General features: G+C 39.2%; 38 protein-coding genes. 28 read left to right on the forward strand and 10 right to left on the reverse strand.

Annotated elements, in window-relative coordinates; all coding sequences use genetic code 11:
• Window positions 1-272: 272 nt before the first annotated feature.
• The 3 genes from OB69_RS17195 to OB69_RS17205 all read left to right on the forward strand — a co-directional run bounded on the left by OB69_RS17195 (window position 273) and on the right by OB69_RS17205 (window position 3,369).
• Window positions 273-962, forward strand: a complete 690-nt coding sequence (locus OB69_RS17195) for an NUDIX hydrolase (RefSeq protein ID WP_053225000.1) — start codon at window positions 273-275, stop codon at window positions 960-962.
• A 66-nt stretch (window positions 963-1,028) separates the two neighbouring features.
• Window positions 1,029-1,892 (forward strand): ribose-phosphate diphosphokinase, encoded by an 864-nt coding sequence (gene prs / locus OB69_RS17200; RefSeq protein ID WP_053225001.1) that lies wholly within the window; start codon window positions 1,029-1,031, stop codon window positions 1,890-1,892.
• Between the two features lie 25 nt (window positions 1,893-1,917).
• Entirely contained in the window at window positions 1,918-3,369 is a 1,452-nt protein-coding gene (locus OB69_RS17205; RefSeq protein WP_053225002.1) for a nicotinate phosphoribosyltransferase, read from the forward strand.
• Window positions 3,370-3,797: 428 nt separating this feature from the next.
• Here the strand turns inward: OB69_RS17205 and OB69_RS18515 are convergent, their stop codons facing one another.
• The 4 genes from OB69_RS18515 to OB69_RS17225 all read right to left on the reverse strand — a co-directional run bounded on the left by OB69_RS18515 (window position 3,798) and on the right by OB69_RS17225 (window position 9,694).
• The gene (locus OB69_RS18515; RefSeq protein WP_053225003.1) at window positions 3,798-5,045 is read right to left on the reverse strand and encodes a S41 family peptidase; all 1,248 of its coding nucleotides are present in this window, start codon (window positions 5,043-5,045) and stop codon (window positions 3,798-3,800) included.
• A gap of 100 nt (window positions 5,046-5,145) precedes the next feature.
• Window positions 5,146-5,943 carry a LytTR family DNA-binding domain-containing protein gene (locus OB69_RS17215; RefSeq protein ID WP_053225004.1) on the reverse strand — a complete coding sequence of 266 codons (798 nt, stop codon included), beginning with the start codon at window positions 5,941-5,943 and terminating at the stop codon, window positions 5,146-5,148.
• A gap of 143 nt (window positions 5,944-6,086) precedes the next feature.
• On the reverse strand, window positions 6,087-7,205 hold the full coding sequence (locus tag OB69_RS17220; protein WP_082338223.1) for a carboxypeptidase-like regulatory domain-containing protein: 1,119 nt from the start codon (window positions 7,203-7,205) through the stop codon (window positions 6,087-6,089).
• Between the two features lie 2 nt (window positions 7,206-7,207).
• The gene (locus OB69_RS17225) at window positions 7,208-9,694 is read right to left on the reverse strand and encodes a hypothetical protein (protein WP_053225006.1); all 2,487 of its coding nucleotides are present in this window, start codon (window positions 9,692-9,694) and stop codon (window positions 7,208-7,210) included.
• Between the two features lie 269 nt (window positions 9,695-9,963).
• On the opposite strand from OB69_RS17225, the gene OB69_RS17230 reads away from it, so the two are divergent.
• The 8 genes from OB69_RS17230 to OB69_RS17265 all read left to right on the forward strand — a co-directional run bounded on the left by OB69_RS17230 (window position 9,964) and on the right by OB69_RS17265 (window position 17,831).
• Entirely contained in the window at window positions 9,964-10,308 is a 345-nt protein-coding gene (locus OB69_RS17230) for a PadR family transcriptional regulator (protein ID WP_053225007.1), read from the forward strand.
• 140 nt (window positions 10,309-10,448) lie between these two features.
• Complete coding sequence (locus OB69_RS17235; RefSeq protein ID WP_053225008.1) at window positions 10,449-13,085, forward strand: ABC transporter permease; 2,637 nt, start codon at window positions 10,449-10,451, stop codon at window positions 13,083-13,085.
• A 162-nt stretch (window positions 13,086-13,247) separates the two neighbouring features.
• Window positions 13,248-13,694, forward strand: a complete 447-nt coding sequence (locus OB69_RS17240; protein ID WP_053225009.1) for a hypothetical protein — start codon at window positions 13,248-13,250, stop codon at window positions 13,692-13,694.
• A gap of 165 nt (window positions 13,695-13,859) precedes the next feature.
• Window positions 13,860-15,227 (forward strand): TlpA family protein disulfide reductase, encoded by a 1,368-nt coding sequence (locus OB69_RS17245; protein ID WP_053225010.1) that lies wholly within the window; start codon window positions 13,860-13,862, stop codon window positions 15,225-15,227.
• 118 nt (window positions 15,228-15,345) lie between these two features.
• Window positions 15,346-15,648, forward strand: coding sequence for an ArsR/SmtB family transcription factor (locus OB69_RS17250; protein WP_053225011.1), 303 nt, complete (start codon window positions 15,346-15,348; stop codon window positions 15,646-15,648).
• Window positions 15,649-15,692: 44 nt separating this feature from the next.
• Entirely contained in the window at window positions 15,693-15,962 is a 270-nt protein-coding gene (locus tag OB69_RS19010; protein WP_053225012.1) for a CBU_0592 family membrane protein, read from the forward strand.
• A gap of 3 nt (window positions 15,963-15,965) precedes the next feature.
• A complete protein-coding gene (locus OB69_RS17260; RefSeq protein ID WP_053225013.1) occupies window positions 15,966-16,568 on the forward strand; it encodes a short chain dehydrogenase in 603 nt (200 codons plus the stop codon).
• 99 nt (window positions 16,569-16,667) lie between these two features.
• Window positions 16,668-17,831, forward strand: a complete 1,164-nt coding sequence (locus OB69_RS17265; protein WP_053225014.1) for a TlpA disulfide reductase family protein — start codon at window positions 16,668-16,670, stop codon at window positions 17,829-17,831.
• 105 nt (window positions 17,832-17,936) lie between these two features.
• On the opposite strand, the gene OB69_RS17270 is transcribed toward OB69_RS17265, so the two are convergent.
• The 5 genes from OB69_RS17270 to OB69_RS17290 all read right to left on the reverse strand — a co-directional run bounded on the left by OB69_RS17270 (window position 17,937) and on the right by OB69_RS17290 (window position 25,007).
• Complete coding sequence (locus OB69_RS17270; protein ID WP_071426816.1) at window positions 17,937-18,431, reverse strand: hypothetical protein; 495 nt, start codon at window positions 18,429-18,431, stop codon at window positions 17,937-17,939.
• 309 nt (window positions 18,432-18,740) lie between these two features.
• Window positions 18,741-20,174 carry a TolC family protein gene (locus OB69_RS17275; protein ID WP_053225016.1) on the reverse strand — a complete coding sequence of 478 codons (1,434 nt, stop codon included), beginning with the start codon at window positions 20,172-20,174 and terminating at the stop codon, window positions 18,741-18,743.
• Entirely contained in the window at window positions 20,167-23,328 is a 3,162-nt protein-coding gene (locus OB69_RS17280) for an efflux RND transporter permease subunit (protein ID WP_053225017.1), read from the reverse strand. The genes OB69_RS17275 and OB69_RS17280 overlap by 8 nt, the downstream gene beginning before the upstream one ends.
• 24 nt (window positions 23,329-23,352) lie before the next feature.
• Complete coding sequence (locus OB69_RS17285) at window positions 23,353-24,435, reverse strand: efflux RND transporter periplasmic adaptor subunit (RefSeq protein ID WP_053225018.1); 1,083 nt, start codon at window positions 24,433-24,435, stop codon at window positions 23,353-23,355.
• A gap of 158 nt (window positions 24,436-24,593) precedes the next feature.
• The gene (locus tag OB69_RS17290; protein WP_053225019.1) at window positions 24,594-25,007 is read right to left on the reverse strand and encodes a hypothetical protein; all 414 of its coding nucleotides are present in this window, start codon (window positions 25,005-25,007) and stop codon (window positions 24,594-24,596) included.
• Between the two features lie 377 nt (window positions 25,008-25,384).
• Here OB69_RS17290 and OB69_RS17295 point away from each other — a divergent pair, with 377 nt between their 5' ends.
• The 9 genes from OB69_RS17295 to OB69_RS17335 all read left to right on the forward strand — a co-directional run bounded on the left by OB69_RS17295 (window position 25,385) and on the right by OB69_RS17335 (window position 34,707).
• Window positions 25,385-25,966, forward strand: a complete 582-nt coding sequence (locus OB69_RS17295) for a Crp/Fnr family transcriptional regulator (protein ID WP_053225020.1) — start codon at window positions 25,385-25,387, stop codon at window positions 25,964-25,966.
• Between the two features lie 104 nt (window positions 25,967-26,070).
• Window positions 26,071-26,424 carry a hypothetical protein gene (locus OB69_RS17300; protein ID WP_053225021.1) on the forward strand — a complete coding sequence of 118 codons (354 nt, stop codon included), beginning with the start codon at window positions 26,071-26,073 and terminating at the stop codon, window positions 26,422-26,424.
• Between the two features lie 11 nt (window positions 26,425-26,435).
• Window positions 26,436-26,798: an SPW repeat domain-containing protein gene (locus OB69_RS17305; RefSeq protein ID WP_053225022.1), complete on the forward strand. Its 363-nt coding sequence runs from the start codon at window positions 26,436-26,438 to the stop codon at window positions 26,796-26,798.
• Between the two features lie 315 nt (window positions 26,799-27,113).
• Window positions 27,114-27,575, forward strand: coding sequence for a YHS domain-containing (seleno)protein (locus tag OB69_RS17310; protein WP_053225023.1), 462 nt, complete (start codon window positions 27,114-27,116; stop codon window positions 27,573-27,575).
• Window positions 27,576-27,866: 291 nt separating this feature from the next.
• Complete coding sequence (locus OB69_RS17315; protein ID WP_053225024.1) at window positions 27,867-28,346, forward strand: GNAT family N-acetyltransferase; 480 nt, start codon at window positions 27,867-27,869, stop codon at window positions 28,344-28,346.
• 795 nt (window positions 28,347-29,141) lie between these two features.
• On the forward strand, window positions 29,142-29,471 hold the full coding sequence (locus OB69_RS17320; RefSeq protein ID WP_053225025.1) for a PadR family transcriptional regulator: 330 nt from the start codon (window positions 29,142-29,144) through the stop codon (window positions 29,469-29,471).
• Window positions 29,472-29,476: 5 nt separating this feature from the next.
• The gene (locus OB69_RS17325) at window positions 29,477-32,083 is read left to right on the forward strand and encodes an FtsX-like permease family protein (RefSeq protein ID WP_221404891.1); all 2,607 of its coding nucleotides are present in this window, start codon (window positions 29,477-29,479) and stop codon (window positions 32,081-32,083) included.
• Window positions 32,084-32,207: 124 nt separating this feature from the next.
• On the forward strand, window positions 32,208-33,020 hold the full coding sequence (locus OB69_RS17330) for a nuclear transport factor 2 family protein (protein WP_053225026.1): 813 nt from the start codon (window positions 32,208-32,210) through the stop codon (window positions 33,018-33,020).
• A gap of 139 nt (window positions 33,021-33,159) precedes the next feature.
• On the forward strand, window positions 33,160-34,707 hold the full coding sequence (locus tag OB69_RS17335; protein ID WP_053225027.1) for an SDR family NAD(P)-dependent oxidoreductase: 1,548 nt from the start codon (window positions 33,160-33,162) through the stop codon (window positions 34,705-34,707).
• A 5-nt stretch (window positions 34,708-34,712) separates the two neighbouring features.
• Here OB69_RS17335 and OB69_RS17340 read toward each other — a convergent pair whose 3' ends face one another.
• Window positions 34,713-35,147, reverse strand: coding sequence for a DUF2147 domain-containing protein (locus OB69_RS17340; protein ID WP_071426817.1), 435 nt, complete (start codon window positions 35,145-35,147; stop codon window positions 34,713-34,715).
• Between the two features lie 286 nt (window positions 35,148-35,433).
• Here OB69_RS17340 and OB69_RS17345 point away from each other — a divergent pair, with 286 nt between their 5' ends.
• The 8 genes from OB69_RS17345 (at window position 35,434) to OB69_RS17380 (ending at window position 40,881) form a co-directional block, all read left to right on the forward strand.
• Window positions 35,434-36,333, forward strand: coding sequence for a cell division protein FtsX (locus OB69_RS17345; protein ID WP_053225029.1), 900 nt, complete (start codon window positions 35,434-35,436; stop codon window positions 36,331-36,333).
• A gap of 1 nt (window position 36,334) precedes the next feature.
• A complete protein-coding gene (locus OB69_RS17350; RefSeq protein WP_053225030.1) occupies window positions 36,335-36,550 on the forward strand; it encodes a DUF3098 domain-containing protein in 216 nt (71 codons plus the stop codon).
• Complete coding sequence (locus OB69_RS17355; RefSeq protein ID WP_053225031.1) at window positions 36,550-37,341, forward strand: undecaprenyl-diphosphate phosphatase; 792 nt, start codon at window positions 36,550-36,552, stop codon at window positions 37,339-37,341. The genes OB69_RS17350 and OB69_RS17355 overlap by 1 nt, the downstream gene beginning before the upstream one ends.
• Window positions 37,341-38,051, forward strand: a complete 711-nt coding sequence (gene truB, locus OB69_RS17360; RefSeq protein ID WP_053225032.1) for a tRNA pseudouridine(55) synthase TruB — start codon at window positions 37,341-37,343, stop codon at window positions 38,049-38,051. The genes OB69_RS17355 and truB overlap by 1 nt, the downstream gene beginning before the upstream one ends.
• A complete protein-coding gene (locus OB69_RS17365; RefSeq protein ID WP_053225033.1) occupies window positions 38,048-39,001 on the forward strand; it encodes a bifunctional riboflavin kinase/FAD synthetase in 954 nt (317 codons plus the stop codon). The genes truB and OB69_RS17365 overlap by 4 nt, the downstream gene beginning before the upstream one ends.
• Window positions 38,991-39,689, forward strand: a complete 699-nt coding sequence (locus OB69_RS17370; RefSeq protein WP_053225034.1) for a CoA transferase subunit A — start codon at window positions 38,991-38,993, stop codon at window positions 39,687-39,689. Before OB69_RS17365 ends, OB69_RS17370 begins: the two co-directional genes overlap by 11 nt.
• A gap of 47 nt (window positions 39,690-39,736) precedes the next feature.
• A complete protein-coding gene (locus OB69_RS17375; protein ID WP_053225035.1) occupies window positions 39,737-40,087 on the forward strand; it encodes a four helix bundle protein in 351 nt (116 codons plus the stop codon).
• A gap of 137 nt (window positions 40,088-40,224) precedes the next feature.
• A complete protein-coding gene (locus OB69_RS17380) occupies window positions 40,225-40,881 on the forward strand; it encodes a 3-oxoacid CoA-transferase subunit B (protein ID WP_053225036.1) in 657 nt (218 codons plus the stop codon).
• The last annotated feature ends 48 nt before the right edge of the window (window positions 40,882-40,929 follow it).

Here is a 40,929-nt window from a genome sequence, read left to right on the forward strand (position 1 = left end):
AATTCGGAACGGTTTTTTCGTACCTCAAAAACACTCAGAGTGACGGTAAGTGATGAGGCTTTGCGCTACTTTGCGGTTTCACTACACCACCAACAAAATTAAAGAGACCGCCCTTCAACGGTCTCTTTTGGATTAGACAGCAGTCAAAATATTGCCCTAATTTAGCTTGAGCGATAGCTTTTAACCAATCATACATTGCTCCATATCTGTACTTCAATTAACCTCAAGGGGGATGTGTGATTTTCATCACCTATTGCGTAAATTTGACACATATGGATTCTCAAAATATAAAAGTCGCTGTAGACCCAGTTGTTTTCGGATATGAGAATGGTAGCCTATTTATTCTTTTGATAAAACAAAAGTATGGCCCCATGAAAGGCAAATGGGTATTACCTGGAGGTTTTGTAAAATACAATGAACCGCTTTCTGTGGCAGTAGCTAGAGAGTTAAAAGAAGAAACCAACGTTACTGTTGATTACTTAGAGCAGTTGTTCACCTTTGGTGACGATGTAAATAGAGACCCCCGAGGACATATTATTAGCATTGCCTACTTGGGTTTGGCAAACCCTAAACAACTCGATATTCAAGCCAACACTGATGCCTCAGATGTAAACTGGTTCGAAATCAATAAGCTACCCCAACTCCCCTTCGACCATAACCAAATCATTAAAAAAGGATTAGAAAGACTGCAATCTAAAGTTCATTATAAACCGATTGGTTTCGATTTGCTAGGTGATGAGTTCGTGTTTTCTGATTTAGAAAACTTGTACCGAACAATTCTTCAAAAAGAAATAGATAGAAGAAACTTCAGAAAGAAAATACTGAGCTTCGGGCTTCTTGAAGAGACAGGTGAATTGAGAAAGACTGGTAGCGGGCGACCAGGGGCTGTTTATAGATTCAACAAAAGGAAATATAGTCAACTAGAATCGTCTGGATTTCACTTCGATATTAAATTTGCGTAAAAATAACACAAAATAGTTTTGACATTAAAAATTTAGCACACATATTTGTGTAAAAGATACGCAAATATGATTCTTAATCTTGATCCTCATTTCTCTCCCTGTCCAGATCTGCCACAGATAAACTTCAATCTATTTACCTTCCCTGGAGGTGAGTCACATATTAGAATTGTTCCAATTGAAGGGAGTTCCAAGGAAATAACTATCTCTCACAGGATCACGAGCTTCAACAAGCTTGGAGAGTTGCTCATTGCCACTGATGCACTCAAAAGAATGGGAATCACCAAGATCAATGTTGTAATCCCCTATTTCCCAGCAGCAAGACAAGACAGGATGATGACTGCAGGTGAACCATTGACGGTAAAAATTTATACTGACATCATCAATGCTCAAAACTATAATCGGGTTATAGTATTTGACCCTCACTCAGAAGTAACTCCTGCATTACTTAATAATTGTGAAGTAATCGACAACACAGATTTTATTAAAAAGGCAATGGAAGAACTTCCTAAAGAACTTTTACTTGTTTCTCCAGATGGTGGAGCACTTAAGAAAATATACAAATTGGCTTCAAGCCTTAAGGAAAATAAAGTAGTTGAATGCTCAAAATCCAGAAATGTTAACACGGGAGAAATCACTAATTTCCAAGTGTATGCGCATGACTTGAATAATAGACCTTGTCTAATTGTAGATGACATATGCGATGGCGGTGGTACCTTTATGGGTTTAGCAAAAGCCCTCAAAGAAAAGAATGCAGGAAAACTTTATTTGGCCGTAAGCCATGGCATTTTCAGCAAAGGGTTAGAAGCCCTAAGCACAGTTTTCGATCATATTTATACTACGGACTCGTTCAAAACCATCCATCAAGCAAAAAACTTTACACAGCTTAAACTGAATAGTGATATTTTAAAAAGCGACACGCTCAATAATTAACACAATAACCTTAAACACAAACGTCATGAACCCACTTCTACTCACAGACGGATATAAAGTAGATCACAGAAGGCAATACCCTACTGGCACTACACTGGTTTACTCTAACTGGACGCCCAGAATGAGTAGACTGGAGAATATAGACGAAGTAGTTTTCTTTGGTCTTCAATATTTTTTAAAAAAGTATGTGATCGAAGACTTTGAAAAAGACTTTTTCAGTCAAGCCAAAGAGCCAGTGCTTAAAAAATATGCACGAAGGATCAATAACTATTTAGGTCCTAATGCCGTGGGAACCGACCACATTGCCAGACTTCATGATCTAGGCTATATACCCATGGTTTTCAAAGCGCTTCCAGAAGGCTCTTCAGTACCTCTCAGAGTTCCTATGTTTACCATGTACAACACAGTTGATGAGTTCTTTTGGCTTACTAATTACTTTGAAACCTTGCTTTCTACTACGATATGGATGCCTTGCAATTCTGCAACTATTGCAAAAGCCTACAGAAGAATCCTAGATAAATTTGCGGAGGAAACCAGCTCTACTCCTGAGTTTGTAGATTGGCAAGGCCACGATTTTTCCATGAGAGGAATGGCTGGATTAGAGGCTGCAATAGTAAGTGGAGCTGCCCACTTATTAAGCTTTAGAGGTACCGACACCATCCCTAGCATCGATTTCTTAGAAGAATATTATGGAGCAGATTCTGACACAGAACTAATAGGTGGATCTGTAGCCGCCACAGAGCATTCAGTAATGAGTATGGGTACAGACACAGGTGAATTTAAAACCTTTAAACGATTGATCACTGAGGTGTATCCCAATGGAATAGTTTCTATAGTATCAGACACATGGGATTTATGGAAAGTGTTGACCAACTTCCTGCCTCGACTGAAAAGTGAAGTTTTGGCTAGAGATGGAAAGCTGGTTATTCGCCCGGATAGTGGTGACCCTGTGAAAATCATTTGCGGAAATCCTGAGGGAAAAATCGAATCGGAGAAAAAAGGAGTAATAGAATTGCTTTGGGATGAATTTGGAGGCAAAGTGAATCACAAAGGATATAAAGAATTAGACCCTCACATTGGCGCAATTTACGGAGACAGCATCACCTTAGAGCGGGCTGAAAAAATCTGTAAAAACTTAAAATCAAAAGGTTTTGCATCCACGAATGTAGTTTTAGGAGTTGGCTCTTTCACTTATCAGTATAACACTAGAGATACTTTTGGTTTCGCCATGAAAGCCACCTATGGTGAAGTTAATGGAGAAGGAAGGGAGATTTACAAAGACCCTGTTACAGATGATGGCACAAAAAAGTCTGCAAGAGGATTGATGAAAGTGGTTAAAGAAAATGGAAGCTTTAAATTAATAGACTGTGTTTCATGGGAGGAAGAAAAACAAGGTGAGCTGAAAGAAATATTTAGAGATGGGAAATTACTTATTAATCAATCATTGAAGGACATACGAGAACAAATCATTTGTTGAAATGCTTAATTTTCATCAGCAAAGAGATCACCCTTGAGCGGTCTCTTTTAAGATTCGGAGCCATTCAAAAGACCAAATCGAAGCATATGTACTTAGCACCTCCTCTCCAAACCAACAGACTCTTACGGTTTCGTTTTTCAAACTCAACCTCAAAGTGACGGTTATAATTGAGCTTGTTCGGAGCGTCATTCTGATGACGAGGTACGAGGAAGAAAGAATCCGTCTGTACTTAACACCTCCACTTTGAACAGACAGACTCTTCCGAGAATTCGGAACGGTTTTTTCGTACCTCAAAAACACTCAGAGTGACGGTATGTGATGGGGCTTTACAGTTTCACGTCAACCCAACAATATTAAAGAGACCGCCTTTCAACGGTCTCTTTTGGATTAGACAGCAGTCAAACACATCTGACCCGGTCTCTTTAAAATTATTGCTTTTGAGTTTTGATATAGTTGAGCGTTTGCTCAATCCAATCAGTATCGGCCTTTAAAGCAATATCTGGTGCTACCCCTATTTCTTCGTACTCAATAAATTGTCTTTGTCTCATATCCGTAGGGTAAAAACTAAATAGCCCAGAAGAGGAATGAAAGGTTTTGCCATAGTTAGAACCATAACTAATGGCACCATAAGTTCTTTGTCCTAATTGAGTCGCATTAAAACGTTGTTTTAAGCGCACAGTAGTCATTTCTGCATTGGATCCAGTATAGAAATTCGTGATCACATAAATAAGCTCTGTCTTCTTTTTCAATGCTTTCAAAATCGGAAGCGAGATCTTGTCTGCTCCTCCTCCATTGTTACGCAAGTCAATGATCAAATTTGGGGCTTTAAGCTCATTCTCAATTTGTTCAATCAATGCATCGCGTTTAGTCGCCATAGTCCTGCGGTTAAAGCTGTTCAACCAAACGTATTGCACATCATCTGTTAAGTTCGACAACACATAACCCTCCTTTTCTTCCCCATTGATCAAACTATGATTCTCACCTGCGTTTTCCTTGATCACATTAGAGAAAAGCATTCCATTGGCAAAGTATTGTGCTTTCGCGAATGTCAAATGCTTATAAACTTGATTGTAAAAAGCGATATCGTAATGGTCAGCTTGCTGGGTTCCTTTCAGGTAAGCGAAAACCTGTCCTGGTGCCCAAGTACCAAGTTGCGATTGTAAAATCACTCCTACTAAACTGTCAGTATCATCAATGCGATAAACACCCATTTTCATCACACTACCAATGTTGTAAATACCTTCAATATCGCTGGCAGCTTTCAATTTTAGCTCAGCAGTTAAGGCATCAAGGTCGATTGTTGCTTTAGGGAAATTGAGGAAAGCATCGGTGGCTCGGTATGCTTTCACAAATGCCGAATCATATATTTTATCAGCTTCAAAATCAGGCTTTTTTTCAAAGACTTCAGCATGTTTATCGTTCACTAATGACATCAACTGATTGAGTTTCCAAAAGCAGTCTGGTAGACTCATTGCCCCGGTCATTTGAGTGCTTAATTTCTGATAAAGGCTTTCAAAAATTTCTTTCTGATCTCCCTTGATTTGGTCTTTGAAAGAATAGGTAGTTTGCATTTGGTCGTACACAAAATCTAGCTCTGGTTTGCAGTCGCAATTGGCTTGTGCCGAAAGATTAAAACTTAAAGTAATAAGGAAAATTAGGGTCATTAAATTTTTCATGTCTGTTTGTTTTGCGTGTATTTATGTGTTTGACTGATTCAAACGTACAAACAGAAATCGGCCTTTAAACCTATTTAATTAGGGTTGTGGCGAAATCACACTATTCTGTGGTGGAATTGACGGCTGCTTCTACTGCAGCCTGATAAGTTTTTGAAACGGGTATTTCAATGTCGCCTGTAAGCATCACATTCACCTTGCGATTCCCCGTTTTCCATTGTCTAAAATGATAAGCATTAATCAAAAAAGAGCGGTGGGTTCGGATCAATTCTGGCCGTTGCTCCTCCACAGCCGTCAGCTTATTTCTGATCAGCTGAGTCTTTAAATTTCCTCCTTCGTCAAAAGTCACTTCCACATAATTATCAGACGACTGAATGCAAATAAGATCATTCAATTGCAGACGCAAACTCTCGTAATTCCCCGTGCCTTTAATTTCAATTTTATCGTTCTCCAAGCGCTTCTCTTTGTATTTACCAAAAGACCAACGGCCAATGGCCACGATAGGAAAAACGGTGAGTGCCGCAGGCAAATAAATGGCAGTAGCAAAATAGGAAATGGTATAGGCATAAGGGTCGGAGTCTACAACCAAATAATAGTAAACCAAGCGGGTAGCCACAAAACCAATAATGATGACGAAAGACATAAAAGTGAGTTCCGCCCAAATAGGCCACTGCCCTACTTTTTTAAACAGCCAATACTGAAATGGCAAGCAAATCAGATAACAAATGGAGCCAAAAAAACCATAGAGCGGCAGATAAGCCAGCTTTTCATTCAAATCAAGCTGGCCTACATCAAGCGGTTCGGTAAAAAAGAGAAACACAAAAACCCATACTGCCAAACCAAGTGCTATCAGTACATGATGCTTTATGGAAGGATCGAATGGGTAATGCTGTTTTAACATATCTGGCTTTCGCTTACAATGATATTGGAAAAGCCGTTCTTTTCAAGGGAGAAAATAACAAAGTTCACTTCATGGGGAAAGGGGTCTGTTAATGATATTTAGGGTAACGAAGACTTATTTTAAAAAATCCATTTCTCTCACCGTTACTTCCTTTTGGGTAAATAGTTTGACGGCAGCATTTCATACACACCTTTATTGCCCAAATAGCCATAAGTCATAATAGAAAGTGGATCTTTCAGCACACCATTTGGGTAGACAATGGCCCTTGTTCCAATCACTTTTATGTAACTCAAAGGCGTGGTTTCTAACTCTTCAGTTCCGGGGCCCACGTAAAAAACCTCAATTACGCCATCAAAGCTCAACTCGTAGAATTCTTTTTCTTTATGATAGATCATGTGGACATTCCCTTCTGAATACCCTGTTGAATCGATTCGAATCACTTCGGTCTTTCTACTCATTTTTTTTGAATCGAATGACGAAGGGTTATAGTTGGTAAGGCTTGCTAAAAAATTCTCTTCTGCCACTTTATTCTCTATCAAACTACGCAAAAAATGCGTTAATGAACCGTAGTAAGCTTTCTCTCTGTTAGTTACCCACTGCTTTTGTCGTTCCTCATTCTCGGGTCTCATTTCTGTAAAAACAGGGTAACCAAAGAAAGATTTCGCTTTATCGGCCATGTAAAAAGCAAAATTGTAGTAGTCAATCTCATAGCCAAGGTGCTGATTAACAAAATTGAGGTCATAGTTTGTGCTATAGATTGTGCTTTTAGAAGTCAAGTCTTTTAAGTCGATGATTTCTGCATTTGTAAGTTCAATATCCTTGTCATCATAGCCAGTGCCTAAAACCATATTGTAAAAGTCGCCTATCTCTCTTCGTCTTTTCCGTGCAACTCTACTTTTGCCCTTCGTGCTTATCTCAACTTGGTCAAGTTCAACTACTGCTGGATCGAGCTTTATAATTAAGGATTCAGGAAGCCTTTTCGGGTCATACACCAATATTCTATTTTCATAAGCAATGTGAGAAATCACAATATTGAGGGTCTCATTGGGCAAGTCTTTAATCTCAAAATAACCGTCCTGATCGGTTATGCTTCCCAAAGATGTACCCACTAAAGCAACCGTACAATAGCTGATGGGGTTTCCGCTCTCTTTCTCTACTACCCTACCTTTCAGTACTCTAATTTGGCCAAAACCTTCTTGCAAAACTAAAGTTAAGCTGCTCAGAATGAGCATTAAGCTGAACAAGAACCTAAATCTAACCATGTTTATTTCTTTTCTATTTTATAACTTTTCACCAGATGAAAAGGCTCACCAGACATTGAAAGTCCTTGAACATCAATCATTACTTCTGTATCCATATCGCTGTTCCAATAGTCAAATGTAATTTCACCATCTTCAATCAATAACATCGGTTTCCAGAAAAGCACTACCCTGCGGTCTGGCTGACTATGCACAGGTTCCTTTACATCGTATTTTGGAGCATAAAACTCTCTCGGTTTATCATAACCATTCTTTAGTTTTTTGGTGATCACGTTTTTGGCTCCCTCTTCTTTAGAATAAAAAGCCAATACCCAACCTAAATCAGCTGTATTAAACACATTTCTCGTTTCTTGATAATAAGCCTCTACCCTGTCAATCATGCTGGGTGCCATGGAAACTATTTGATCATAGGTGATGAGTTTATCATCTAATAAAAGACGGGGCATATTGTCGTTTCCCGTCCCTCCCATTCCTTCCCTCTCGGTTCCGCCCGGGTTTCTAATAGTGATGTAATTGGTCATACGACCAGCACCATTAGGACCTAACTGACTGCCCTTGCTACCATTATTCCCTGCAATATTGGTTCTAAAACCAGGGATTCTATTTTCTAAGGCATCAAGTGGGTTGATATAGGTCTTTATATTAATGTCATTAAAGTTGATTACATAGTTGCTCAGTCCATAAGTACTACTTGCCATTCGAGAAACAGTTTCCCCTCGCTTTTTTCCTTCTACTGTTACAGAACCTAGGTCCCTGAACATGAGGGAGTCAAACCCATAAGTAACTACATAAGATTTACGGAAGTTACTTTTTTCTGTATAGCTTGTAATCTCTTCTGGTTTAATCACTTGCGTTTCAAAACGTGATTTAAAGGCCGAACTGAGCGCAGGTGTATTCGTAGTGCTGTCCATCACAATTTTTACATATTTATCTCCTTTGCGCCCCATGCCGCGCAAAATCACATTATCGGTATTAGAATATCTAAGATTATTAAAACTAAACACCCCTTCTTCATCTGTCTGAGTTGTATTGAATAATTCCATATTGTCGGTTTGACTGATCATGGTGATTTCACCCTCTGCCTGTGGTTTCTTTCCTGATGAATTCATCAACCTTCCAGATATAGACAGCCCCTTTTCCACTTGGTATTCTGGTTCGGGCAAACCTTGTAAGATTTCATCCCAAGAAAAACGTGTCCAGCCATGACTCATCATTACCAAGTCCAAGTGTGCTTTTGCCTTTTCATTGTTGGGATCAAAGTAATACATCGGGTTATCGATGTAGCCCTTAAGGTCAGAAGTGAGGAATAAATCAGAATAAATGGCTTGATTGGGTGCTCTGTCAAGCGTTTGTCCAAGGTCTAGCACACTGACTGAGAACAAACCTTCAACTGGCATTCCGTTCGATTCTTTTACATCAATTTTGGCAGTTACTTTACTTCTGGGCTCATAAGTTTCCTGATCGGTGCTCACCGTGATTTTTCCTTTGGGATTATCCACAAAAATCAGTCGTTCCAAAACAACATTCGACTCGCTATCGAATAAAGTAATGTGCGAAATACCGTTAGGAAAGTGGATTTTAGGCAAGGTAATCAGGTTCTCGTTTTCTGTAAGTTTGAGTTCTAGGGCATAAATTAACTGGCGCTTAGAATGAATGATTAAGCTATAGTTTTGCGCTTTATTCGTGTTTTCATTAGACCGCAATTTCAGTTTTAAAAGGTTCATATTACTGTTATCTACTTCAATAACAAAACCTCTATCTTCCACCGTTTGCAAAGGGAAGCTTGTTGAACTGCCTTCAATTTTAGCGCTGTACTTCTTCCCCATTTCTGGTGTGAAAGAGAAAGTCCCCATTCCGTCATGTTCAGTAGTAAAGTCAGTAATGGCGTTACCCGATTCGTCAGTCACTTGACCCGAAACAGAAACCCCTCGACCAGAAACATCAATGGCTTTGAAGGCTACTCTGCTCTTTACGTTATCTACCAAGTGTCCGCCTTCTGGGAAAAACTGAACGTCTATATCGCTACTGTTCACTTCTGTTGGTGCCCATGAACCATCCATTACCAGTAATTTCTTTTCGAACATGAATCCCTCATCGAAATTTTTCATCCAATTAGTGTAGGCCTTCAGAATATAAACTCCAGCTTTCAGGTCACTCGGTAGTTTAATGTCACCATTACCAAAACCTCCATTCGAATAGACTTTCCGTTGCGCTATAAGCTTGTGTTCCGAATCATATAGATCCACCATAATACTTCCGCTCAACCCAGAGGGTTCAAGCGTTTTTCCATCAACCAAATAGGCTTGAAACCATACCATTTCACCAGCCGAATAGTACTTTCTATCGGTATGAACATAGGCTTTCTCGAAGGGAAAAGAGGTATCGTAATTTTCCAGCGACTGGCTAATCTCTTCAATGCCCGAAGCCTTTTGAGCAAACACCAAGCAACTCTGGCAAATTAGAATGAAGCAAATGGTCAATTTGGATTTCATAAGGGTTAGATAAGGTTGAAAACAAGAATTACACAAAAAATAAAAACAACGTATAACTAAGTTCAATGTACTCGGATTCAGAATAATTTCAAAACAATAAAACACCTAACAAAAAAAATGACCTTACTATGGTTAAATTTTTTATAGCAAAAAGAAATTTTAACATAACACTTGGTTACTCCAGTTAGCACTCGTTCAATTTATTACTTACTAAAAAGTAGAACATATTTAAATTTGTTTCTTATGTTTGTTCTACAATCTAGTAAGTTATGAAAGAAACACGCTTAGGAGACTTTGAAGAGACACTTCTGCTCTTGGTTGGTATTTTAGATAAAGAAGCCTACGCTTTTAAAATTGCCGAAGAGTTTGAATCGCAAACCAGTAGAGCCGTATCCATTGGGGCGGTGCACTCCACTCTTAACAGATTAATGGAAAAAGGATTTCTAGAATCAGAAATGGGTGAATCTACTGCCGAACGTGGTGGACGAAGAAAACGAATTTACACCATAACGGCTTCTGGTCAGAGAACGCTACAAGAGGCTAGAGATTTTAAAGTATCACTTTGGAATCAGTTTCCGGCCTTTGCTGGCAGTAAACTAAATTTTAACATCTAGGCGTCATTACGAGAAACAAACTTCTGCTCGCGCGAAGTTTGTGACGAAGCAATCTTTACTTCTTCATAACCAGTGAGATTGCTTCGGTCATAGATTTATCTATCGAACATCCATTTCCTCGCAATGACGGTTCAGAAACTATGAACAACTCCAAGAACCATATCACCCCTCCTCGCCTAGCTGAAAAGCTACTCAACTGGTTTATTAAAGATGAACTGGCAGAAGAGGTTTTGGGCGATTTGGACGAGAAATTCTATTCAACATTAAAACAACATTCAGCCCGAAAAGCAAAACGCAACTATTGGTTTCAGGTCATTAACTATATGCGACCCTTTGCTTTTCGGTTTATCAAATTCAAAAACTCAAGTACTATGTTCAACCACAATTTTAAAGTGAGCTATAGACAAATGCTCAAAAACAAAGGCTACTCTTTTATTAACATTTTTGGTCTTGCCATGGGCATAGTAGTGGCTATGCTTATTGGCCTTTGGGTTCAGGACGAACTCAATTACAACAAGTACCATAAAAACTATGATCAAATTGTTCAGGTATTGCGGGCAGAAGACAACGGAGAAGGAGGTATTTCAGTAAGCAATTCGCTAACAACTGGAATGGGCACACTCATTAGAGAGTCCTTTCCCGATCAGATTGAAAGCCTATTTATGGTCAGGTCGAGAACACAGGCACCGGTAATCGGAAATGGAGAATTGAAATTTAGGCAGATCGGAGTCTTTCTTCAGCCAGAAGGCCCAGAAGCCTTGAGTCTAGAAATGATTTACGGAACAACTCAAGGACTTAAAGAGAAAAGGTCTATCCTGCTTTCTGAGTCATTATCAGCAAAACTCTTTGGTAAAGAAAATCCAGTTGGACAGAACGTTCAACTCAATTCTTCTATTGATTTATTAGTGGGCGGAGTTTATAAAGACCTGCCAAAAAACTCCAAGTTCAGTAATGCCACCTTCTTTTCCCGTCTATCATTATTACTTGGAGAAACACCAGAAGCATTCAATGTTTGGAACAATTATAATATTGATGTCTATATCAAGCTAGCCAACAATGTTGACCAGAATCATCTTTCAGCGCTCATTGCTGAAAAAGTAAGAAGCCATTATGATGATTGGGCTAACGAATCAGGTCAAACCTTGTTTCTCCATCCAATGAAAGACTGGCATTTAAGGTCGGAATGGAAAGATGGAAAACAAGTATTGAGTAGTGAAATGAAATTTGTGAGGCTGTATGGCGTAATAGGCGTGTTTGTTTTGTTATTGGCCTGTATCAATTTTATGAATTTGAGCACCGCTCGCTCTGAAAAAAGAGCCAAAGAAGTGGGGATTAGAAAAACATTAGGCTCAATGAGAAAACAGCTCATTTCTCAATTCTACATTGAGTCATTACTTTATACTTTGGCGGCCTTCTTAATTTCACTTTTGCTGCTCAAAGCATTACTACCTTGGTTTAATGAAACCGCAGGAAAAGCCATTATCGCACCTTGGAATATAGCTGAGTTTTGGTTGCTCGGTGTTGCATTCATACTCTTCACAACACTCGTTGCGGGCTCCTACCCTGCGGCTTATCTTTCTAGTTTCAAACCACTCAAGGCGCTTAAAGGCGGACTTAAGTTTGGGAAAAGCGCATCCATTCCTCGTAAGGTGCTTGTAGTGTTTCAGTTTACTATTTCAATTGCTTTAATCATTGGCACCATAACCGTGAACAACCAAATTCAGGCAGCCAAAGACAGACCTATCGGGTATTCGCCCAAAGGCATGATTACCTTAGCACCAGCATCTCCTAACTTTAGAAATCAAAAAGAACTATTAAAGAAGGAAATTCTTAACACAGGCATGGCCGAAGCTGTTGGTTTTTCTGATTACTCGGTAACGAGCACCTTTGGTTGGAACCATGGTTTTTCTTGGGAAGGAATGGATCCCAACTACGATAAGTCATTCAACACAATTACCATTTCTACCGGATATGCTGATGCAGTAGACATGGAGTTTATTGCTGGGCGCGACTTCAACCCAAATTTAGAAACGGATAAAAACTCCATCATTATCAACGAATCTGCTTTGAAAGAAATGAACCTTGATAACCCTATCGGAGCGGTAGTTAGGTACAACCCTGGATGGAGAGAAGCCAAAAATTATACAATTATTGGCGTGGTAAAAGACATGATTAAAGGTTCTCCTTTTCAGCAAACCGATCAGTCGGTCATGTTTTTAGATCAAGAACAAGACTATATGAGTTATATGTTTATTAGGCTCAACCCAAATGTAAGCGCTAGCCAATCACTACCTGCAATCGAAAAAGTCTATAAAGAAATACTTCCCGAAGCACCATTCGATTATCATTTTGCCGATGACGATTACAATAGAAAATTTGAGGGAGAACTGAGAATTGGTAGTCTGGCAAGCTTTTTCACATTGCTAGCGATTCTTATCAGTTGCTTAGGGTTATTCGGCCTTTCAGCATTCGTTGCCGAACAACGCACCAAAGAAATTGGCATTCGAAAAGTACTTGGCGCAAGCGTAATCAACCTATGGAAATTGCTCTCAAAGGACTTTACCTTACTGGTTATAATCTCATGCTTTGTTGCTATTCCAGTCTCTTACAATGTTCTCCAAGGCTGGCTCGATGGCTACGAAGTAAAAACCCAATTGTATTGGTGGGTGTTTGCTATTGCTGGATTAAGCGCGTTGCTCGTTACCATAATCACGGTAAGCTTTCAGGCATTAAAAGCAGCAATTTCCAACCCCGTAAAAAGTTTAAGGTCAGAATAAACATACTTACAACTGGTCAGACCACACGAAGTAGTCTGACCAGTGTTTTTTTCTTTTAATGACTGGCGTTACATTTCGCAACCTTTTGCCTTAAGTGTTGTTTAACCATAAGACAGAACACAACCTCCACACATGGCCTCATAATTGCTTATAAAAACACCTATGTTCAGATTTAAGAAGCGTACATTCCTATTATTAGCCACTGTGGTGTCTTGCTTCTTTCTTACTTCTTGTCGATATGAGGAGCCTGCAATAACACATATTACAAATCCTGATTTTTTCACTACATGGGTCTTTACAGAAGAAGAAGCCGTTTGTAGTCAAGGCAGCACCTACCCTAGCGGTAGTCAAGAAGAGCATATTGAATTAAAAACACTGATAAACTCAAGCTATGAATACACCGTAAATGGTGAACTCGTACAAAAGGGCACCTTCATAGCCCTAAGCGAAAAAATAACTTTTAGCCCTCCCATTTTCCCCAATAGTATTGACATCAACTCTACTTACGTATTAACCGGACCCAACTTGGTAATTACAACTACGGAGCTTCTGAATTCAGGAAGCACCGAAACCTGCACAGTAAAGCGGAAATACAGCAGAAAACGATAAAGGCATTTTTTCTTAACATCATTTACTGGTCTGACAAGTGTATGCAGTGACATATACGAAGTCTAGATTTAAGCACACCTCCTACAATAAATTCAACTTGAAAAACAGAAGCAAACAATTAACTTGAAGCTAATTCTGAGATATCAATTGGTTAAAAAATCTTCTATGCGAAATATTAAATCTCCTTTATTGTTCCTACTCGCCTTCTTTATCTTCACTAGCTGTTCATCTGAAAAAGAAGAGCCCTCAAAAACCGTAGTAATTCAGGGTGAACTTATCAACTTCGATAACGCCACCAAAACACTAAGCGCTAGAGGCAGCCTAGCAAGCTTAACAGGCATTCAAAACGTTGAGCTTTCTGTAGATGCCAATAATCGTTTCTCTACTTCTTTTGTATTGGAAGAAGAGGGTTATTTTAGTTTGGGAAGAAATCAACTCTACTTAAGCCCTGGCGATAGCTTGGTGGTGAGCCTTGATTATATGGATCCGAACAAGGCTACTTTTGAAGGCAAAGGTGCTGAAGTAAACCGCTATTTAATGGACGTTCCCTTTCCAAAAAGTGGTTCCTACCTTTCGGGTGGAAGAGAGGTTAAATCTCCAGATGTGCAAGACATCGTTAAACTGGCCGAAACAGAAAATGCAGCCCGGTTAACCAAACTAGAAAACGTAAAAAATGCTTCCGCGAAGTTTATAGAATTTGAAAAACTTAGACTCGATTTAGACTACATCAACACCCTAGAAAGTTTCCCGATTTACGCCAGTTTTAAAGATTACTTTGAGTTTAGTGATGAAAATTGGATTAAGGCCATGACGCCAGCCAAAGAAATTCTGAATGAAAAAACAGCCAACCTAGACCAGAATAAATACATAGAACACCCCAATTTCAGAGATATGCTAGGGGTATTCAGTAACGAGAAGTTCAGAAACAGTGGCTTTTTTACTGATTTCACCCTAACACCAGAAATGAAGGAATTCCAAAAAACAGAATCCTTTTTATACTCTCTTAAAAATGCGGGTTTAGTAGACAGCATTGTGGTTCAATCGAAAACCGTAATGGCCGAATTGAAAAACCCCGACTACCAAAATGCCATTGAATACACGCTTTCTTCTTACAATAGCCTCGACCCCGGACATGCTGCTTACGATTTTGTAATGAACACCGAAAGCGGTGAAAAACATCCGCTTTCTCAATACAAAGGTAAAGTCATTTATGTCGATTTTTGGGCAACATGGTGTGGCCCTTGTATTGCCGAAGAACCGGCCTATGAGAAACTCAAAGAAGATTATAAAGGCAAAGACATAGAGTTTCTTTCCGTTTCTATCGACACAAATGTTAAAGCTTGGGAAAACTATATTCAGAAAAAAGGCTGGACAGATAAGACTTATTTGATCAGTCAGGCAGAATTGGCCGATTACAAAATCAATGGTATTCCGCGCTACCTTCTTATTGACGAAAACTTTAATATTGTTACCGCCTTTGCTCCTCGCCCTTCAGAAGAGAAAGTACGCACCATGATTGACGAACTACTTTAAAAAATATTCATCACCACAACCAAAAGGGAACCGCTTAAATGGTTCCTTTTTTTATGACTTGTCGCCACCATCTTCAAAATCATTTTTATATATCGAGAATTATAGATATATTTGCATCATGGATTTAAAGCTAGCAACTGAAATAGCAAAATGCCTTTCAAACCCAACGCGGTTACAGATCATGGAATGGTTGAAGGAGCCAGAAACTCACTTCCCCCCACATGAAACGTTACAGCATTTTAATGATGGAGTATGTGTAACCTACATTCAAGAAAAGGCAGGTCTCTCTCAATCCACCATTTCGACTTACCTAACCAATATGGAAAAATGTTCCTTATTGGTTTTAACACGTCATGGTAAATGGTCATACTTTAAACGCAATGAAGAGACCTTAAAAGAGTTCTCTAAGTTCATTTTATAAAAAATTTAAACTTTCAAATCTATATATAGAGATATCTAAATGCTATGAATATCGTGTATGACATATTAGGGTGGACCGGGTCCGCACTAATAATTTCTGCTTACGCTTTAACTTTAAAGGAACAAAACCGCTGGTTGAACTTTGGGAAATACCTCAACCTACTTGGCGGCCTTTTAATTGCCATCAACTGCTTTCATTACAATGCAATTCCCCCATTTGTAACCAATTTACTATGGAGTGTGATTGCTACCTTAACCATTTACAAGTCAAGAAAGAAAACACTTTTAAAGAACCCAGTTCAAACTAAATTATAAAAGATGAAAATTTTAATTGTTGGAGGCAATGGTACAATCGGAAAGAAAGTATCAGCCCATTTTAGAGAAAAGAACGAAGTATTAATTGGCGCAAGAACCAATGGAGATGTTCAAATTGACATTGCGGACACTACATCCATTACATCTGCTTTAGAGTGCTTAGGAAAATTAGATGCCATTATCTGCATTGCTGGCGAAGCCAAATGGGCCAACTTTAATGAGCTTTCAGAAGAAGATTATTATATCGGATTAAGAAGTAAATTAATGGGACAAGTGAACCTGGTCAGAATTGGTCAGAACTATCTAAACCCAGGAGGTTCGATTACACTTTCAACTGGTATTTTGGCCGATGCCCCTGTGATCAAAACTACGAGTGCGGCCATGGTTAATGGCGGAATTCACAGCTTTGTACAAGCGGTTGATCTAGAAATGGAAAATGGCATTAGAGTAAATGTGGTCTCGCTTGGTATGGTAGAAGATGCTTACGACAAGTACAGAGATTATTTCCCTGGCCATAACCCAATCCCGATGAACAAAGCCATCAACGCTTATGTAAGAAGTGTAAACGGTAGAGGGCGTGGCGAAGTGATTAGGGTTTATGAATAGCAATATTCACCATCTAAAAAACTCCACTAGCAATTCTCTGAAATCTTCTTTTCATTTAAAATACCTATACGCATTCGACCATATATATCGAAAAACACTATGAAAAACCTATTGCAAAAAACTACCTCCTTACTTGTACTCACTGCTGTACTTTTTGCCTGTAAGCCAGAAGTAAAAGTAGCACCCGATAGCTTTACAGTAACGGGAACGCTTAAAGGGCTTGATACTGAATTTATGACCAGAAGCTATAAAGATGCCGAGGGAAATAGAGTTTCTGACTCCATTTTTGTGGAGAATGGAAAGTTTACCTACACCGCAAAAATCAGTGAACCGGAATTTATTGTTTTTTGGCCGAATGTGGAAAACACCATCAAAAGAACCGACAGAGGCTATTACCCAGCCAAATCTTCTCAATTTGCTTTTCTAGCAGCCCCCGGAGATTACATCGAGTTTAAAGGAGAGGTAACCGATTTTGTAGACGCCTACCCTACCGGAACTCCAGCTAATGACGATTTGGCGAGCATCAACAGCAAAATTTTTCCGCTATTGAATCAAGCTGTGAACATGCAGTTAGAGCAAAACAAGCTAGAGGACACCGACCCACGTTATGAAGTTCTTACCGATTCCATGAACCTACTGAATGAGAAAGTGGACGAAATGAAAAAAGAGTTTGTGACCTCTAACCCAAAGTCAGAAGCTGCTGCTTGGTACTTGTCAGATATGATGGTGCGCAGTCAGGTATCACAAGATGAGGCGATCAAAATTTTTAAGTCTTTCGATAAAAGCTTAGAAGGATACACTTACTACGAGGCTGTAGCGCAAAGAGTAGAAGGAATTGAGTCTACTATGGAAGGAAAAATCATTCCGAACTTCACCAGTAATGCCACACCAAATGGCGAAACATTTGAGCTTTACAGTTTAAAAGGAAAATATGTATTGGTAGACTTTTGGGGAACTTGGTGCGCCCCTTGTATTGCCGAAATGCCAACCGTAAAAGAATACCAAGAGAAATACAAAGATCAGTTAGTAATCTTGGGCATCAACAGCGGAGACAGCATGGAAAAGATGGTTCAGTTTCTTGATAAATACGACTACGACTGGCAACAGGTGTTGGCCCAAAACGAAACTGAAGACCTTGTACTAAAACTCAATGTAGCGGGCTTCCCAACTAAGTTTATTTTAGACCCTGAAGGAAAAATCATCAAGCGTTTTGTAGGCAGTACCGAAGAGGCTTTTGATGTTTTAGATGAGATTTTAGAGTAACCCCTCTATATAACCATAAAGCACAACAAAGGCCATTCTAATGATTAGAATGGCCTTTGTATTTCATCAGGCTCAGAGGCTAACTATTATTATAAAACAGTAAACTTACTTTAATGGCACCAAGTGCGCTTTCCAATTAGCAGGAATATCATCAATTCCGTATACATTCAACCCAGCTTCGGAAGCACTTGCAGATGACCTAAGAAGAGTTTCGTTAATGAATTCATTTTCGAGCTTATACATAGCTCCAGTAGCAGGGTCCACTATCAACATACCTACTACTCCACCTAGTAGTAAATTACCCCAATACCAACCATCAACTTTAAAAGTTATAGGTACAATTTTTTCATCATAACCAGCTTTTGCGAACTTAACTTGGTAAGCCGCTCTTTTGAAGAATCCATCGCCCGACTTCAGCACTACTGTTGCGGGTGTATTGCCTTTGTAAATTTCTGTGCCCCTTGCATCCGTTACTGATATGGTAGATGCTGGATTGCTGTTGATGCTAACAGGATAAGTACTTCTACTTAAGATACTAGCACAGCTCGATAAAATCACAGTCATTACCATGATTGAGAGTAGAGATAATTGTTTTTTCATTGTGTTGTATTGTGTTGTGATGTTAAAAAATAATTGAGTTTTCAGTTTGAAATAAGAATAGTCATTAAAAAAATGAGTCTTGAATTTCAGATGCGCAAACATAAAGCCAAAATTGATTTATCAGATAGTTTACACATACATTTTGCCCGATTAAACATCATTTAAATCATTCACATTAGAATATGAGATAAAATCATTCATTGACAAAAAGGTTTTGACTGTCCTCAATTGCTGTAAATTAAAAAGTCCATCTCGCATTGCTGCAAAATGGACCTTCTATTGCTACAAAGTATCTTAGGTTAAAGTTAACTAATTCCAACCACCACCTAGCGCCTTATAGATATTAACCATGGCGTTCATTTGCTGCATTTTAGTTTCAACCAGTTCAAACTTAGATTCTAAAGCATCGCGCTGTGTCAACAATACTTCCATATAATCTGCCCTTGCCGATTTGAAAAGGTCATTTGAAATACTGATTGACTGTGAAAGCGCATCAACTTCTTTCGCTTTCAAGTCATAGCTCTGCTTTAAATTTTCAATGTTTGAAAGCTGATTGGCTACCTCAACAAAAGCACCTAAAATCGTTTTCTCATAATTGAAAACAGCCTGAATTTGCTTTGCATTGGCATTATTATAAGTGGCTCTAATCTCATTCTTATTGATCAAAGGCGCCATAAGATCACCCGCCAATGAGTACAGTAATGACTCAGGGGCTTTTAGCAAAAAGCTTGGGTTAAAAGCTTGAAGTCCAACACCAGCACTAATTCCTACAGAAGGATAAAACCTAGCCCTGGCTACTTGCACATCCAATTTCGAAGCCTCTAGCTCTAATTCTGCCTGTCTAATATCAGGTCGGTTGGCTAGCAATTGCGAAGGAATTCCTGAATGAATTTGTTTAGGCAACAGATCATTGAAAGTTTTAGAGTCCCGCTCAACTGATTGAGGGTATCGCCCCACCAAAAAGTTGATCCTGTTCTCCGTTTCAATGATTTTCTGCTGAATATCAAATTGTAAACTACGAGTATGGTATACCTCAGCTTCGAATTTACGCACCGCCAGTTCTGTAACTCTAGCGGCTTCTTTTTGCAGCTTTACAATTTTCAAAGCACCAGTCTGAATTACAATGTTCTGTTTGACAATATCTAACTGATTATCTAATGCCAGTAACTCATAATAAGAGTTGGCAATTTCAGCAATCAGATTGGTGACCATAAAATTCTTCCCATCAACAGAAGAGAGGTAGCGTGTTAAAGCTGCCTTTTTAGAATTACGCAGTTTGCGCCAAACATCCACTTCCCAAGTGGCATAAGCGCCAACCATAAAGTCGCCTAGCGGTTCTGGAAATTCTCTGCCTGGTTCGATATCCGTATTCGCCTCTAGCGCACCATTACGAGTATATCGTCCTACTTTGTCTACTCCCGTTCCCGCTCTTAAATTCACCGAAGGCAAGTATTCCCCTTTCTTCGCACTTACCTCGTTTCTTGCAATTTCAATTTCTTGAAGAGTAATATTCAATTCTTGATTATTGCTTAGAGCAGTATCAATTAATGATACCAAGTAAGGATCGGTAAAGTATTCTCGCCATTGCATATTGGCGGTGTTAGTGGTATCCTGATCGCTGTAATAACGATCAGGCACATCTGTATTAGCCACTTTTTGCACTAATTCTGGAGCCGTACAAGCCGAAAAGGCCATTAACAAACTGGCTACGACTATGTGTTTATATTTCAATCTATTACGCATTTTTAAATCGTTCTTCGGTTAATGGTCTGTCGTGTTCATCTCTAATTAATTGACGGCCTTCTGCCATTTTCGCAAAAATGAAATAGAGCCCAGGTATGATTATTACCCCGAAAATTGTTCCGAGCATCATACCCCCTAATGCCGAAGCGCCAATGGTTCGGTTACCAATTGCACCGGCTCCAGTGGCTATTACAAGCGGAATCAAACCAGCCACAAAAGCAAATGAAGTCATTAAAATTGGTCGGAAACGCGTTTTTGCTCCCTCAATAGCTGCTTCAAGAATTGTAAAGCCTTGCCTATGTTTCTGAACAGCAAACTCTACAATTAATACAGCATTCTTTCCAAGTAAACCCACCAACATAATCAGACCGATTTGAGCATAGATGTCATTATCTAAGCCCATCAATTTGAGCAATAGAAATGAACCAAATACCCCCACAGGAATTGATAGAATAACCGCAAGTGGTAAAAGGAAACTTTCGTACTGGGCTGCCAAAACAAAATACACAAAGGCCAAAACAATAATGAAAATATAAATGGCTTGGTTTCCGCTACTGGCCTCGTCATATGACAGTCCTTCCCAAGCAATATCATAGCCTTTAGGTAGGGTTTCCTTGGCCACCTCATTGATTGCCTGAATAGCATCTGCAGTAGTATATCCTTTAGAAGGTAAGCCCCTGATAGAAGCTGAATTATACATATTATAACGAGTCACCTCATTTGGCCCTTGCTTCTTCCCAATTTTCATAAAGGCTGAATAAGGCACCATTTCTCCATGATCGTTTTTAACAAAGAGTTTTAATACATCTGAAGGAAGTTTTCTGAATTGTGGGTCTGACTGCACATAAACTTTGAAGAAACGTCCGAACCTGATAAAGCCCTGCTCATAAGTACTACCAATCAAAATATTGAGGTTTTCCATAGCATCATTAATAGAAACCCCTTTTTGCATTGCCAATTCATTGTCTATCACCAATTCGTATTGTGGGTAATTGGCAGCGAAGAAGGTAAACAGACCTGTTAGCTCTTCGCGCTTGCCCAAATCCTCAATAAACTGCTTATTGATTTTATCAAATTCCTGATAGTCTGTATTGGTAGTTTTATCTAACAAACGCATTGAAAAACCACCTGAAGAACCGAAACCAGGTACTGCTGGTGGCTCGAAAAACTCTACCACAGCCCCAAGCCCTTTCGACTTTTCTTCCAGCTCTTCCATGATTTCCTTCACAGATTCTTCTCGATCTCCCCAAGGTTTGAGGTTGATAAGACAAGTACCTGCATTAGAGCCCCTTCCTTCAGTCATAATTTCATAACCTGCCAATGAAGAAACCGATTCTACCCCGTCAATTTCTTCACAGATTTTCTGAAGTTTTTGAGATATCTGATTGGTTCTTTCCAAGGTAGAACCCGGAGGAGTTTGGATAATCGCATAAATAGTACCTTGGTCTTCGCCCGGAATAAAGCCTGAAGGAAGTACTTTGCTTTCTAAATAAATTCCCGCACAAAACGCTATCAAAATACCGAAAGTCACCACTCTTCTGTTTACAATTCGCCTTAATAAAGAAGTATACTTCCCGGTCATTTTTTCAAAGCCATTGTTGAATCCATCGAGGAGCTTGTTCATTACCGTTTTTTTCTTGGGCTTACCATGATTGTTCTTTAAAATCATGGCACAAAGCACAGGCGTAAGCGTAAGCGCTACTACACCAGAAAGCACAATTGCCGAAGCCATGGTAATAGAAAACTGCCTGTAGAAAATACCCACTGGACCAGTCATAAATGCCAACGGAACAAAAACGGCTGTCATTACCGCAGTAATGGCTATAATAGCACCACTGATTTCGTGCAACACTTCTTGCGTAGCCACATAAGGAGAAAGGTTTTTCTCTTCCATTTTGGCGTGCACTGCTTCCACCACAACAATGGCATTATCTACCACTATACCAATGGCCAACACCAGCGCAAAAAGCGTAATTAGGTTAATGGAAAGACCGAAAAACTGCATCACGAAAAACGCACCAATTAACGAAACAGGAACGGCAAGCGTAGGAATTAAGGTAGATCGCCAGTCACCTAGAAATAGGAAAACCACCACAGCAACCAGAATAAAAGCTTCACCCAAAGTGTGGAGTACTTTATCAATTGATGCATCTAAAAATTGAGATACATCATAGCTAATTTTGTAGTCCATTCCGGGAGGGAAATTGGCTTTCATTTCTTCCAATTTCGATTTTACCTCGGCAATTACATCACTGGCATTACTTCCATAATTTTGCTTTAATACAATAGCGGCAGAAGGATGCCCATCTAAATTAGAGTAGATATCGAAAAACTCACTCCCCAATTCTGATTTGGCAATATCCTTTAAGTGAATGCTTTCTCCTTCAGAATTAGCCCTAATAATGATGTTATCATATTCCTCGGGTTTGTTAAACCTACCTTTATAGGTAAGTACATACTCTAAAGATTGGGCTGCAATACCAGAGCTTTGGCCAATTCTACCTGGTCTACCAATAATACTTTGCTCTGCCAAGGCTTCCATCACTTCCTCCACAGAAATATTATAGGCGCGCATTCTATCTGGGTTCAGCCATATACGCATGGCATAAGTTCTACTACCCAAAATCTGCGATCTGGCAACCCCTTTAATCCTGTTTATTTCGGGGATCATCTGAACGTTAGCGTAATTGTAAAGGAACTTCTCATCCATACTTTCATTGTCCGCATACAGGTTAACATACATCAGCATACTTGGCTGAATGGGCGTAATGATTACCCCTTCCCGTTGCACTAATTCAGGCAGCAACGGCATTACTTGGTCTACCCGAGTTTTCACCCGGATAACCGCCAGATTGGGGTCTGTACCGGGTTCAAAAACCACGTTTATGGTAGCTTCTCCAGCACTTGTAGCATCTGTGGCCATATAGCGCATGTCTTGAACACCATTGATTGAATTTTCTAAAGTGATGAGGGTAGACTTCACCAAAACATCGGCACTAGAGCCAGGGTAAGCAATAAATATACTAACCGTGGTTGGTGCTATTTGGGGGAACTGAGAGATAGGCAGCTGCTTAATGGCCAGCCCACCTATGAAAATGATAACGACCGAAATCACAATTGCGAAGACGGGTCTGTGTAATATTTTATTAAACATCTTTTCTGATTTTTAGGAGGTAGATTATTCAGCGTATAAATTCAGATTAGACAGTACTGCCATTGGCTGCACAAAGTCATAGCTGATCTCATCGTTTTCCCTAACCAAGCGTAGGCCTTCTAGAAGGATTTTATCGTTTTCTGACAAGCCTTCTGAAACCGCAAATACATGGGGCATTTCAGCCGCAATTTTAATTTCTCTAGACCTAACTACATTGTGTTCGTCTATCACGAATACATATCTTTTGTCTAGAATTTCGAAGGTAGATTTCTGAGGAATTAGCAGTGCGTTTTCCAGTGGAACGCTCATTAATACGTTGCCTGTTCCACCATGGCGCAATAGGCCGTTCGGGTTGGGGAATGTTGCTCTGAAAGCAATATTTCCTGTTTCGTTATTGAAGTCAGCTTCTATCGTTTCAACAACTCCGGCCTGATCGAACTGCTTATTATTGGCCATTAAGAGCTTCACGTTAACGGCCTCAATACTCTGTATTTGAGATTTATAATCTAAGTATTCAGCCTCTGGCACATTGTAATACACCCACATTTGGCTATTATCAGAGAAGTTTGAAAGCAGCTCGCCTTCTTCTAATAAGCTTCCTTCACGAACATGAAATCTATCAATGATTCCATCAAAAGGAGCTCTAATTTCTGTGAACTGTAAATGAACTTGTGCTAATGACAATTCGGCCTTGGCCTTTTCTAGTGTAGCCTGCGCTAAAGCCAACTCATTTGGAGCTACCACATTGCTATCGGCCAACTTTTTAGTGTTTTGGTATTCTATTTCTGCAAAATTGACCTCAGCTTGAGCCTTTTGTAATTCGGCTTCATAAAGTTTAGGCATAATCTTAAATAGCAGTTGACCTTGCTTTACAGACTGACCTTCATCTACATAAATTTTCTGCAAGTAGCCTCTTTCTTGAGCACGTAACTCAATATGGCGAATAGAGCGAATTTGACTTACATAATTTTTGGTTATGGAAGTGTCCATGCGAGCAGGACTTGTTACTGAAAACTTGGTTTCAATTTCATGAACTTCCTTTTTTGATTCACAGCTTGTGTATAGCAACAATGCACACAAACTCGTAAGCATGAGAATTTTCTTCATCACAATTTTGGGATTTAAAACAATAAGATTTTAAGGGTATTTCTTTTGAGATTAGTGCAAACAAGCACAAAATGATCTCTTGTGACTTTTATAGGTCACTTAGCTATAGAATTTTAGATCAGGCTATCTAACAAAACCTAACCTATTGATAATAAGTATTATATGCGAAAAACCTGATATACAATATACCAGTGGCGAGAAGTTAAATAGGAAAAACGCTGTGTAAAAGTTACTTTTTTAACCCTTCGGCTGGAGAAAAAGCCAAGCAACAGTAAGCACAAAATAGCAGCCATATATGCGCTACCTGCAAGATGCTTTTTTGAAGAAGTTAACTCTTCCTCAATCTCAGTTTCAACAACATCAACATTGAAAGTTTTTTCAGAACCTGACAATGGAGCTTCTGAAAGAAAAAACTGATGATCTTGAGCAACTAGAGGTATAACTTCAGTGCTTTCATTCAACAGTTCAGAACACTTTGCAGAATCCTGATTTAATTGTGCGTATGGATAGCCCCAGACATTCAATATTAGAATGCCAATTGCTAAAAAATACCCTAAACGCAGATTTTTCATTAGGCGCCAAAGCTACATTACCGTAATAATATAGCCAAATACAGATTTGTTAATTTTTCATTAAATATCAAAAATTAAAATAAGCTGGTTTTATAAGATGATGTAGAGTGTAGTACCAACCTTACTTTACGTCTCGCTGACCACTGAACAACCAAAACACCTCTGCCTATCGAATATATTGAGCAAGGCTGCCAATTATAAATTTCTAACATAGCTAATTTTGAAGTAAACGATAGTATTGTTGACCACCAAAGACATTGGGCTGACTAACCGGAACACATTTAAGAGGGACTATTTGAATATAACGGCACTTTTTATTTCATTACACAGCCTTGATTTCCATAGTATAACACTTTGATTGCGGACGCCTTTGAATAATGAGTAAAAGACAACTTATAGATTATGTGCAAAAAATTGTCGCACTAAACGATATTGAAACAGAGGAGTTTGTGTCTTGTTTTGAAGAGGTGAATATAAAAAAACGACAATTTATTGTTCAGCCAAACTTCACAAATAGCCATAGGTCATTTGTAGTAAAAGGTGCTTTCAGAAGTTATATTGTATCGGCTGAAGGACAGGAACATACACTTCAATTTGCCATTGAGAATTGGTGGGTTTCAGATTTCAATAGTTACATCTACCAACACCCTGCAACTCTATTTATTGTTGCGTTAGAAGACAGTACCATCCTACAAATTGAATTCGAAAAAGAACAAGAGTTAAAAGCATCTAACCATAAATTCGAAACATTTTTTAGAATAATAGCAGAAAAAGGCCTAGCCTTTGAACATCGAAGAATTCTCTTCAACCTTACTCAGTCTGCGGAAGCACGATACGAGAATTTTCTGTTGAATTTCCCCAATTTCGTTCAACGCGTACCTCAATACGCGTTGGCTTCATACCTAGGAATGACCACCGAGTTTTTATCCAGAATCAGAAATAAGAGAACTAAAAAATAGTTGAACTAGATCAACCTTATTTCTTAAACTACTTCATATTTATTGCTTTTGAATTGCTGGACTTTTGTCATGTCGATATTGACAAACAATTCAAAAAAACAAAAATGGAACAATCCTTAAATGAAATTTTATCAGCCAAGAACGAGCTGGTAAGAAAAGGGCAAATTGTAGAAGCCACAGAAAAGTATTTTGCTTCGAATGTAAAAACTCTAGACTTTGATGGTACCGTAACAAACAGCAAAGAAGAGATGCTAGTCAAAATGAAAGGTTTTGCCAACTCAATTGCTAAAGTGAATGATATCATCATGCATAATGCTGCCTTGATTGGAGATATTTCTTTTGCTGAATTTACTTTCGACTTTGACATGAAAGACGGTAGTAAGGTTTTTTGGCACGAGATTCTTAGAACTGTTTGGCAAAACGGGCAGGTAATAGAAGAACAATATTTCAAAGCTTAAATTAGGTTGGTATGAGATTCGTAACTAAGAATATGCACGCTTTTCTGGACTACCCTGTAGCTTTAGCACTTATAGGTTTACCATTCATACTTGGCTTGGGAAATTCAAACTCATTCGCTTTACTACTGTCTGTAGCTACAGGAATTGCAGCTTTTATCTTAACCCTGCTTACAGACCATCGATTAGGTGTTTACCGAATCGTTCCATACAAATGGCATCTCATAGTAGATGCACTGGTAGGACTTGTATTTGTTACAGCCCCTTTTCTCTTTTCATTCAGCGGAATAGACGCCAACTACTTCTGGATAAATGGCGCAGCCGTTTTAACAGTGGTGAGCTTGCATAAACCTGAACAAGCCAGTGAAATAGATTAAGGGTAATTAATTTCTAAAAAACACCCCCACTCGAGATAAATAGAAGATAAATACTTTCAGAAACCTAACTATTTATAGTAAGGAAAAGGAGCAAATAAGGTTTGCACCAATCTATATGGTAAAACATGAAACCACTGCGAGCATGTCAAAAAATTCTTCTGAATAAGATCGATAAAGAATGAATTCACTTGAGTGGACTTTGTGATATCAAACAAGGTGACATCCAGTTTTATTACCATTTCCTTTAAAAAAGGGGGAACAGATTTTCAATCAGAAAAAGCATTTAAAACAAACATTCAATAAAATTTAGAAACAATGAAAAAGTCGATTAACATTTTAGTAGTAGTAATGATGATGGTACTAGGTACAAATGTCAGTGCTCAGAATAAAAACGCCAACAATATTGATGACAGTAAAATAGCTCTACAAGGTTATAGCCCTGTTTCGTATTTGGATTTAGGTATCGCTCAAAAAGGCCTAAAAGAACACAAAGCTACCCATGATGGACTAGCGTATTATTTTACAAGCGAGGCTCAAAAAAAATCTTTCGAATCAAATCCAAAAAAATACTTACCTCAATACGGTGGATATTGTGCCTTTGGTGTTTCAGTTGGTGCAAAATTCAGGGTTGATCCAAATAAATTCGTAGTAAAAGATGGGAAATACTTCTTGTTCCTATATGATTTGGAAGTAGATGCACAACAACTTTGGATTACTGGTAATCACAAAGAGCTAGTAGAGAAAGCCAATATGAACTGGACAAAGTTGAGTAAATAATAATTAGGTGAATGATTTAAGGTATTTGGTGTTAGACTAAAACGCCCGATACCTTAATGTTTTTTAAATCAATGAAAAGAAGCGTTAAAGTTCTGATTTTAAAAACCATTGCTAATCATAAGCGCCAATAAACTAGCTTTAGCTACTGCTTCAGAACTGATTTCCTGTTCCATTGAAAACACTGAATTTCAGGAGCAACTTTCCGTTCTACCAACAGACCAACACTAGATTAAAGAAATATGTAATACACAGGTTACACTATATATTTTTACTTTATATAAACCCATAACCATGAAAATTGAGTTGAAGCGACTTTCAGAAGTAAAAAAGTCTATGATTATTGAATTAATGAATAATCAGTTGGTAAGACGACAAATGCCCTTGCTGACAGAATATTTTAATGAAAGTATGTGCGATGCATTCATTGCTACTAAAGAACAGTTATGGGCTGAAAATGGCTACGGACCATGGGCTTTCATTGTCAATGGCCAATTCGCTGGCTGGGGTGGTTTACAGCCAGAAAAAGGAGAAGTAGACTTGGCTCTCGTACTACATCCAGACTATTGGGGTTTAGGGAAATTCATATACCATCAAATTATAGACAAAGCATTTAATGAAATGCAGCTAAAATCAGTAACTGTACTATTTCCTCCTACAAGAACAAGAACTAAAGGCCTAATACGGCTAGGATTTAAAGAAGATGGTGAATTAGAAATTGAAAACAGAAGGTTTATTAGATACAGAATAGAAAACCCTAACCACAACGCTTAAAATGATCAAACCGAAACTTAAATATCAACATATAAATTAGTAAAAAGTGGGTAATTTGTAAATACAAGCCTCACCTCTGATCCTCTTTCTTATGCCTAATTGCTTAAACCTATTTCAGAACAATATCCTCACTAACCATCGTTTACAACGAGGATTATCGCTACTGTCAATACTCTTCACCAGCAGATCTACTACATTAGTCCGTTATTCGCACACTACTTTTAATCCTGACCTCGAGAACTAAAGATGTTCGCCCTTACAGCCCTTACAGGGCTTATTTGATTTTGTGCTAACAGGTAACGGGCTATGCCCGTCCCTACAATATCTCGCCCTTACAGGGCTTTCAGTTCAAAAAAACCTAGCTTCTTAAAACACATAAAGAGCAAAAGCAATCAGCTTCACAAAGCCCTGAAAGTGCACCATATCCAAACGAAGGGTGCAAGCCTTCGTAAAAAACCACCTCTCCTACTTAAGCCCTGAAGGGGCGGAATAAATTACCTTGACAACGCTATTAGAAGCTTTCCCCCTGTCGCAGGTTCTCCGAACCTGTGACGATTATAATTCAGGACTCTGTCCTGATTACCCACTCCATACAACGGACAGACTATCGCGTCACCTCGCTTTGCAGAAGCTTCGTAGGCATGAAAGTGCGGACATCAGTGCAAATATTGGATTTCAAATGTCTCACTCATCAAAGGGAACAATCAATATAAACTACAATCAAGGTAAAAATAATTTACTACTCCGCTTGCTTACCTTTTTATATTAACTACATTTAAGGTAAATAATAAAGCAATGGGTAAACATAACCTTGGTGAATTCGAGGAAATCGTGCTCTTAACCGTGGCCATTTTGCATGGCGAAGCCTACGGAGTAGCTATTATCGATGAAATGGAGTCGCGTTTGGGTCGCTCGGTAAGCATTGGCGCTTTGCAAACGGTATTAAGAAGATTGGAAGACAAAGGTTTTCTCACTTCTGAATTTGGCGAAGCTACCAAAATGAGGGGCGGTAAAAGAAAACGGTTTTTCACGGTAACCAGTTTAGGCAAAACCACTCTTCGCGAAGCCAAAGAACAGCGCCTAAGCTTATGGAAAGCCATTCCAGAAATAGTACTTAACGATTAATCGTCATGCGGTCACATGACAATATTCAGCCTTCAAAGTTTTGGCTCAGGTTCTTCAGGTGGTTCTGTAGAGCGGAGTACAAAGAAGACATTGAAGGTGATTTATTAGAACGGTTTGAGGCGAATGCCGAAAACCACGGAGTACAAAAAGCAAAAAAGGTATTCAAAAAAGACGTGCTAAAGCTGTTCAGGCCCAGCATGATCCGAAAATTAGAAGGAAATCAAAAACTCAACAATTACGGTATGTTCAAACACAACTTATTAGTTAGCTACAGAAATTTTCTGCGCTACAAAAGCGCCTTTTTCATCAATTTAATTGGCCTTTCTAGCGGACTGGCCTGCACCCTACTCATTTACCTTTGGGTAACCGATGAAATGAGCGTAGACAAGTTCCACCAATTGGACGACCGCCTCTATCAGGTCATGCTTCACCACGAAGAGTCAGGTACGCTCAATACGCAAGAAGACACGCAAGCCATACTGGCCGAAGCCTTGGAACAAGAAGTACCGGAAATAGAAATTGGCTTACAGGCCACCCCCTCCTTTTGGTTTGGGAAAATGCCAGTAACGGCCAATGAAAAAACAATAAAGGCAACGGGTAAATTTGCAGGCAAAGAGTTTTTCGAAATCTTTTCCTTTCCGTTAATCGATGGTGATGCCAAGAATGTGCTCCAAAACCCCCAATCCATCGCTTTATCGGAACAACTGGCTGTTAGTTTATTCGGAGACGTTGGAAAAGCCATTGGCCAAATGGTAGAATGGCAAATCTTAACTTTTAAGCAAGACTTAGTAGTGACGGGCGTTTTTAAAGACCTTCCTGCCAATACCACCGAAGACTTTGACTTCATCCTTCCGTTCGAGATTTTTTCTAACATACTTGGCGAAGGCAAGCATTGGGGCAATTATAACGCATTGACGTATGTGGTGCTGACAGAGGGCACCGATGTAGAGCAACTGAACAAAAAATTAGCACCCTTTATAAAAGAGAAAGCACCTAAATCGAATGTAACACCCTTTGTACGAAAATACTCTGACAAATACCTCTATTCAAAATATGAGAATGGTGTTCAGGCGGGCGGAAGAATAGAATACATTAGACTATTCTCCATTGTATCAATTTTCATACTTTTTATCGCCTGCATCAACTTCATGAATTTATCTACTGCCAAGGCTTCGCGCAGGACCAAAGAAATTGGTGTGAAAAAGGCCATTGGCGCAAGAAGGCAAACGCTCATTTGGCAATACTTAGAAGAAGCTTTTCTGATGACATTCATTTCCATTGTCTGTGCTCTTGCCTTGGTCATACTTTTGCTCCCTCAGTTTAATCAAATCACGGGCAAGCAAATCAGTCTGGAATTCAGTACAGAGCTTATCACTATTCTTTTGGTCATACAGATATTTACAGGCTTTGTTTCAGGTAGTTACCCAGCACTGTATTTGTCGGGTATAAAAGCCGTTGCTATTCTTAAAGGCAAGGTCAGGAATTCACTAAGCGAATTATGGATTAGGAAAGGATTGGTTGTTTTTCAATTTGCCTTATCCGTACTTTTAATTACTTCAGTACTGGTGGTGGCCAAACAAATTGAGTTTATTCAAAACAAGAATATAGGTTACGACAAAGAGAACCTTATTCTTTTCTTGAATGAAGGAAACTTAACAGAAAATGAGGAAGCTTTTATTGGGCAGTTACGAAACACACCGGGAGTTGTGAATGCCGGTAGAACCTCGCACACGATTCTCAACGGAGGCAATTATACCACTGGCGTGCATTGGGAAGGCGAAAATCCAGAAGTGCAAACGCGCTTCGGCAACATGCCAGTATCATATAATTTTATTGAAACCCTTGGGGTAGAAATTATTGAGGGCAGAAGTTTTTCTAAAGACTTAAGTACCGATAACACTAAACTAATTGTAAATGAAGAAGCGGTTCGGGTGATGGGAATGACGGACCCCATTGGTAAATCAATAACATTATGGGGCGATGAAGTTCAGATTATTGGCGTGGCTAAAAACTTTAATTTCAATTCATTACACCAGCCCATAACCCCTATGTTCTTTAAATTAGAAAACGAAAATCTATTGAATATTCTGGTGAGAATTCAGCCAGGTCAAGAGAAAGCAACGATTGGAAGAGTTGAAGCCCTTTACAAAGAGTACAACACCGATTTCGATTTCAACTATACTTTTCTAGATCAAGAATATGCAGTTCAGTATGCTGCAGAAGAGAGAGTCGCAGTATTATCGAAATACTTTGGAGGAATAGCCATTATCATTTCATGCTTAGGGATTTTTGGATTGGCTGCCTTTACCGCAGAAAAACGCTCTAAAGAAATTGGCGTAAGAAAAGCTTTGGGCGCCAGTAATTCAAACATCGTTAGATTACTCTCTGTCGACTTCAACCAAATGATCGGGTTAGCCATTCTGATTGCGCTTCCTCTAAGCTATTTCTTACTGAAATCATGGCTGGATGAATTCGCCTATCATATCGATCTTGAAATCTGGTATTTCCTAATGGCCGGCCTTGCTGCGCTAATTATTGCATGGCTTACCGTAGGCTTACAAACCTTTAAGGCCGCCAAGGCAAACCCAGTAAAGAGCCTTAGAAGCGAATAAATCACCTATTCATATAATTAAAAAATCAGGTTTGAATAGGTCAATTCAAACCCGCAACAGATATGTAGAATAGTATTCCCCAAACAGCAAAGCAGTAAAAACTTAAAATTTAAACAACACAATTATGATTCAAAATCAGTTTACAAAAACAACAAAGGGTTGCTATACCCTGCTATTAAGCGCTATCGTTTTTCTCTTTAGTTCAAGTGAACTTAGAGCGCAATCAATCCCTAATAATCAGGACGAATTGAACCAAGTCATACTCCATTTCGACAGCCTTTTTTGGAAAAGTTATAACACTTGTGATGTCAAAAACATGGGTGAATTGCTCACAAATGACATTGAGTTTTACCATGATAAAAATGGTTTAACTACTTCAAAAAAGGCCCTTCTGGAAAGTATACCTTTCGGACTGTGCTCGAATGAAAACTCAAAGCTAAGAAGAGCAGCAGTTGAAGGCAGTGTTAAAGTCTATCCTATGAATAACTATGGAGCCATTATTTCAGGTGAGCATATTTTCTATGTTAATCAGGCTGGTAAAGACGAATATGCAGAGGGAAAAGCCCAATTTACCCATTTATGGAAATTCGAAAACGGAAAATGGAAAATGGCTCGTGTTATCAGCTATGATCATAAGTCAATGCCATACACCAATACTAAAGCGGCAGTGACGGTTTCATATAAACTATTGAGCGAGTATGCTGGCCAATACAATGCTCCACAAACTGGACTGGTAACAATAACTAAAAAAGAAAATTCATTAGAGATGTCAGCAGGCTCAATGCAAATTGTCCTTAAGCCGCAAAATGACCATCTCTTTTTTCACGAACAGAGCAGCCTTACTTTTGAGTTTGTAAAAGATGTCAATAACAAGGTTGTCAAACTCATTGTAAGAGAAAACGGAGCGATTGCTGAGGAAGCAACGCGCATTAATTAACTCCTAAGACATGGCTCTCACCATATCTACCACCATGGTGAGAGTCAATTGCAAGAACCAACAACCGACAGAATCATTCTAGTCTAGTGTTTAAATATCAACTGATATAGTACTACTTTTGCGGAACTAAGCAGCAAACATGGCGAAAGAGGAGCCCACCAAATTAAGTCCAGAACAGATTCGCCAGTGCATTGAGGTACTGGAGAGCCTAAATAACAATACCAACCAAATCTTCGATATTCCCAAAGAAGAACGACTGGCTCTGATTATAGCGGCAGGCACTTTTTCTCGTCCAAGCAAAGAAGAACTTTTGAAGCGCAAAAGAGGCGCTAAAAAAGTAATCAAGAAGAAAATAGCAGCCAAAGATAAGGAAGCAAGAAACGCCACTGGCATTAGAAGTGCACGAGAAGCCGCCATTTTCATTGCCCCTACCATGATTGACCTCACGGGCAAAGAGCATGAGAAAGAAGTCGAGCTGGAATCGCCACGAGAATGCTACGTTTGCAAAACCACTTTCAATAAACTTCACCATTTCTACGACACCATGTGCAAGGAATGCGGTGATTTCAATTACGCTAAACGTTTTCAAACCGCAGACCTCACCGGCCAAGTGGCATTGGTCACGGGCTCTAGGTTGAAAATCGGTTACCACATTACTTTAATGATGCTGAGGGCTGGCGCTACCGTTATCGCCACTACCCGCTTCCCTATTGATTCGGCTTTGCGTTTTTCTAAAGAAGCCGATTTCAAAGATTGGGGACATCGTTTAAAAATTCATGGCTTAGATTTAAGACATATTCCCAGCATAGAAATCTTCTGCAATTTCATAGAACAGCAATACGACAGGCTCGATATATTAATCAACAATGCGGCACAAACGGTGAGACGACCTGCTGGTTTTTATGCGCATTTAATGCCCAATGAAAGACTCAAATTTGAGGAATTGACACCTTTCGCCCAAGACCTATTGGCTGATCACAACGACTGTATTCAAGAATTAAGAACTTTAAGTGCTGGCTTTGCCGAAGGTGAAAACAAGAACTTGCCTGTCAGTTGGCATGGCAAACAGCTTGGTATTGGCCTAAGTGCTTCGGCTCAGCTCTCTCAAATCCCGTATAGCATCGACAATTCACTTACCGCCAAGGAGGTTTTTCCTGAAGGGAAATTAGATGCGGATTTACAACAGGTGGACTTAAGAAAAACCAACAGTTGGCGATTGAAACTAGGCGAAGTGCACACCAACGAAATGCTAGAAGTACAACTGGTAAATTCCGTTGCTCCTTTTGTATTGTGCAACCGATTGGTGAACCTGATGAAAAAGGAAAACACTGGCATTAAGCACATTATCAATGTGTCGGCCATGGAAGGTAAATTCCACCAGTTTCATAAAGAACCGCGCCACCCGCATACCAATATGGCCAAAGCTGCTTTGAACATGATGACACTTACTTCGGCATCGGACTTGGCCAAATTCGGGATTTATACCAATGCGGTAGATACAGGCTGGGTAACAGACGAAGACCCCGCAGAATTGGCCAGAAGAAAAGAAGAATTACATGATTTTCAGCCTCCATTAGACATTGTTGATGGCGCTGCAAGGGTGTTAGATCCTTTATTTGATGGAATTAACACTGGAAAACATTGGTGCGGAAAATTTTTAAAAGATTATAAACCTACTTCTTGGTAGGTTTATCATTCGGTCTCATTCACCCTTTTCCAAAATACCGATTTACCAAACAAAGGCATTTTCATATAACCCCTCACTTCTAGTTGGTTGCCATCCAATTTGAGAATGCAGTCGTATGATTTCCCCTTTTCAGGGTCGTATACTTTTCCGCCTACCCATTGTGGAGCTTTAAAAGTAAAACCTTCAATCAAATCAATACCAATAAGTGGTCTGTCTTTCAAACTTTCTATTTCGTTATTAGAATCTCGGATAATATGATCATTGTCGGCACTTGCTTTCAGCCAAATAATTTCACCCGAATAGCGGTCATCTTCTTTATAAATCCTCACTTTGGCCTTCTTCCCTTCCGTCCACCAATCACCTAAAATATTATCAGCTGTATCGGACGGTGCATTAAAAACAGACATCGTTAAAAAAAATATGGTGGCAATTAATTTCATAGGTAATCTCTGTTTTAACCTAATCATGCGGTCTATTGTTCTATAATCACGAAGGCTTTAATCAAAGATTGTGTTTGTTCAAAACCCTGACAATGCCTTTAATCATTTGCGAAATAATCGGCTTATAGGTACAGCTCAAAATTATCAGATGTATTTTTAAGCTTGTCTGTTTATAAAAAATACTTCAGCTTAGCCCAGAAATTCAATCTCACATTAAATAATATTAACTGGAATAGACAGTTCTCTGAATGAATAAATTACTATTTTTGAACGAGTTTAAGCAATCGTGAATAAGCAAGAAAAGAAAGTCAGAAGGAAGAAAAAGGTTGGTTCATACCAATACGGCAGTGTCATTTTTAGCGTGACCTTGGCGCTATTTGTAGTAGGGCTTTTCGGAATGCTCCTTTTACATACCAACCGTCTCACTTCGGTGATTCAGGAGAATATTGAGATTCAGGTATACCTCAACAAAAACACCTCAGAAAATCAGCGTAACCGCATTCAGCGAGAGATTTCCACCAGTCCTTACGTGCTTAAGAAAGAAGACAAACCTCAAATTACCTTTATTTCGAAAGAAGAAGCGGCACAGCAGTTTGTAAAAGATACAGGCGAAGATTTTTCAGAATTTTTAGGCGATAACCCACTGCGCGATGCCCTAGTGGTAAACATTGCTCCAGAGTTTCAAACCAATGCTAAACTAGATAGCATTGCCAATAAAATCGAAACCATTAGTGGTGTTTATGAAGTCACTTTTGTAGAAAGCCTTGTAGATTCCATCAACAAAAACCTTAGAAACATAGGGCTAATCCTTTTAGGCTTTGCTACCATTCTTCTGATTGTAGTGGTTATGTTAATTAACAACACCATCAAACTTGCCCTTTTTTCTCAAAGATTTTTAATTCGAAGTATGCAATTAGTAGGTGCTACCAGCGGTTTTATCAAAAAACCATTTCTGAAAAGAGCACTTTTTCATGGTGCCATTGCTGGAGTAGCTTCTTCATTATTGCTGTATGGATTACTTCAATTTGCCAATACCAAAATAGAAAGATTAGCCGAGCTTCAGCAAGAAGTTTTCATCTTAGCGCTTTACGGCTTACTCATTATTCTGGGAAGCTTTATTGCCTTTATCAGCACCTATAGGGCTATGAACAAATATTTAAAAATGTCATTAGACGAACTATACTAATATGTCTGAAAATAAAAAGAACTTCGCCTTCGGGAAAGAAAACTACAAATGGATGCTCATTGGATTAGGCGTTTTGCTATTGGGCTTTATCGTTATGTCTTTAGAAAGCAACCCACAAGGCCAAGGTTTTCTTGGGCTTACTTTAGGGCCAATCATCATCCTTGCGGGTTTCATTATTGAGTTTTTTGCCATTTTTAAGAAAGATAAAAACGATTAATGACCATTATTGAATCGATTATTCTTGGCATCGTTCAAGGGTTAACAGAGTTTTTGCCTGTAAGTAGTAGCGGACATCTAGAAATAGTAAAAGCCATTTTAGGCGACACTAGCGTTCCACAAGAAAGTTTATTGATGACAGTAGTGCTCCATGCAGCAACTGCCCTAAGTACCATCGTAATTTTCAGAAATGAAATCGGTGAATTGGTCATGGGGCTTTTCCAATTCAAGAACAACGACCAGTTCAAGTATTCCTTAAAAATAGTAGCCTCAATGATTCCTGCAGCCGTTATTGGCGTGCTTTTCGATGAAGAAATCGAATCGCTATTTGGCGGACAACTGTTATTGGTGGGCTGTATGCTTATTCTCACGGCTGGCCTTCTATTCTTGGCCGACAAAGCCAAAAAAACCGATAAAGCCGTATCAATGCCCAACGCAATCACTATCGGTATTGCACAGTCCATTGCCATTTTGCCGGGCATTTCACGTTCTGGCGCTACCATCTCTACCGCTGTACTTTTGGGCATCGACAGAGAAAAAGCGGCTCGTTTCTCCTTCTTAATGGTGGTTCCATTAATCTTAGGAAAAGTAGCCAAAGACATCCTTAGTGGCGATATCGCTTCTAGCCAAATTGAAAGCGCTTCACTTATCGTTGGTTTTTTAGCGGCTTTTCTGGCAGGCCTTGTGGCTTGTAAGTGGATGATTGCCTTAGTGAAGAAAAGTCAATTGAAATATTTTTCATTCTATTGCTTTGCCGTTGGTTTAGGTGCAATAATCTACACCTTTATATAATGTCGAAATCTCTAGAAATAGATCCATCCCTTAGTAAAAAAGAAAATTTCAAAAACGGTCAGGTTATTCTAATCGACAAGCCTTTAGAATGGACATCTTTTGGGGTAGTTAAGAAAATCAGGTACAACATAGGGATTAAGAAAATTGGCCATGCAGGCACTTTGGACCCGCTTGCTTCTGGGCTTTTAATTCTTTGTACAGGAAAAAAAACCAAGTCTATTGAAAGTTATATGGCCGATGTAAAAGAATACACGGGCAGCTTTACATTGGGCAGCACTACACCTAGCTATGACTTAGAATCTGAACCAACTCCCGCTGTTGATATATCACATTTAACAGCCGAAGTAATCCATCAAAACACTGAAAATTTCATTGGAGAAATCACCCAAACCCCTCCTATTTTTTCTGCCATTAAAGTAGATGGAAAGCGTGCTTATGATTTAGCGCGTGCGGGTAAGGATGTAGAATTAAAATCAAGACAAGTTACAATTTCGGAATTTGAAATAGTAAGCTTAGATTTACCTAAAGTCAACTTCAGGGTGGTCTGTTCAAAAGGCACTTATATTCGAACACTGGCGAATGATTTTGGAGAAAAGTTAGGCGTTGGCGCATATTTAAGTGCTTTAAGGCGAACTAAAATTGGTAAACATTCGGTTGATGAAGCCTGGCAACTTGAAGACTTTATAAACTACGTGAAAACGATAGAATGAAAATTCATCTCGGAACAAACGACATTACAGAACTACGCAATGCAGTAGTCACCAGCGGTACTTTTGATGGCGTACACGTAGGCCACCAGAAAATACTTGCTCGCTTGCGCGAAGAAGCCGACAGAATTGGCGGAGAAACGGTACTAATTACTTACTGGCCTCATCCACGCCAAGTGCTCAAACCTTGGGATAATTCTTTAAAACTGTTGACCACTTTCCCTGAAAAAGCTACCGTTCTAGAAAAGTATGGAGTAGACCATTTGGTGAAAATTCCATTTACACAAGAATTTGCCCAAATGAGCAGCGAAGAATACATTCGAGTCATTCTGACTGAACGTGTTCATACCAAAAAACTAATTATTGGCTACGACCATCGCTTTGGGAAAAACAGAGACGGTGGATTGAAAGAACTTCAAGAATTCGCCCCTAAATACGGTTACGAAGTGGAGGAAACTCCTAGACAAGACATTGACGAAATCGGAGTTTCTTCTACCAAAATCAGAAGATCACTAGAAACAGGAGATGTAAAAACCGCCAACGAATACCTTGGCCGTCCGTATTCTGTAGCAGGAATGGTGGTGCACGGACAGAAAATTGGAAGAACCATTGGCTTTCCTACCGCCAACATTCACGTAAAAGAAAGTTATAAACTTATTCCAGCCGATGGCATTTATGCCGTTCAGGTATGTAACAAGTACACCAAAAGAGACGGTATGCTGAACATTGGCAACCGCCCAACCATTGGTGGCGATGACAAAACCATCGAAGTACATATTTTCGATTTTGATGAAGACATCTACGATTCGGAAATTAGTGTAGAGTTTATAGATTTAATTCGAAGAGAAGAAAAATTCAGTTCGGTAGAAGCACTTAAAAACCAACTGAAGCAAGACGAAATCGCTGTAAAGACCTGTTTGTCAAATTATAAAGCAAAAAATCATGATCAATAAGGTAGTTGCCAATGCCGATGAAGCTGTAAAAGACATTCCTAACAATGCTGTATTGATGTTGGGCGGTTTTGGGCTTTGCGGTATTCCTGAAAACTGTATTTCTGCCCTGCTGAAAACGGGTGTAAACGGATTGACCTGCATTTCTAATAACGCTGGTGTTGATGATTTCGGGATTGGCTTAATGCTTAAAACCCGTCAGGTAAAGAAAATGATTTCCTCTTACGTAGGAGAAAATGCTGAATTCGAAAGGCAATTGCTTTCTGGTGAACTGGAAGTAGACCTAATTCCTCAAGGCACTTTGGCCGAGCGAATCAGGGCTGGGGGGGCTGGAATTCCAGCTTTTTATACACCAGCAGGTTACGGTACCGAAGTAGCAGAAGGCAAAGAAACCAGAGAATACGATGGCAAAATGTACTTGCTCGAAAATTGGCTTAAGGCTGATTTCGCTTTGGTAAAAGCTTGGAAGGGAGATACTTCTGGTAACTTAATCTTTAAAGGAACCGCTAGAAACTTCAACCCAATGATGGCTGCTGCGGGTAAAATCACCATTGCCGAAGTGGAAGAGCTGGTAGAGCCTGGCGAGTTGGATCCGAATCACATTCACACTCCCGGTATTTACGTGCAGCGCATTTTCCAAGGAAAGGACTACGAGAAAAGAATTGAACAGAGAACGACTAGGCTTAGATGATTTGGTGATGTGATAATTTGGTAATTTGCAGATTTAAGACCAGAAAAATGAGGAATGATAAATCAAACTTGATAGTGGATTTGACCTTAGCATTTTCAGTTAAAATTATCGAATTCACTGAGCTTCTTGAAAGCAAAGGTAAAAGAGTAATCGCCAATCAGTTACTAAAATCAGGCACCAGCATTGGAGCAAATACTTACGAAGCACAGAACAGCGAAAGCAAAAGAGACTTTATTCATAAATTCAAAATTGCCGCAAAAGAAGCGGACGAAACAATGTACTGGTTAAAACTTTGTGAAATGGCTCCTAGTTATCCTTTTGATGAAACAATCAAAACAGACCTAGTTTCTATCTCGAAGATCATCTCAAAAATAATATCCAGCAGTAAAGACCCGTGATTTGATGATTGGTTAATTTGATGATTTGAAAATAATCGGGAAAACTGATTCAGTGAATAATTATCAAATTAACACATCCTCAAATTTTCAAATTATGTTATCACCAAATCAACACATTCTCAAATCTTCAAATCATTATGTTAGATAAAATCGGAATAGCGAAAAGAATAGCACAGGAAGTTCAAGATGGTACTTATATCAATCTGGGAATTGGTATTCCTACCCTTGTAGCCAATTTTATTCCTGAAAACATCAGCGTTGTGCTACAGTCTGAGAATGGATTATTGGGCATTGGCCCTTTTCCGGAAGAAGATGAAGTAGATGCAGATTTGATCAATGCAGGCAAGCAAACGGTAACCACTACCAAAGGCTCTGCGCTTTTCAGCTCTTCTCAGAGCTTCGAGATGATTAGAGGCGGCCATGTTGATCTTACTATTTTAGGCGCTATGGAAGTGTCTGAAAATGGAGACATTGCCAACTGGAAAATTCCAGGTAAAATGGTGAAAGGAATGGGTGGGGCTATGGACCTTGTGGCTTCTGCCGAAAACATTATCGTGGCCATGCAGCATTGCAGCCGCAGTGGAGACTCTAAACTTTTAAGTGAATGTAGTTTGCCCATTACTGGTTTGCGTTGCGTTAAGAAGATTGTAACCGATATGGCTGTTTTGGATGTACTTCCTGAAGGTGGTTTTAAACTTTTAGAACGCGCCCCTGGCGTAACTGTAGAAGAAATCAAAGCAGCCACCGCAGGCAAGCTAATCATCGAAGGCGATGTTCCTGAAATGAAGATTTGATTAAGATTTAATTCGGAGCGTCATTCTGAGCCATAATTTTTGGGCAAG

It is taken from the genome of Roseivirga seohaensis subsp. aquiponti, assembly GCF_001267955.1.
Taxonomy (GTDB): Bacteria; Bacteroidota; Bacteroidia; order Cytophagales; family Cyclobacteriaceae; genus Roseivirga; species Roseivirga seohaensis.

Excerpts from the sequence above, each read along its gene's own strand:
- OB69_RS17195 (WP_053225000.1), top strand. The coding sequence starts at position 273 with ATGGATTCTCAAAATATAAAAGTCGCTGTAGACCCAGTTGTTTTCGGA.
- prs (WP_053225001.1), top strand. The coding sequence starts at position 1,029 with ATGATTCTTAATCTTGATCCTCATTTCTCTCCCTGTCCAGATCTGCCA.
- OB69_RS17205 (WP_053225002.1), top strand. The coding sequence starts at position 1,918 with ATGAACCCACTTCTACTCACAGACGGATATAAAGTAGATCACAGAAGG.
- OB69_RS18515 (WP_053225003.1), bottom strand. The coding sequence starts at position 5,045 with ATGAAAAATTTAATGACCCTAATTTTCCTTATTACTTTAAGTTTTAAT.
- OB69_RS17215 (WP_053225004.1), bottom strand. The coding sequence starts at position 5,943 with ATGTTAAAACAGCATTACCCATTCGATCCTTCCATAAAGCATCATGTA.
- OB69_RS17220 (WP_082338223.1), bottom strand. The coding sequence starts at position 7,205 with ATGGTTAGATTTAGGTTCTTGTTCAGCTTAATGCTCATTCTGAGCAGC.
- OB69_RS17225 (WP_053225006.1), bottom strand. The coding sequence starts at position 9,694 with ATGAAATCCAAATTGACCATTTGCTTCATTCTAATTTGCCAGAGTTGC.
- OB69_RS17230 (WP_053225007.1), top strand. The coding sequence starts at position 9,964 with ATGAAAGAAACACGCTTAGGAGACTTTGAAGAGACACTTCTGCTCTTG.
- OB69_RS17235 (WP_053225008.1), top strand. The coding sequence starts at position 10,449 with ATGAACAACTCCAAGAACCATATCACCCCTCCTCGCCTAGCTGAAAAG.
- OB69_RS17240 (WP_053225009.1), top strand. The coding sequence starts at position 13,248 with ATGTTCAGATTTAAGAAGCGTACATTCCTATTATTAGCCACTGTGGTG.
- OB69_RS17245 (WP_053225010.1), top strand. The coding sequence starts at position 13,860 with ATGCGAAATATTAAATCTCCTTTATTGTTCCTACTCGCCTTCTTTATC.
- OB69_RS17250 (WP_053225011.1), top strand. The coding sequence starts at position 15,346 with ATGGATTTAAAGCTAGCAACTGAAATAGCAAAATGCCTTTCAAACCCA.
- OB69_RS19010 (WP_053225012.1), top strand. The coding sequence starts at position 15,693 with ATGAATATCGTGTATGACATATTAGGGTGGACCGGGTCCGCACTAATA.
- OB69_RS17260 (WP_053225013.1), top strand. The coding sequence starts at position 15,966 with ATGAAAATTTTAATTGTTGGAGGCAATGGTACAATCGGAAAGAAAGTA.
- OB69_RS17265 (WP_053225014.1), top strand. The coding sequence starts at position 16,668 with ATGAAAAACCTATTGCAAAAAACTACCTCCTTACTTGTACTCACTGCT.
- OB69_RS17270 (WP_071426816.1), bottom strand. The coding sequence starts at position 18,431 with ATGAAAAAACAATTATCTCTACTCTCAATCATGGTAATGACTGTGATT.
- OB69_RS17275 (WP_053225016.1), bottom strand. The coding sequence starts at position 20,174 with ATGCGTAATAGATTGAAATATAAACACATAGTCGTAGCCAGTTTGTTA.
- OB69_RS17280 (WP_053225017.1), bottom strand. The coding sequence starts at position 23,328 with ATGTTTAATAAAATATTACACAGACCCGTCTTCGCAATTGTGATTTCG.
- OB69_RS17285 (WP_053225018.1), bottom strand. The coding sequence starts at position 24,435 with ATGAAGAAAATTCTCATGCTTACGAGTTTGTGTGCATTGTTGCTATAC.
- OB69_RS17290 (WP_053225019.1), bottom strand. The coding sequence starts at position 25,007 with ATGAAAAATCTGCGTTTAGGGTATTTTTTAGCAATTGGCATTCTAATA.
- OB69_RS17295 (WP_053225020.1), top strand. The coding sequence starts at position 25,385 with ATGAGTAAAAGACAACTTATAGATTATGTGCAAAAAATTGTCGCACTA.
- OB69_RS17300 (WP_053225021.1), top strand. The coding sequence starts at position 26,071 with ATGGAACAATCCTTAAATGAAATTTTATCAGCCAAGAACGAGCTGGTA.
- OB69_RS17305 (WP_053225022.1), top strand. The coding sequence starts at position 26,436 with ATGAGATTCGTAACTAAGAATATGCACGCTTTTCTGGACTACCCTGTA.
- OB69_RS17310 (WP_053225023.1), top strand. The coding sequence starts at position 27,114 with ATGAAAAAGTCGATTAACATTTTAGTAGTAGTAATGATGATGGTACTA.
- OB69_RS17315 (WP_053225024.1), top strand. The coding sequence starts at position 27,867 with ATGAAAATTGAGTTGAAGCGACTTTCAGAAGTAAAAAAGTCTATGATT.
- OB69_RS17320 (WP_053225025.1), top strand. The coding sequence starts at position 29,142 with ATGGGTAAACATAACCTTGGTGAATTCGAGGAAATCGTGCTCTTAACC.
- OB69_RS17325 (WP_221404891.1), top strand. The coding sequence starts at position 29,477 with ATGCGGTCACATGACAATATTCAGCCTTCAAAGTTTTGGCTCAGGTTC.
- OB69_RS17330 (WP_053225026.1), top strand. The coding sequence starts at position 32,208 with ATGATTCAAAATCAGTTTACAAAAACAACAAAGGGTTGCTATACCCTG.
- OB69_RS17335 (WP_053225027.1), top strand. The coding sequence starts at position 33,160 with ATGGCGAAAGAGGAGCCCACCAAATTAAGTCCAGAACAGATTCGCCAG.
- OB69_RS17340 (WP_071426817.1), bottom strand. The coding sequence starts at position 35,147 with ATGAAATTAATTGCCACCATATTTTTTTTAACGATGTCTGTTTTTAAT.
- OB69_RS17350 (WP_053225030.1), top strand. The coding sequence starts at position 36,335 with ATGTCTGAAAATAAAAAGAACTTCGCCTTCGGGAAAGAAAACTACAAA.
- OB69_RS17355 (WP_053225031.1), top strand. The coding sequence starts at position 36,550 with ATGACCATTATTGAATCGATTATTCTTGGCATCGTTCAAGGGTTAACA.
- truB (WP_053225032.1), top strand. The coding sequence starts at position 37,341 with ATGTCGAAATCTCTAGAAATAGATCCATCCCTTAGTAAAAAAGAAAAT.
- OB69_RS17365 (WP_053225033.1), top strand. The coding sequence starts at position 38,048 with ATGAAAATTCATCTCGGAACAAACGACATTACAGAACTACGCAATGCA.
- OB69_RS17370 (WP_053225034.1), top strand. The coding sequence starts at position 38,991 with ATGATCAATAAGGTAGTTGCCAATGCCGATGAAGCTGTAAAAGACATT.
- OB69_RS17375 (WP_053225035.1), top strand. The coding sequence starts at position 39,737 with ATGAGGAATGATAAATCAAACTTGATAGTGGATTTGACCTTAGCATTT.
- OB69_RS17380 (WP_053225036.1), top strand. The coding sequence starts at position 40,225 with ATGTTAGATAAAATCGGAATAGCGAAAAGAATAGCACAGGAAGTTCAA.